The organism is Peribacillus simplex (assembly GCF_900156045.1).
Taxonomy (GTDB): domain Bacteria; phylum Bacillota; class Bacilli; order Bacillales; family DSM-1321; genus Peribacillus; species Peribacillus simplex_D.
Genome location: NZ_FTMX01000007.1, coordinates 115,343 through 173,013 on the forward strand (window position 1 = coordinate 115,343; position 57,671 = coordinate 173,013).

Below are 57,671 nucleotides of genomic sequence, written 5' to 3' on the forward strand. Positions count from 1 at the left end.
CAAGAACTTCTTAACATATGTTTTTTTTTCTGATAAGCTTACAAGATGAAAATTAACCTATAAATAGGAGGATTCATTTTTGGATTATGGAATTATAATATCAATTGGAATATACATGGCAGGCATGCTGTTAATTGGTTATTTAGCCTATCGGAAAACGGCCAACTTAACCGATTACATGCTTGGCGGCCGGAACTTGGGCCCGGCTGTAACTGCATTGAGTGCAGGAGCTTCCGATATGAGCGGCTGGCTGTTGATGGGTCTTCCCGGTGCTATGTACATAAGCGGGTTAAGTGCTGGCTGGATTGTCGTCGGCCTGTGTGCAGGGTCTTATTTAAACTGGTTATTCGTGGCACCAAGACTTCGGACATACACGGAAGTGGCCGGCAATTCGATTACGATCCCGGACTTTTTGGGAAATCGGTTTAAAGATGGCTCCAGGGTCTTAAAAGTGGTATCAGCATCGGTCATTTTAATTTTCTTTACCTTTTACACATCTTCAGGCATGGTAGCGGGCGGTGAGCTTTTCCGCTCCGCTTTCAATTTGGATTACCGGTGGGGCATCTGGCTGACGGCGAGCGTTGTTATTCTTTATACATTATTTGGCGGATTCCTGGCTGTTAGCTGGACCGACTTCGTACAAGGTACAATTATGTTCATTGCCTTAATTCTAGTACCAGTTGTCACGATTGTAAATATTGGTGGCTGGGATCCTACCTTCAATGAAATAAAATCGATCAACCCGAATTTATTGCATGTTTTTGAAGGAACATCAACCATTGGAATCATATCTCTTCTGGCATGGGGGCTTGGTTATTTCGGGCAGCCTCATATTATCGTTCGATTCATGGCGGTTTCATCTGTTAAAGAATTGAAAAGTGCACGCCGAATCGGTATGGGCTGGATGATTTTTGCTATCGTCGGAGCAATGTTCACGGGATTGGTGGGGATAGCTTATTTTAACCTGACAAATAGTCCTTTAGGGGAAAAAAATGCTGAGTCCGTCTTCATCATTTTATCTAAAGAACTGTTTCCTTCTTTAATTACAGGCTTCTTGTTGGCTGCTATTTTAGCAGCGGTCATGAGTACGATTGCATCACAGCTGTTAGTATCGGCAAGTGCTCTGACCGATGATTTCTATAAGCAGTTCATTCGGCCGAATGCATCTGATAAGGAATTAGTGCTTGTAGGTCGGTTTGGTGTATTGGCGATATCTGCCATTGCCTTATTATTGGCTTTTAATCCAAGCGGTACGATCCTTAAATTGGTGGGTTATGCATGGGCTGGTTTTGGAGCGGCCTTCGGTCCTGTCATTCTGTTAAGCCTGTACTGGAAACGGATGACGAAATGGGGAGCCCTGGCGGGAATGATTGTCGGTACGGCAACCGTGATCGTCTGGGATATGATCGATAAGTTCGCTGAAGTATACGAAATCATTCCGGGTTTCATCGCTGGTTCAATAGCGGTAGTCGTTTTCAGCTTATTATCGGCCAAGCCTACAAAAGATATAGAAGAGGAATTCAATCAAGCCATTAAAAACCTCTCTTGATCATTGAAGGTCCAGTAAAAATGGTGCTGTTTTTTTTAGCTATATAAAACAATGAATGCAATATATATGGTACAATATCGATAGAGTCCTTATGTTGAAAACATGAGGGCTTTTTTTGAGTGATTTGGGAATAATAAACCAAAAAACAATACAAAGGAAAAAATATGAACCAATCTCATAAAATTGCATGTAAAGTGGCTTTTATATATATAATCATTGGGGTCTTATGGATTATCGTTACGGATTACATCTCTATGACACAGGCAAGGGCAGATGTTCAGATATATGCAATGTTTCAACATTCCAAAGGGTGGATGTTCATTTTCATAACCGGGCTTTTCCTATACTTCATAATCAGGTATTGGACGGGGAAAATGTTGAGATCCCAACATGAATTCATTCTGAAGGATGAACAGTATCGGTCGCTGTTCAAGCATAACCCGGATTGTGTCCTTGAGCTGGATCTCGAAGGAAATGTTGTTTCGATAAACCCTGAAGCTGAGAAACTATTAGGTCATAACAGTGACAATTTGAAAGGCAAGAATGCGAATCATCTCCTCAACTGGAATGAAAGTGATAAAGTATCTGTATTCTTTAAACAGTCCCTTCAAGGGGAGGCTGTAAAATTCGAAACGACCATCCAGAATGGCAGTGATGAAGAACGGATAATCCGTGTAACCTTTTTACCGATCATCGTTCACGCCGAAATGCTTGGAGTATATGCCATCGTTCGGGATATTACTGAATTGCGGCGCGAAGAGGAATTGATGATCATGTCTGAAAAGCTATCTGTAATCGGACATCTGGCTGCAGCGGTCGCACATGAGATACGGAATCCCCTGACATCGTTAAAAGGATTCGTACAGTTAATGGATATGACGCAGGAGGTGAACCCGCTGTATTCTGATATTATGTTGAAGGAAATTGATCGAATCAATATTATCTCAAGTGAACTTTTGATTCTTGGGAAGAAACAGGATGTAGCGTTTCGCAGGATCGATCTTGCCGACAGTTTACAACAGGTATTCACGTTGATGAAAGCAGAAACGAATTTGAATAATATCGAAATGGGGTTCAGGGTTAAAACCGCTGAACCGATTTATATTATGGCTGATCCAATTGAAATTAAACAGTTGATAATCAATATCGTCAAGAACAGCATTGAAGCGATTGAGGATAATGGGAAAATTGATATATCACTGCAAAACGTCGATGGACAAGCAATGGTCAGCGTGAGTGATAATGGCATGGGAATGGTGCCCGAGCGTCTTGAACGGATTGGTGAGCCTTTTTATTCGACGAAAGAAAAGGGCACAGGGATCGGGCTGGCAATTTGCCGGAAAATCGTTCATCGACTTCACGGGGAAATGCATTTTGAAAGTGAGATAAACATAGGGACGACGGTTACAATTCGTATTCCATTGGCTACTGGACAAGAATAAATGGTACTATGAAAGATAGGAAAAGTTATATTTTAAAGGAGAAAGATATGAGCGAATTACCTGAATTAGTGAACGATAGAAAAGCATATATACAAGAGGTCTGGAAAAAGTCCGGATTCGGGCAACTTACCCCGATTCAAACGAAAGCGATTCCGGTGATTGTCGAGGGAAAAGACATCATGGCCGAATCACCGACTGGTACGGGAAAAACATTAGCATATTTACTGCCATTGCTAGAAAAGATAGATCCTGAAAAGAAATCTCCCCAAGCTTTGATTTTGGCATCATCACGAGAACTGGTCATGCAAATCAATGAAGAAATTCGCATTTGGTCAGAGGGAAGCGGCATTACGGGTGCAGCATTCATCGGCGGTGCCAATGTGAAAAGGCAGTTGGACAAACTGAAGAAGCGTCCCCAAGTGATTGCTGGAACACCGGGGCGGATTTACGAATTGATTGCCCAAAAGAAATTGAAGATGCATGAAGTTAAGACGATAGTACTTGATGAAGGTGACCAATTGATCACTCCAGAGCATATGGGAACGATCAATAATATTATCAAAACAACGCTAAAAGATCGGCAAATCATGGTATTTTCTGCGACCCTGCCGGAGGAAACGGAAAAAGCCGCCCGGGGATTCATGAATGAACCCGAAATGATCAAGGTCGATAAGCATGAAAAAATGGAATCAAAGGTGGACCATCTTTACTTTGTTGTCGAGAGACGGGAAAAGTCCAAGATCCTCGAGAAAATCACAAGAATTAAAGATGTGAAGGCCCTTGCCTTCCTGAATGATATAGCGGAGCTGAGCGTCCTGCATGAAAAGCTGAGTTATAAAGGTATTGAAATGGGCGTGCTTCACGGTGAATCCAATAAAGTCGACAGGGAGAAAGCGTTGCGCAAGCTTCGTTCGGGAAAATCCCCAATGCTGATAGCAACGGATGTAGCGGCAAGGGGGCTTGACATTAAAGGTCTTACTGCGGTCGTTCATATTGATATGGCTGACAACATCGAACAATATATCCATAGATCTGGGAGAACTGGGCGAGCAGGTGCAGATGGCACTGTCATTTCAATCGTAACGGAAAGAGAAGAGCGAGAGTTGAAAAAAATGGCTCGTGAACTGGAGATTCCATTAACGAGAGTAACCTTCTATGGTGGAAACATCGTAGTCGATGAATGATACGAAAAAAGGGACAGCCATGGCGGCTGTCTTTTTTTTGCAAATGCCCGTTAAGATTAAAAATTAAAAAGTTGCTCATTGTACGGAACCCCACTACATGCTTTTCCACTTTCTGAATATGGTGGGATCCCCAGTAGAAATGGGAAAGTGCTTGTTTTTGCTGAATAAAATTGAACGATGAATGCCTAGGCAAAGGAATGTTCAAAAAGAAATGATCTTAATAAGATCAGGATAATATAGCCGCACTGCATTTGATACTATAAATATTCGATTGTGAAATTAGACTAAATTCAGGAGTTCATTAATGGGTGATGATCATGAATGAAAACGCTTCCTTTATATGGTTTTTTGACATATGATAGCAATAGACATAGGTTAGGAGGAGACGGTATGACAGGAAAGCATAAACATTTTGAAACGGCAGTCATCCATGAAGGATATGACTCGAAGAAGCATTTAGGAAGCTTGGCAACACCCTTATTCCAAACCTCAACATTCACTTTCGAAAATGCCGAGCAAGGGGAAAGGCGTTTTGCCGGTATGGAAGATGGATATATTTATTCCCGCCTTGGAAATCCAACGGTACAAGTGCTTGAAGAAAAGATTGCCGCTTTGGAAGGCGGGGAAGCTGGTCTTGCTTTCGGTTCAGGCATGGCAGCCGTTTCAGCAGTGCTTTTTGCGTTAACAAAAACAGATGACCACATCCTGTGCTCACAGGGGCTATATGGTTGTACATTTGGCCTCCTGCAGCTAATGAAAAATAAATACCGCATCACACATGATTTTTGTGAAATGGATTCAGAAGAACAGGTAAGGAAAATGATCCGGCCGGAAACGACCTGCATATATGTAGAAACCCCGATCAATCCGACGATGAAAATGATTGACTTACAGATGGTGGTGAGAGTTGCGAAGGAATATAATGTGACGGTCGTAGTCGATAATACGTTTTCAACTCCCTACCTACAGAGACCGCTTGAATATGGCTGTGATATCGTCCTTCATAGCGCTACGAAATATCTTTGCGGGCATGGGGATGTCGTTGCGGGACTTGTCGTCGGTAAGAAGGAATTCATGAATCAGGTAGCTGGGACTACACAGAAGGATATCGGTGGTATCATTTCACCATTCGATGCCTGGTTACTATTGAGGGGGTTAAAGACCTTGCCTGTCAGGATGGACCGTCATTCGGACAATGCAATGGCAATCTTTCAAGAACTTAAGAAACATCCAAAGGTGAAAAAGGTATATTATCCAGGTGATGAAGCTTCACCGGATCATTATATAATGCAAAAACAAATGAAACATGGCGGCGGCCTTATCTCTTTCGAATTGCATGGCACAAAACAGGATGCACAGGAATTCCTCAATAAATTGAAACTTATCAAAATTGCCGTAAGTCTAGGGGATGCCGAAACATTGATCCAGCATCCCGCTACCATGACGCACTCTGCCGTTCCTGAAGATTCACGGGAACAAATGGGCATCAGTGACCAACTGGTCCGTCTCTCAGTTGGCCTTGAGGCTTGGGAGGATGTCTGGCAAGATCTTCAGCAAGCATTTTAGGGTACCATATCCCTCATTTGTTCCTTCTATTTTTAATGAAGATGGTGATGGATACGATAAAAGTGATTGCAGCTAGGATATAAGAAATGTCTGTGATTACAGGATAGGCGTCGCTATTTCGTATCCCGATGCCTATGAACGCCCAAACGAATACGAGAGGATAGCACCAATCCCGGTTTTTACCTGCAAAGACAAAGGCCAAGGCTGTTGCTGCAATCAGCAGGACGATCGTCCAGATTATACTGGAAACCCCAAAACCGTCCCATTTGATATAGGTGAGGTAATAAGAAATGTCAGCTATGGCTGCAACACTTACCCAGCCTGCATAAACGGAAAACGGAAATAGGTCGAAAGCAGCATGCTCCACTTTTTTCATTCTTGTATAAATGACCATTAAAGTAGCCAACAGGGCAAAGATAATGAATACGGATAACAAAAAACGTTCATAGTGCCAAGCCAAAAGCCAAGCGCCATTCAGGACGCAGCTTAAAGCGAACCAAGGGAAGGATGCCTTATAAGCAGGGCTGTTTTGATGTTTACTTAAAAACTGCCTGAATACCCAAATGGCGAGCAGGAAATAGATCAAGCCCCATATGGAAAATACATAACCGGCAGGAGTGAAATAGACATCAAGTTTATCGGAAATCTCTCCTGATGTTTGGCCGTTCAATGGCAGGAAGTTGGCTAAAAAATTCATCGTGACGACGAACAGGTAGAATATCAAGTTAATGATGGAAATAAACATGGGCTTCCTCCTTGTATGAATTGTGACCCTTCTAACCTTATTCCACATATTTAGCCTGGTTAATCTTTTCGGAGCACATCGGGGGTACTTGGGGGGGCATTTTTCCATAAAGAGAGGAAGATCCTGTAACAATTGAACATTTAAGGTTAGAAATTTCACACCTTCACTTTATGGTGGGGTCGTAAGATATGATATAAAATAAAAACCCCCCTAGACCTTTGTGTAAAAGGGTTTTGGGGCGGTTTTTGTTTGTGTATTTTATAGTTTGGTAGGAAATTCGGCAGGGAATCTGAACTAATAACAAAACACTGGAGTTATTCAGCATTTTTTTAAGTACTTTAGCTCATCCTGCATGTTTGGCATCAAATGAGAATAGGTATCTAAGGTAATTTTGATAGAATAATATACCAATTATACTTGATGATGAGGCGACAATCCTTACAGATGTCGTCTTTAGTTGATTTACATAACTACTTCAGAGAACATTGTATTATGAGTGTTACAATTATCTTGAGGTGGTAACTTTGTTTATTTCTCCAATCAACAGAGCAACCCTTCGAAGACGAAGATTTTATAACGGAACTAAAGTTATCAAGACCTAAATTATAAAAAACTGATTAAATAAAGGAGAGCACATACTAACCATGTATAGTATGTGCTCTCCTTTAACTTTTAATGAAATAACGCACCTGTTGCAGATAATGTTACAGACTAACCGGGAAATTGGTAATAGCAGTGAGTGCATAGAGGTACCAACATTCCATCTACCTTCCGTTTTTTTGCTTCTAGATTCTGGGTTTATGCCAATTAAAGAACATAAATGCAAAAAGCTGAATTAGTTTATGGAATAAAGCCGCCATTTGATAAAGTATCATTGGATATATTTACATTCACAATTGGATTACCTACGTTTGAAATAGTATCGGTATCATTTTGAGTCTGGGCCTGAAGTTGGGCCTGAAGTTGGGCCTGAAGTTGAGCTTGAAGTTGAGTTTGAAGTTGAGCTTGGGCTTGGAGTTGTGCTTGAAGTTGCTCTTGTTTTTGTTGCTGTTGTTGAAGTTGGAATTGAATATTTTCTAATTTACACTTACAATCATCGTGAGTTTCATAATCGCAGCAATTTTTCTTCTTACAATAATCACCGTGAGTTTCATAATCGCAGCAATTCTTCTTCTTACAATAATCACCATGATGGTCATAATCGCAGCAATTTTTCTTCTTACAACAATCATCGTGAGTTTCATAATCGCAGCAATTTTTCTTCTTACAATAATCATCGTGAGAGTCATAATCGCAGCAATTTTTCTTCTTACAACAATCATCGTGAGAGTCATGATCACGGCGTTTTCTCTTCTTACAACAGTCATCGTGATAATACATAAAAATATCACTCCTTTTTTTCCTATACTTAAAGTTACTTTTTGAGGTCTCATTCTTTTGGACAAGTATCCCTGTTTTCCTATTATATGAACATTTTCAAAAAATGAATGAGCACTCTCCCTATTTTGATTTTTGATAATTACTTAATTTCGATGCATGTCATAACCAGCTTAAGAAAAAATGAATTTGGTTGTGCTTTTAGGGATTGAGGAAAATAACCGGATAAAGCCAGCTGGCATAATGGGGTTTGTCCCTTCTGCAGCGAGTCAGTACCAGGATTTAATTGTCATTTCTTTGGATCCAAAGATTAAATGTAAAGTAAGGATGGCTACACCAATCAGGGACGAGCTACAAGAAGCACTGGAACCAAAACACATACAAGAGGTATTAGGCATAGGACGAAGCCAGACTTATGAATTATTCAATAAACCTCCCTTTCACGTTGTAAAATCGGAAGGATATACAAAGTTTCAAAAATTACTTTTTTAATGGTTAGATGGAGAACAAGGAAATTGATTCCTTGTTCTTTTTATTTTGTCATGGTAATATGACATTAATTAAAAGCGAGCACAGTGGTAGGTTTTTGGTAGGATACTTGGTAGGAATGAGCAACATTCAACAGAACTACAAAACATTTCGATAAATATCATAACCGTAAAAACCCTATAACAAAGGCTTTTAAATAACAACATAATACTAGAAAACACAGCGATGTGTTGATAGTGTCCTTCGGGGTCGGGTGAAAATCCCAACCGGCGGTGATGAAGAAATTCTAAGCCCGCGAGCCTGATAAAGGCAGGATTTGGTGAGATTCCAAAGCCGACAGTACAGTCTGGATGGGAGAAGGACGTGTGGAACCCAAGTGTATACGTACGCCTAATTTTTCAAAAATGAAAACATTAGGCTTTTTAGGTATACAATTTTTTTCACTCATTTCTCCTGCTAACTCCTTAGGTCATCCTAAGGGGTTTTTTATATTTTATAAAAGGGGGAAAAACATGTTTACGGGAATCATTGAGGATGTCGGTACCGTACATTCCTTGAACAAAGGAAAAAGCAGTATGGAGTTATCGATTCGTTCTGAAAAAATCCTTGAAGATGTGCATCTGGGGGATAGTATTTCAGTCAACGGGGTCTGCTTGACGGTAACATCCTTCACGAAAAGTTTGTTTACGGTCGACGTGATGCCGGAAACGGTCAAAGCTTCCACGATCCGGACGTTAAAATTGGGATCACCTGTTAATCTCGAACGAGCCATGAGTGCACAGGGAAGGTTTGGCGGTCATTTTGTTTCAGGTCATATCGACGGAACCGGAACGATCATAAAAAAAGAACGGAAAGAAAATGCCGTATATTATGTAATCCAATTGGAAGAAGGGCTTAGTACATTCTGCATTCCAAAAGGTTCCGTGGCCATTGATGGAACGAGCTTGACGATATTTGGGATCGAAAGGAACCTTTTGACTGTGTCACTGATTCCATTGACTCATCAGGACACCATATTGGGACAAAAAGCGGCTGGCGATATTGTTAACATCGAAAATGACATGATAGGGAAATATATAATACATCAAATGAAAAATGGCAATCCAAAACCAGGACTGAATTTAGAGTTTTTGGCAGAGCATGGATTCTAATAATAGGGCGGTGTAATGATGTTTCATACAATAGAAGAAGCAATAGAAGATTTGAAGGCTGGCAAGGTAGTAATCGTATCCGATGATGAAGACCGTGAAAATGAAGGGGATTTTGTAGTGTTGGCCGAAAAGGCGACACCGGAAGCGATTAATTTCATGGCCACTCATGGACGTGGTTTGATTTGTACAACCATTACTGAAGAACTGGCAGCGAAATTGAAACTGCATCCTATGGTAGGTGAAAATACCGATCATCATGGCACTGCTTTTACGGTAAGTGTCGATCATAAAAGCACCTCTACAGGAATCAGTGCTTTTGAACGGTCCTTGACCATCCTTGAACTTCTTAATGAAGATTCTGTGGCTGAAGATTTCCAAAGGCCTGGTCACACTTTTCCGATAGTCGCTAAAGAAGGCGGCGTATTGAGAAGGGCAGGACATACGGAGGCATCGGTGGACTTGGCGAAGTTATGCGGTGCCTCTCCAGCGGGTGTCATTTGTGAGATCATGAATGAAGATGGATCGATGGCCCGCGTATCCGATTTAGAAGTCATCGCTGATAAATTTAACCTGAAATTCATTACGATAGCCGATTTGATTCGGTATCTTGAACAAAATGATTCAATTGGGAAACAGGAACTTGAACTGAACATCCCGAAAGCTTGAAGGGTTATTAGGAATTAAATCTTAACGTGAAAAAATGATATTGTTTTTTAAAAATAGGAGGAATTGGACATGGGGAAAACTATTGAAGCACAATTAATCGGATCAGGTTTGAAAGTCGGAATCGTGGTAGGAAGATTTAATGAGTTTATCACAAGCAAGCTTTTAGGAGGGGCATTGGATGGCCTTAAGCGTCATGGCGTTGATGAGAATGATGTTGACATCGCTTGGGTCCCGGGTGCTTTTGAACTTCCGTTAATTGCTAAGAAACTTGTGAATACAGGTAAATATGATGCGGTAATCGGTCTTGGAACGGTAATCAGGGGTGCCACTTCACATTATGATTATGTATGCAATGAAGCAGCTAAAGGCATGGCTTCCGTTTCATTGGAAACAGGTGTACCGGTTATCTTCGGTTTGCTGACAACTGAAAATATTGAACAAGCCATTGAACGTGCAGGAACGAAATCAGGTAATAAAGGCTATGAAGCTGCGGTTAGTGCGATTGAAATGGCCAACCTTGGAAAATTAATAGAACAGTGATTTCACATAAGGAAGCCGCAGGGAATAACATTCCTGCGGCTTTTTTAATTGTCAGATTGTAAATACCTCGATTTCAAAGTTATGTGGTTTCATTAAATACCGGTATAAATCATGGAAAATAAAGAATCATTAGGGAATTTTCAAAAAAAAACCGAACAAAAGCATCACGTAATGGAAGCATGATAAAATATGCGGATATGATTATGCTACAATTGTAAAGATTGCAATTGAAATTCATGACTTTAGGGAAAAGTAATTTTATTAGTTATTAGGAGGGGTTTGTGTGTACCATCTCTTTACACATAATGATTTAGATGGAGTCGGCTGCGGCATTGTAGCTAAGCTGGCATTCGGAGAAGAAGTAGTGGTTAGTTATAATTCAATTGGCCGCCTTAATCAGAATGTAGGAGCATTTCTTGAGCAGGCTAAGATTGAAGATACATTGATCGTTACTGATCTATCGGTTGATGAAGATAACGAAAAAATGATTACTCAGTTTGTGGAAGATGGAGGCAAGGCATTGCTGATTGATCATCATAAGTCAGCAATGCATTTGAACGAACATGATTGGGCATCTGTAACTGTCGAACAGGAAGATGGTAAACAGACGGCAGCGACATCATTATTCTATCAGTATGCAGTTGAAAATAAATTGCTGGAGCCATCAAGCATTGTCGCTGAATTCGTTGAATTGGTTCGTCAATACGATACTTGGGAATGGGAAGTCAATAAAAATACAACGGCAAAACGATTAAATGACCTGTTTTTCATGATTCCGATAGAGGAATTCGAAATGAAAATCGCAAATAAGCTGTCCACGGCTGAAAGTTTTACTTTTGACGAAGTGGAGCAAACCCTTCTGAATGTTGAAGAGAGTCGAGTAGATCGGTACATAAACAGGAAAAAAAGAGAAGTCTATCAGGCTACGGTCGGTCCCCATACGGCTGGTGTGGTCCATGCAGAGTCATACCACTCGGAATTGGGTAATGAACTGTCGAAAGAGTTCTCGCATCTGGATTATATAGCCATCCTGATGGTAGGAAGTAAAAGAATCAGCTTCCGGACAATCCACGATGATATAGATGTTTCTGAGGTTGCCGGCAAGTACGATGGGGGCGGTCACCAAAAAGCAGCCGGTTGCACCATGTCCGAAAAGGCATATAGCCAATATGTCGAAAAGACCTTCCATGCCGAGCCCCTTAAACGAGACGCACATAAGAATCAATTGAATGTAAAGGAGTCCCCAGAGGGTTGCCTATATTCAACGAGAGACAAACAGGACATATTCATCTATGAAGATGAAGAAGAGGAATGGATTGTTGAAATCAACGGAAAACAACAGAAGAAAACATTCGATACATTTGCGGAAGCGGAAAAATACATGAAGCGGAAATACGCTGCATGGCTGGCGCATGATGAAAGATATGAAGAATTTATCAATAAGGGGTGAATAGGAAAGCGGCTGTCCAAATGGGACAGCCGCTTTTCAATCTTCCATTGTCATTCTTGATTTACCTTTTAAGCGGGACAGGATGAACGATCGTACGGGACTGTTTTTTCGGAATGGAATTTTGACGATGTAGAATTGCATTGATTTCTCCTCCAATCACAAAAATGAGACCACTCAAATACAGCCATAGCATCAAGATGATCACGCCTCCTAAACTGCCATAAGTGGAAGAGTAGTTGGCAAAGTTACTTACATAGAATGAAAATCCAAGTGATATTCCCAGCCAAAGTACAGTTGCGGTCACTGCCCCAGGGATGACGTGTTTTATGGGAAAACTTTTATTCGGTGCAAAGCGATATAGAAAGGCCAGGACAAGTGAGATGACAACAATCGCGATAACCCATCGTAATAAGCTGAATAATATTTGCGTTTCTTCAGGGATCGGAATGACTTGCTGTAATAAATCGATGATGACTTTTCCGAAGACGGGGAGACCCAACATGACGATGAATGCTACAACCAGGCCTAATGTCAATACAATGGAAATGATGCGGGCTTTGATGAAATTCCTTGTTTCTTCTACATCATAGGCGATATTCATGGAATGGATGAACGCATTCATTCCGTTGGAAGCGGACCAAATGGTTCCAAGGAAACCAAAAGTCAGTAAGCCGCCGTTCCGTTCAGATAATATGTTGATGATATTTTTCTCGACGACTTCCATCGTTTCCGCAGGCATGAAGGTTTTTATCGTGTCAAGGGCTGTTTGAATATCGATGTTCAGATAAGGTAATATGGACAGAAGTAAAATGAGCAAAGGGAATAGCGCCAGTAAATAGTAATAAGCTTGTTCTGCCGCTAGCCCGGTTACACGATCTTCCTTTATTTCCTTAATCAGTTTCTTTGAAAATTTTATCGACTTATTCATCTGGGCATCACTCCTGAATAGTTACTTAGGTTTTCTCTTCTTTTCCCTCTGGTCATGTAAGTTAATCCTCAAAAGAAAAGAAATTGAAAGTTCTGATCCTCGCACTTGTAGAAGCTTGTGATAATGACATAACCTTAAACTACTCCATTGATCGAATGTAACGTGTTTGATCTCTTTGCTTTGTAACAACCAAAAACAAATTTGGGGAGAGGCAAATCAATTTTTAATGTTCCAGTAAAGTGCAAAATCGGAATGATGGAGTGGTGAAGAAATGGCAAGCCAAGGATGATTAAGAAGGTTTTGCGATTAACTGTAAATAGGTGCTGCTGATCCTTCAAGCCTATGAATAATACGATCAAACACTACTACTAGGTATGATTTTATGCCTTCTTTATAACAAGTATAATAATAATTATGGTAGCAGGTTATGGAAGGTAAACAGAAAAAAGGCCAGACAGCAATGTCTGGCCTTTTTTTCTATTGAACTTCTTTTCCCTGTTCCTTTTGAACCTTCGGAGGGGTCCATTTGAATACTTTATTTAGGATATTATAGATGTGTTTGGATTCTTTTGTAAGGATCGGTCCAAGAATCGCTAGGGTTAAAACATAAAGTGCCGCAAACGGGGTTAGTATAGGCATTAAACCGCCGGCAATGCCTAAGTTGGCTAGAATGATGGAGAATTCGCCGCGTGAAACGATCGTTAAACCGATGTTTGCGGAAGCTCTGTGAGATAAACCGGATTTGCGTCCGGCAATCATACCAGCTGCAAAGTTACCGATTATGGTGATGATGACTGCTCCAAGAACCATCCAAACAGCTCCCCCAAGGGTCGTCGGATCGATACTCAAGCCAAAGCTGAAGAAGAATATGGCCCCGAAGAAGTCTCGAAAGGGAATGACAAGTTTCTCAATCCTGTCGCTATGTTCCGTTTCAGAAAAGACTAGGCCGAGCAGTAGTGCACCGATGGCTTCCGCAACATGAATCGTTTCCGAGAAACCGGCAATGAAGAAAAGTAATGCGAACACGACGATGATAAAAATCTCATCGGAGGTTATATTGAATAATTTGTTAAGAACCCCAGATGCTTTCCGGGCGATAACGAAAAATATCAGCATATACCCAATCGCGATAAATGTAGAAAGTAATGTTCCCCAAACGGAACCAGAAGAGCTTAATACCAATCCGGATACGACTGATAAATAAACGGCGAGGAAGATATCTTCAAACATGATGATGCCAAGGATTAGCTCCGTTTCATTGTTACCGGTCCTTTTAAGGTCCACAAGTACCTTTGCCACAATGGCACTTGAAGAAAAACTGATGATCCCGGTTAATATCAGAACCTCTTTTAATGGAAGACCGAGCAGGAAACCGTAAAGAAAGGCCATTCCCACGTTGATTAAAATGTAATAGGTTCCGCCTGTCACGATATTTTTCCCCGACTTCATGAGCTTTTTGACGGAAAATTCAAGCCCTAGGTAAAACAGAAGGAATAAAATACCGACACGACCGAGGAATGCTATGATTTCATCACTTTCAATGAAACGCAGGTCAATTAATCCGAAGTGCGGGGCATGGGGGCCAACGAGCATCCCGATGATAATTAATAGTGGAACATTTGATATTTTGAATTTACCTGCTACGAGAGCGGCTAATGCCACTAGAAGTAGGGCAGTACCCACTTCAAAGACTAAATGGTCCATATGTGCTTAGTCACTCCTTTCGTCGGTCAGTAATTCTCTTGTCAGGTTACGGATATCTTTTCTTTCACCGGATATCACAAGAGTGTCGCCTGTTTCGATGATCGAGTCAGGACCAGGATTATTCATTTGTTTTTTTCCTTTTTTAGAATGGGCGATGACGGTCACATTATAATTGCTCCTGATATCAATCGAACCGATCGTTTGATTGATGGCCTTTGAACCTGGTTCGACTTTGAACCATTCAATCACCAAGTCACCCAATGACATTTCAATCGTTTCAAGTGCTTGTGGTTTATAAACCATACCGCCTATGATGGAAGCCATTTGCCGGGATTCCTGATCGTTAAGGGTGATGCTCGATATGACGTCTTCATGTTCATTATCAAAATGGTATAATTCCCGACGGCCGTCATCGTGAATGACGATTACTAACTTTTCATCATTTCTCGTTATGATTTCGAATTTTTGGCCAATACCAGGAAGTTCACTTTCTCTAATTCTCACTGGAATTCCTCCTTAAAATGTTGGTTAGAGTTAATAGAAGATAGCAGGTTGTTTATAAGTTAACGTCAATATTGGTCTTGAATTTCTTCTCCTTGGATATGCCGATGTATTTTAATGTCTCCGATGGACTGGAATGATGGTAATGCTTCTGTATCAAGGCCAGTGAAACTCCTTGTTTATAGGCGTGGTAGCCAAAAGTTTTACGCATCGAACTTGCTCCGAATTTGCCTGTCAGCCCTGCACCTTCCACAGCATCATGGATGATTCTGTGCGCCTGTTGACGTGTTATCGGCTTTTTTGTCTTAGGGGAAAGAAATAAAAATTGACCTTCGATAACCTTAGAGCCTTTAAGGTATTCTTGTAACGCGGTACGGACCTTCAGGTTCAAATAAATTTGATTGACTTCGTCATTTTCCGTCCGTTGTTCATAGAACTCCTTGATTTTGCCCGTTTCATCCAGAACGCTGGCCACGGTGATTTCAAGCATTTCATTTATCTTCATACCTGTATTGATGCCGAGTACAAACAATAAATAATCCCGACTGGAGTGGGCGCGTAAGTATGTTTTTATTTTGCTGATTTGATTGATATCCTTAAAGGCTTCTACATATTCCATAGATCTTCTCCTCTTGCCAATGTAACATAATTACATTATAACACAAGTTATGTAACATTGCATGCATTTAGTACTGCAGGTAATGCATGCTGTCGAACGTAAAAAAATCTTTTCCTTATTCTCTGCTCAATCGAGGTAAAATATTTGGGGAAGTTATTTAATGTGGAGGTTGCTGTTTGCATCATCGGGGACATCAGCCTGGAATGATAAAAAAAAGAAACCCCAAGTTGGGGTTTCCTCATTTTTTTAGTACACGGCTTTTTGTAGTTTGTGAATGACCTCAAGTGAAAGTCCGGTTCCGATGGCAACTGATTCAAGAGGGTTATCTGCAAGTTGGACTGGGACGACAATTTCATTCGTCAGCCACTCTTGTATCCCGTTGAGAAGGGCACCCCCGCCTGATAAGATGACACCTTGATCGACGATATCCCCGCTCAATTCAGGAGGACAATCCTCCAAAGTGGCCCTGATTGCTTCCAGTATATGAAGAAGCGATTCCTGAATGGCTTCCTGGACGTCAGTGGATGATATTGTAATCGGCTTTGGAAGACCCGTTACAAGATCGCGGCCCCTGACTTCCATGTTGATCACGGAATGTTTAACGAGTGCGTAGCCGATTTCTTTTTTTATTTCCTCGGCTGTTCTTTCCCCAATCAGCACATTATGTTTTTTTCTAACATATTGGCTGATATCTTCATCCAATTGATCTCCGCCAATTCTGATTGAATTGCAAGAAACGACGCCGCCATATGAGATGATTGCGACCTCAGTCGTTCCGCCGCCGATATCAACGATTACATTGGCAACGGGCTCTTCGACAGGCAGGCCCGCACCTATTGCTGCTGCTACTGGTTCCTCGATAAGGTGGACCTGTTTCGCTCCGCAGCTTTTGACTGCATCCTGAATGGCCCTTCTCTCAACTGATGTGGAACCCGATGGTGTACAGACCACTACACTAGGTTTGCGAATCGATAAACCTAGGGCCTTACTTGCTTTTTTCATGATTTCCCGAAGCATTTGCGCGGTTACATTAAAATCCGCAATGACACCATCCTTAAGCGGACGGATTGCCACAATATTTCCGGGTGTTTTCCCGATCATGTTTTTTGCATCCACACCGACTGCCAATACTTTATTAGTCTCTATATCAATGGCCACCACAGATGGCTCATTAAATACGATTCCTTTATTTTTACTGTAAACTAGCGTATTCGCAGTCCCTAAGTCAATGCCTATTTCTGTATTTGATAACATTTAGTCACCCCTCCATAAGAGTTTGACCCCCTATATACTCATTCTACCTTTTATTGCGAGTTTGTGGGGGTGGGAAATCTAGTAAATGGTGGAATTGCCATGCCGTTTATTTTCATAGAAAGAAAACATGATGAAATATAAGAGTGCACTGGCGAGGGCAAGCGCGCTAATAACGGAAAATGTCCAGCGTTTTTAGTGAAATTCACACTGCCGCACCTCGCTTCAGTCGAAAACAAGTGTGAATGGCAGCTTTGGACCAGCTTGTTTTATGTTAAGATATAGATGAAAATCCGCATAGATAAAGAAGGTAATTTTGTGAGTGCAAATTTAATCGAGAGTAAGAGTTTCAGAGTCATCTTTACAGCTTTTCTAGCTTTCCTAGGTGGTTATGCATTTGATAGCCTTGGAATATACCTGCCATGGATGCTTGGACCATTATTCGTCGTGATGATCGCGAAAGTGAAGTTAAGGAAGTACTTGTTTTGGTCTAAAACCTTTAGGAGTACTGGATTGGTCATATTAGGCTTACAACTGGGCAGTTCATTCACGAAACAATCGTTAAATGAGATGATTGAATATTTGCCGGTTATGCTTTTTACGACCATCGCAATCATTTTATTTACAGTTTTGACTGGCTGGTTTGTCGGGAAACGAATGAACTTATCCTTGGGCACATCCATGCTTGGCAGTTTTCCGGGAGGGCTTTCCCAGATGGTGGTCTTAAGTGAGGAAATGAAGGATAGTGATGAAACGGTTGTTGGTTTCATGCAAACACTGCGGGTCATCCTGGTGATATCCATTGTTCCTTGGATCGTGACCCATGTAATGTCAGTTGGATCAGGATCAGGTACGGTAATGACCATATCGGAGCGGCCGTTTTTCTTATTTGATTATGATGGGAAATTAGCCATCATGATGTTGTTAACCTTGCTAATATTCATCTTCTTCACAAAGAAAGTGAATTTTCCGCTGCCCTTTTTGCTAGGACCTCTCATGGCTGCAACACTATTCAATTTAGCAGGCCCAGGTGCCCCGCAGATTCCTGATTTTTGGTTGAACTTGTCACAATTGTTGATCGGCGCACATTTAGGCTATACACTGAAGGTTGATAATCCCCGACTTTTCAGAAAGATGTTTGGGGCTGTATTCGTCGGTAATGTCCTATTGATTGGACTTTGCTATTATCTTTCCGTTCAGTTTGCCCCTATCCTATCTTTGCAGCCGAACGAATTATTTTTGAGCATGGCGCCAGGCGGCGTCGCCGAAATGGCCGTAACAGCCATGTCTGTGCATGTGGATTTATCCGTTGTCACAAGTTTTCATTTATTCAGGATCCTATTCATTTTATTTTTTCTGTCACCCATCATAAAATGGCTTGTTGGGAGAAACCACGGGAAACAAGAGCAGGGACAAAGCTGACAGGCTTTGTCCTTTTTTCTTTTCGGAAAAAACTGAAGAGTGAAAAGAACAAATGCCAGGCGTTATGTGGAATTCACGAGTGAACCGCTAAAACTCACGAGTAAATGCGGAAAACTTACGAGTAAATCACCGAAACTCACTAGTAAAAGGACATACTCCAGACGTAATGAGAAAAGTACGAACGGAACATGCTTGAAATTCCATTCTATATTGTACCCGAACCATTGATATGTGCTGATGAATAAATACATGTAGGTGACAAAGTTGGTGGAATTTGTGATGATTTAATGCAAATTGAAATCGAATAGTAAAATAATCCTCACTTTTTTTGAACTTCATCCGATATAAGGAGGAGACGAGACTTTAAATGAATGGGTGAGTATTATGGATATAACATCAGTTTTGGGAGTAGTACTCGGTATTGTGGCCATCTTGGTCGGAATGGTGTTGAAAGGCGTTAGTGTAACCGCGTTGATTAACCCGGCGGCTATTTTGATCATTATTGTAGGGACGATCGCAGCTGTCGTAACGGCTTTCCCTTTGTCTGAGTTAAAAAGACTACCAAAAGTATTCAAGATTTTATTCTTTGAACAAAAATTGACAAAGCCTGAAGATTTAATAAAAACCTTTTCGGAATGGGCGATCATTGCAAGGAAAGAAGGCTTATTGGCATTGGAAAGCATTTCGGATCAAGTGGATAATACCTTTTTGAAAAATGGCTTGAATCTTGCAGTTGAAGGTCAGAGTGCCGATTATATTCGTGATATTTTAGCAGAGGAAATAGACGCGATGGAAGAACGCCATTTAAGCGCGGCAGCGATTTTTAGTCAAGCCGGTACATACGCACCGACGCTTGGCGTATTGGGTGCGGTAATCGGGCTGATTGCTGCATTGGGGAATATGGCTGACACGGAGGCATTGGGACATGCCATATCTGCCGCGTTCGTCGCAACCTTGATGGGGATTTACACGGGGTATGTGTTATGGCATCCATTTGCCAATAAGCTCAAACGGAAATCGCAGCAGGAAGTCCGTATCAAAGAAATGATGATCGAAGGCATTTTATCGATCATCGAAGGGGAAGCGCCAAGAACGATTGAACAGAAATTAACATCCTATTTGCCTGCTGGAGATCGTAAGAAGTGGTTAGAAGGCGATGTGAGAGAAGATGGCTAGGCGCAGCAAAAAGAAACAAAGGCATGAGGAGCATATCGATGAATCATGGCTGGTTCCCTACGCCGATATCTTAACATTGCTTCTCGCGCTTTTTATCGTCTTGTTCGCTTCAAGTTCGGTTGATGCAATAAGGTTTCAGCAGCTGTCCAATGTATTTAACCAGGTTTTTACAAGCGGAACGGGCTTTATGGATTTCCCAAGTGATTCTCCCAGCAATCAGCCGACGTCACCGGAACAAAGAACAGGTGCAGAAGATCTTAAGAAGCTTGGGAAAAACGAACAAGAAGACCTTATGGAAGTTCAGGAGCGTGTAAATGCCTACATCCAAAAGAATGATTTAACGGATAAATTGGGAACGAACCTTACTGATGAAGGGATGTTGATTTCAATTAGGGAAAACGTGCTGTTCGAATCGGGGGTGGCCGAGGTGAGACGTGAAAACCGAAAAATCGCTAAGGAAATCTCGGATTTATTGGTCATGGACTTACCCAGAAACATTATCGTAAGCGGACATACCGATAATATTCCGATTAAAAATTACCAATATGAATCCAACTGGGATCTGAGCGTAATGCGATCCGTGAATTTTATGAAACTTCTCCTGGAAAATAAAGAGTTGGATCCCGAAATGTTCAGTGCTAAAGGACATGGGGAATTCAAGCCGGTTGCTTCTAACGAAACGAAAAAAGGAAGGGCAAAAAACCGGAGAGTCGAAATCCTGATTGTTCCACGGACAGCGATAAATAAGTGAAAACCTGTCAGGAATGGACGGGTTTTTCTTTTTGAAGGAGAAAATATGGAAAGAGAATATACGAATGTGATGGAAGAAATCGTTGTGACATGGGTGCAGGTATTAATGTCAGGTTTGGAATACCAAACATTTTGTTCGTGCAGGAAATGTAAGAATGACATCATCACATTATCATTGAATAACCTGCCTAATTACTATGTAACCACGGAAGAAGGGCGGAAAAGGATATTTGGAAATTTGAATTCAGAAGTAAACAGAAAATGGATCAATAAAAGAATCATCAATGCGATACACGTTGTTGGACAGTATCCTAAACATTGATCAAAAGGTGGACAGCGAACGCCGAAGGGGTGTCGGAAATATAGCGGTATATTACTTATAAACAAAAGGGACAACCATTAATTATGTGTTTATTTATGGTGGCAGAGGGAACATAAATAAAGTACAAAGTTGGTTCATTCGATCAAATATTGAGGAGATGAATTATTATGGGTAAAAATATCGCATGTGTTGTAACGAATATGTTTGAGGACTCGGAGTATAGTGAACCGGCAAAAGCATTCGAAGAAGCCGGCCATACGGTAACGACGATTGAAATGATAAAAGGAAAAACTGTTAAAGGGAAACAAGGGGAGGTAGAAGTCGAGATTGATGAAAGTATCGACTCGGTAAAACCAGAAAATTTCGATGCATTATTCATCCCCGGCGGGTTTTCCCCTGATCAACTGCGTGCTGACGAACGCTTCGTATCTTTCGCAAAATCGTTCATGGATGATAAAAAACCAGTATTTGCGATCTGTCATGGACCGCAGTTGCTGATTACGGCCAAAACACTTGAAGGACGCCACGCAACAGGATATACATCGATTAAAGTCGATATGGAGTATGCAGGAGCCACATATTTGGACAAAGAGGTTGTGGTTTGCGGCAACCAGCTAGTAACCAGCAGGACACCTGAGGACCTTCCGGCATTTAACCGGGAATCGCTCAATCTATTGAAATAATGAAAAATCCCGGCAGCTGCCGGGATTTTTCATTTTAAAGGATTCATATACTTCAATCTTTGCAGTAAAATAAAAGGAGAGATGAATTTAAAAAGGAAGTGTCAAGATTGATCGTATTAAAATCTGCACGTGAAATTCAAGCAATGCATAAATCGGGTAAAATTTTGGCAGCTTGTCATAGGGAGATTGCAAAGTTGATTGTTCCTGGGGTGACAACATGGGAAATCGAAGAATTTGTTGAAGGATTCTTAAAAAAACATGGTGCGAAGCCGGAACAAAAGGGTTACAAAGGGTATGAGTATGCGACATGTGCCAGCATAAATGAAGAAATTTGTCATGGTTTCCCTCGTAAGACCCCTTTGAAAAACGGGGATATTGTAACGATTGATATGGTCGTCAATTATAATGGGGCCCTTGCTGACTCTGCCTGGACGTATACGGTCGGTAAGGTTTCAAAGGAAACCGAACATTTAGTGAATGTGACGAAGGAATCTTTGTATAAGGCGATTGAAGTATGTGTGGAAGGCAATCGGATTGGAGATATAGGTCATGCCATACAAACATATGTCGAAGCGGAAGGCTTCTCTGTCGTTCGTGATTTCATCGGACACGGGATAGGAAATGTCATTCATGAAGAGCCGCAGGTTCCGCATTATGGACTGCCGAATAAAGGTCCGCGACTTAAGGAAGGCATGGTATTCACCATCGAGCCAATGGTAAACGTAGGTACATATAAAGCAAGCCGGGATCCGAATGGATGGACTGCATCCACTGCAGATGGGAAATACTCGGCCCAATATGAGCATACGATTGCCATTACGAAAAACGGTCCGCTTATTTTGACCGAACAATGAAAATGAAAAAACAGCATCGAGCATGATGCTGTTTTTTCATTTTAATCAATTGGGCGTTCCAATGAATACAAATCTTCTTCAATATTTCCTAATCTGTCCTCAATGACTTTTTTAGCATCTTTGATACCTTCATTATAAATAAAGGGAGCAATATTTTCGAAAATGAACTGCAAATGATTTTCAGCAGCGATTTCACCGATTTCCTTGCCATGTTCCTGATACACATATTCTTGGATACTTTCGATCATCTTGCGGCGTTTTTCTATGGGAAATTGTATGAACATTGTGCCCTCCTTCATATTTGTTCTAAAAACCATGTAATGAATTGATCCGAATCCAAAGGAAAGACGGGTACTGAAGCATGATTCCTTGTTCGTTCCAGACATTCGGGCCAAGCCACAGCTGCTTTGACGTTAGTAAGCTTTTCCAATAACGGGAGGTCACTTTCTTCCTTGATTAAAATGACCTTAGGAAAGTCCTCTTGCTTATAACCTTCAATTAAAATCACATCAGGGAGAAATAGACACAGTAAATGAATCAGCTCAGTGATAGGGGCTTTCCCCTTGAAATTGCCAAGCAGCTCGATTGAACCATCTCCTTCAACAAGTGACGCAGCCGCCCCTGCATGAAAGTGTTTATTGGAATCCTTCGTGCCTGTGACATCTGGTTTTCCGCCATGTCCATGATGTTTTAAAACGGCTGTCTCTAATTTTGCTTCGTGAAGCTGTTTGATTATATTCGTTATGAAGGTCGTTTTTCCTCTATTTTGGTAGCCAACCACCTGGAAAATAAAGGGCCTCACCAAGGCCATTGGCATCCTTCTTGGTCATCGAGAAGCAGGATGTCGACAAAATCTCCAGTTTGGAAACCACGGGTCCCCCCAGGTAAGACGGTCAGTGAATTGGCACCTGCCAAGCTTGTTGTAATATTGGATTTATCCACACCGCTAGGAATTACCTTCAACTGGCCTGATTCGTAAAATAATCGGGTTCGAAGCAGACGTGAGAATGGATTTGGTTTTAAGAAGTCCTCTGCCAATTGTGCCGTCTCTTTTCGTAAATGCGGATGTTCCGAAAACAGCATGGTGCGGATGATCGGTCTTGCAAATAGTTCAAAGCCGACATAACTGGCGGATGGATTGCCGGATAAACCGAATAAAAATTTGTTATTATATACGGCTACGGTCGTAACGCTGCCGGGGCGCATGGCCACCTTGTTGAATAAGACATCAGCGCCAATTTTTTGATAAATATCCGGGAGAAGATCAAAATCGCCGACAGAAACTCCTCCTGTCGTAATGAGCAGATCCACTTCCTCCAAGGCAGTTGAAATGGCCTCGTAGCTTAATTCGAATTCGTCCTTAAGCTTTCCATAGAAACGGACTTCTCCTCCGGCCCTCCGAATTTGGGCGGAGATGGCATGTGAATTGCTGTTGCGAATTTTGCCGGGCTGCAATGGTTCATTAACATCAAGAAGTTCAGACCCCGTAGCGAATAACCCGACTACAGGCTTAGTGGCAACGGGCACTTCGGCATAACCGAATGTTGCGAGCAAGCCGATAATCCCTGGATTGATCGCTGTTCCTTTTTTCACAAGAACATCGTCTTTCTTTGCATCCTCACCTTGGAAAGAAACGTTTTCGCCTTCCTTAAGCGAGCGTTTAAATGATATGTACTTCTTTCCGTCCTTTTCGAATTCCTTCGTAAGCTCGAGCATGATTACGGCATCACACTCAGCTGGCATCTGAGCTCCAGTCATGATTCTTGCCACTTGATTTTTTTGAACAGGAATATTCGATACCATACCCGCAGCCAACTCTTCAACCACTTCGAACTCGAGAGGGTTATTTATGGAACCTTTGGCCGTATCCTTGGACCTAAGGGCGAATCCATCATATGGCGAGCGGCTAAAATGCGGAACATCATTTGTAGCTACAATATCTTGAGCCAGAAAACGGCCATGGCTTTCCTCGAGGGGAATCAGTTCCATATGTCCTGTTAATTTATGCTTCATCACTTTTTCCACTGCTTCTGCAATACTGATGGGCGTTCTTCTTTCTACCATGCTTACAACTCCTGTCGTTTTTCAATTTCTATATCAAATGTAGCAGAATTTTTTAAAAAATGAAAAAAATCCTCACCGGTATGGGAGGATTTGAATGTTACTTATTACGCAGTCTTCCAAGTTCTTCAGCGATAGCTTCCATTTCACGGACACTGAAATTCGTTTTTTTCATCACCATTGTATAAATATCGTGAAGTTCTTCGTACATCTCGATATCAAAATGGGTCGATTTGATTGCACCGAAGTTCATAACTTTTAATTTATCCTTGATTGCTTCAATCATAAACTCGACACTTTCGGCTGTGTTTTGCGTTAAATCCATTTCTCTCATCCTTTCATACGTTCCTAAATTATTTTCATCTTTGCATGATTACCTTGAGAAGTCAATGAATATTCGGGTGGAAAACGAAGCTTGATTCCAGATATACTTGGTCATCTCCACGTTTTAATGTGAGAGAGTTTGGGAAAAGATAGGAAAAAAAATATTTAAACATTGTATAATGGAGATAGCTAACATTATACATCAACTAATATATGACGAGGAGGAGAATATATGAGCAACATTCGTGAAGAATATAAGGGTGCCAAGAAAAGCAAATTTATGCAAGCGGTCTTTATTGGGGCGTTGGCTGGGGCAGCGATAAGCCTTTTTGATAAGGATACGCGTTATTCTGTATTGGAAAACAGTAAAAGCTGCATGGGTAATATGAAAGAATTCATAAAGAATCCCAATGGGGTGCTTAAACAAGTAAGTGAAACATCATCTAAGGTCCGTTCCACTGTTGAAAAAATTTCCGATGATGTATCCTTCATTTCCCAAAAGGTGGAGGAAATGAAAGACATTCCATCGCAAGTTGCCCAAGTGGTGATGGAGACGAAGGAAGTTTTTGCTGCAGAGGAAGAAGAGTCGTCTTCAAGTCAACAGGAACGTATTTCCTTAAATTAGAAAATGGGGTGGAGGTATGGCCAATAAAAAAGAATGGCTGAAAGGCTCATTCTTCAAGACTTTCATAAAACGGTTACATGTGGATGATGTGTCGGGGCTTGCAGCACAACTGTCTTATTTCTTCTTGCTTTCCCTGTTTCCGTTACTTATTTTTTTATTCACTTTATTGGCCTATCTGCCATTTTCCCAAGAAGATATATTAAATACCGTCCGTACATATGCGCCTGACGATTCGATGAAAATCATCGAGGCTAACCTATCGGAAGTGATGGAAGCGAATGGGACTTTATTGTCGTTTGGTGTCATCGGAACGATATGGTCGGCATCGAATGGGATGAATGCAATCATTAAGGCATTTAACCATGCATATGGTGTAAAAGAAAGTCGAACTTTCTTTATTTCCCGGGGAATGTCGATTCTACTCACATTAGCGATGATTTTTGTTTTTATTGTCGTTTTATTGCTGCCGGTATTCGGAAAACAGATCGGAGTGTTCCTATTTGCTGAAATTGGACAATCCGATGAATTTCTTACGATTTGGAACCAACTTCGCTGGGTGATCAGTACGCTTGTATTTTTAATTGTGTTCACAATCCTTTATTGGATTGCGCCCAACATAAAGCTGAAGTGCATAACCGTAATGCCTGGTGCTATCTTTGCAACGGCAGGGTGGAGTCTTGCTTCCTTTTTGTTTTCTTTTTATGTGGAGAACTTCGCAAATTATTCCGCAACATATGGAAGTCTTGGAGGGATAATCGTATTAATGGTTTGGTTTTATTTATCGGGACTCATCATCATAATGGGCGGGGAAATAAATGCGCTCATAAGTGAAAAGGAAAAACCAGAATGTGTATGAGCTTCCTGGAGTTCCCGTAATAGCAAGCTAACATGCTGCGGATACTATTCAAGAAATGACAACTTTAGAAGAGGAGGAGTTCTTTCATGAGTAAAAAGGATGGCAGCACAAAGCAAAAAGGAAAAAATAAAGGTTCGAACCATAAAACTTCAGGTTCTGCAAACGGTAAGAACGGATATCACTAAATGAAACGATCATAAAAAAAGGGAGCCTTGGAAGGCTCCTTTTTCATGTTTAGTTTCTCAAAAGTCTTAAGCTGTTCAGAATAACGAGAATTGTACTTCCTTCATGGCCAATGACGCCATATGGGAGGTCTAGAAATTGAAGGAAATTGGATGCTATCAAAATCATGATGACCGAAATTGAAAAGATGACGTTTTGTTTGATGATCCGATTCATCTTCTTGGATAATTTGACTGCTTCCGCAATGCGCGGCAGATCATTCTTCATCAGAACGACATCCGCTGTCTCCAAGGCAACATCCGTGCCTTCACCCATTGCAATTCCAACAGATGCTGTTGCAAGTGCAGGTGCATCATTGATGCCATCCCCAACCATTGCTACAGTGCCAAAATGTTCTTTCAGCTTTTTCACTTCAGTCACTTTGGTTTCAGGTAGACATTCGGCAATATATGCATCTATATGGCTCTCCGAAGCAATCGCTTTAGCCGTTTTTTCCCCATCCCCTGTAAGCATGACGGTATGGATGCCCTCATTTTTCAAGGCTTCGATGGCTGTAACGGTTTCTTCACGAACGACATCTTTCAAAGTGAGTATGCCTGCAATTCCTTGATCATCTTTTGCATAAACGATTGTCTTACCTTGTTCAGCCAATGTCAGTGCAATGCCATTTTGGAATCGTTCTGCTTCACTGCGACCGACGAAATCAGCTTTTCCGACTTGCCAAAGCACGCCATTGATATAGGCTTGAACCCCATTACCAGAGATATCTTCCATGTTATTTGGTTTAATGATATCCTTTTGCAATTTTGATTTGGCATAACGTACGATTGATGTTGCCAAAGGGTGATTCGAATAATTTTCAACAGATGCAATATGAAATAAGAAATCATCTTCGTTTAAATCTTCGCGGATAATGACATCCGTTACCTCTGGTTTTCCTTTTGTCAATGTACCGGTTTTATCTAAAGCAATTGCCTGCAGATTACCTAGATTCTCAAGATGGATGCCTCCTTTAAATAAAATGCCATGACGGGCTCCATTTGAAATGGCAGAAAGTGTAGCTGGCATAATAGAGGCAACAAGGGCACAAGGAGAAGCGACAACGAGCAGGATCATCGCTCTGTAGAATGTCTCGGTCCAGCTCCACCCCAATAGGAAATGGGGTACGAACATCATCAAGCCGACAACCGTCAATACTACTTTTACATAAGTCCCTTCAAACCGTTCAATGAACAGCTGGGAAGGGGACTTTTCACTTTGTGCGGATTGAACGAGAGTGATTATTTTTTGAAATAATGTTTCACTTGCCGGTTTCGTGATTTCCACGGTAATCGTTCCACGGAGATTAACCGTTCCCGCAAATACTTCATCATCCAATGATTTACTGACTGGTAGGGATTCGCCAGTGATGGCGGCTTCATCTATATTGGTACGGCCGTCCGTGATTTTTCCATCTGAAGGAACTCTCTCACCTGGTTTCACTAAAATCAAATCCCCGACATGCAGCTGTGAAACGGATACGGTTTCTTCATATCCGTTAGTGATGCGCAGTGCTTCTTCGGGCTGTAAGTCCATTAATGCCGAAATTTCTTTATGGCTTTTATTCATCGTGTATGTCTCAAGGGCACCGCTTAAAGCGAAGATGAAAATCAATATGGCACCTTCCGTCCAGTATCCGATGACCGCAGAACCGATTGCTGCAAAAATCATCAGCATCTCAACATTCAATTCCCGGTCGGCAATCGTATCTTCTATGCCTTCTTTTGCCTTGGCATATCCGCCAATCAAGAAAGAGGCCAAGTATATGACGATGGAAGTGGTTTCCATTCCGTTCTTTGAAAGGACCCAGCCCAATAATATAAGTAAACCGCTGAATAATGCAGCAATAAGTTCTAGATGAGGTTTCGCTTTTTCCAACCAAGTGGTTTTGCATGCAGCCGGTTGGGTTAAATGTTTAGTATCTGTAGTCATAAGACTCCCTCCCACATTCTTCTCTATTTTGTGTAAATGATATAGATTATCATTTGTGTTATATCTAATTGAGAAAGATAATCAACGTCATTTCTCTGGATAAAATATGAAAGCTGCCACCGTAATTGCGATGACAGCAATGTTTTCAAAGGTTTATAAATGTGATGTCCCTTTTGTTATTATTATAATACCACATATCCTATTCGGAAATAAAGAAGAATGATTCTAATCTAGTAAAAAATATAAAGTATCTCCTAACCAATATAAAGTCTATTGATAAATACCGTTCAAATTGAATAATAAAAGAAGCGTCCAGATAAAAAACTATACTACATAACTGAAGCAGGCATTTTTTCCTTAAACAAGGCCAATGATATGAAGACAAGGAAAAGCATGATACTGATCATATAGAAAAAATTTCCTCCGTCAATGTGTTCTATAACCAGGCCGCCAAAGAATGGACCGACGATGCTGCCGAGACTAAAGAATATACTGCATAATAAATTCCCGGCAGGTAATAGGTTTCTAGGTAAAAGATCTGCCATATAACTGATTCCAAGCGAGAAAGTCGAACCAACCATCATTCCGCCAAACATAAAGCAGATGAATAGGCCAAGTACTGAATGGGAATAAATCCCTGCAAGTGTGAATATGGCAAACCCTGAAATAAGAATCGTCAGCAAGGTCTTTCGCCGTCCAAAACGGTCACTGACCATCCCCAAGGGGATCTGGGTAAGCAGAGTCCCTGCAGAAAATGCCGGAATGATGATGGATACTGCGGTTAAATCGATTCCGGAGCGCAGGGCGAATACAGGAAAATTGCTATTCAATGAGGCTTCAAGCACGCCAAATGTAAACGGAAGTAAAAAAGCGACCCAGGCTATGCGGCTAACTTTCGTAAACCTTTTGAGTGTGCCAAGGAATGATGTGCTTTCAGAATCATCCTGTTCAGGAAGCTCATTTCTAATTAGGAAAACAGTGGACCAAGCCAGAAGGCTAAGTATCGATGTGATGATGAAAGGCAAAGACTGATTGATTTCGAGAAGCTTCGTCATCAGCGGGCCAACCATGAAGCCAAGACTGAAGAAAAGTCCATAAATGGCAAGATTCCTTCCGCGCTTCGCTATTGGTGAAATGGCAGTGATCCATGTCTGTGTAGCAAAGTGAAGTGTATGATCGCCGATACCAATGAAGAAACGCAGTACGAACCAAAACCAGAATGATTTCCAGACAGGAAAAAAGGCAAGTGATACAATGACCGTTATCCCGCCAAATAATATCAATGGCTTATAGCCGTATTTCCGGAGTGGGGCTTCCATAAAAGGAGAAATCAATAGAATTCCAATATAAAGGGAGGCTGCATGAAACCCGTTTAGGGATGAGCTAATTCCTTCATTTTCAAAAATGATGGCAATGATCGGCAGGAGCATCCCTTGAGAAAACCCCGATATGCCGACAATTAAGATTAAAACGCTTAAAAGCAATTTATTATTCATAAAATCATGTCTCCTAAGAAATCTATACCTTCTTGATGTTACATCTTAGGAAGAGGATTAAGCAATAGAAATTTGGGTAAATATTGTCAAGAAGAGAGGTGTTGATAAAATTTTCCTTTGTCATCCACCGAAGATTATGTATGATAGTTTTTGTTACATAAAAAGAACTATAGGATTGTGAGGAGAAGTATCGTGAATAAAATATTTTTGGGGCTTGTCCTGTTAGGCGTCCCTTTATCTGTCATTGGGTCATTATTGCATTGGCCGAGTGTAATCATGTTCATAGTATATTGCTTAACAATCGTGGCGCTGGCAGGCTTCATGGGCCGGGCCACTGAAAGCTTAGCGATCGTTATGGGACCAAGGATTGGCGGTCTCTTGAACGCAACGTTTGGTAATGCAGTAGAATTGATCATATCCATCTTTTCATTAAAGGCGGGTCTAGTGGGTGTCGTGCTGGCGTCTTTGACTGGTTCCGTTTTAGGAAATTTATTGTTGGTGGCAGGACTTTCATTCTTTGTCGGAGGGACTAAATATAAACGGCAGAAGTTTAATGTATTCGATGCGAGGCATAATGCCGGTCTATTGATTTTTGCTGTAATTGTAGCCTTCGTCATACCGGAAATATTCACACAAAACATGGGTGAATCAAGCACGATGTCGTTAAGTGTCGGAATTTCCATTATATTGATCTTATTATATCTTGCTGCATTATTCTTTAAATTGGTTACTCACCGCGGGGTATATCAGCATACAGAGAAACTCGAGGAACATGAAGAGGAAGTACCGGAGTGGAGCAGGAAAAAGGCAATTATAATACTTGCAGCCGCTACATTGGCTGTTGCTTACGTATCGGAAAAACTTGTACATACGTTTAGCGAGGTGGGGGAAGCTTTCGGATGGTCGGAGTTATTCATCGGTGTCATTATCGTTGCGATTGTCGGTAACGCGGCAGAGCATGCTTCCGCCGTCATAATGGCCTATAAAAACAAAATGGATGTCGCTGTGGAGATTGCCGTTGGTTCCACGCTTCAAGTAGCGATGTTCGTTGCCCCAGTACTCGTATTGATTTCGTTAATGTATCCAACGAGTATGCCGCTTGTTTTCACAATGCCGGAACTGATATCAATGGTTTCAGCAGTCTTTCTGGTAATCATGATTTCTAATGATGGGGAAACGAACTGGTTTGAAGGCCTTACCTTATTGGCCGCTTACTTCATTATGGGAATTGGATTTTATTTATTATAAGAATGCAGGCCTTCCAATGTGGGAGGTCTTTCTTTTTATAAAATTAAAAAATAAAAATGACTCTGCTCAGGTTAGATTTAGCAGAGTCATTTCTATATTAGTAAATTACCATTCATAAATTATTCCAAAATTTTTCATCATGCTTTTGAAAAAGTTGAGAAAATATTCTAGAGTGTCACACCATCCTTTTACATCAGATTTAAGTATTGGCGAATTCGTTTTCTGTCATCCTTTAAAAGGGTGTCATGGATTGTTCGATAAGCATACCTCCTGAAGGTTTAATAGGTATGAACGATTTCGCCTCCTTTTTATAATGTAAAATAAGTATAACTGATTTAAAGAGAAAAGTAAATATTCTGAACTTTACAAATTTATTACAAAATTGAAATCGGAATGAAATGTATAGAATGTTGGCTAAAAACAAAATCTATAATCAATATGATTGAACCCCTCAAAAGGAGTGCGACAGCATGAAAAGAACTATTATTATTACGATGATTGCCCTAATTGCCTTTATTCAGGCGAATGTAAGCTTTGCAGCTGATATACCAGAAGCCAAAGCAAATCCGAACAAGGTGAATATCCCACCTTCAGTATTGAATATTGCAAAGGAGAATACGTATCCGAACCCGACCCAGGATCTTCCGATGCTGCAGCCGAGTAATCTTGCCAAACAATTGATCGATTCGTCGGATATCAAGATTGAAAACCCAGAACTCATACAAATGTTGAATGAATCCGCAATTGCAAAAGCCCCGCTTGCTTTTGGATACAGGGCGACCATTTACCTTGGCCATTGGGCCTTGAATTATGAGTCCTCGGAAACGGCACCAAACTGGGAATACCAAAAGATCAATACGAATTACTATGATAATCGTGGAGGTGAAGTTCCATATAAGATCCGTTATGTCCAGGAAAGTCAGAAGGCAGTGAGTGGCGGTCTGACAGCGAAAATTCCCAAGGCTGAGGATGTTCAAAAGATGATGCTGCTAAAAGCCACTGAAAAAACGAATTTGCCATTGGCTTTTGAAACGATCATCGGAGCTGGTACGAAAAAAGATCAAGTATACAATGTTGCTTCAAATAGGATTGGTTACTTGTCCAGTTTTGCTTCCGCCGTCAATGAAAAAGGCAAGGTCACATATGGAGAAGTATATTTGAACTTAAAAGGAAATAAAAGAACCATTACGATAAAGAACATCACATCACAAGGCATTGGTGCATGGATACCGGTTCAGGACCATGTTTCCTACAGCTTTACAGTTTCGCAGCAACCCAGGTAAATTGAAAAACTCGCCGGATTGGCGAGTTTTTCTTCATATGGTTGACTTCCTGATCCTGAAGTCCTCCTTCGGGTAGTAGGCATTTTTGACGAGAACATTCGGGCCCAGACATTTGACTGCCGGGCAGTGGCAGTTCAATTCATTGGCCAGTTTCGAACTCATCCATGTGTCATAGGAATCGGTCAAGGGCTGGTCTTTGATATTTCCTAATGTAGGCGCGTCCCCGAAATCGGTCACGATCACTTCCCCTGTGAAAATATTGATGTTCAACCTGGAACGTCCATCAGGGTCATTCCTTACAGTCACTTTATGTGAACCATAAAGGCGTTGAAGCAGCTTTATATCCTCTTTACTGTTATTGCAAGGATAAAATGGCAGGGTACCGAAAAGCATCCAAACATTTTCATCACGGATATCAAGCAAATGATGAATCGCTTCACGCATATTATCCAATGATAAAGTTTCAAGTGCCGAAGCGAAATCGCTTGGATACATCGGATGAATTTCATGCCTTTGACATCCCATTTCATCGACGATCTGTCTGTGAATATGTTCAAGATGAGGCAATGTGCGTTTATTAAGCATCGTTTCTGCAGATACCAGCACACCAGCTTTTGTCAGGGCACGGGAATTTTCGATCATTTTATCAAATAGTTTCTTTCGCTGTTCCCGAGATGGTTTTCGGTCCATCATGGCAAAGCCGATATCAATGAATTCATCGATCGTTCCCCAATTATGGGAAATGTGCAGAACATCCAAATAAGGAATGATTTCCTCATACCGTTCCAAGTCAAGGGTCAAGTTGGAATTGATTTGTGTCCGGACCCCGCGGCTACGGGCATATTTCAATAGAGGCAAAACATAATTCTTCACTTGTTTTCTTGAAAGCATCGGTTCACCGCCAGTGATGCTGAGCGAACGAAGCAAAGGGATCTCATCAAGGCGCTGAATCAGTAATTCCAAAGGCAGGGCATCCGGGTCCTTGGGCTGAAGTGTGTAACCGACGGCACAATGCTCACAACGCATATTGCAAAGGGTTGTGGTGGTGAACTCCACGTTGGTGAGGCTGAGTTTTCCATATTGTTCAACGTCCATATATGCTTCCCAAGGATCATACTTGGGTGTAATTGGTGTTAAAAGATCTTGCTTGATTATTGACATATTTAAAACTCCTTACGTAATAATGCACTAACCCATTATGAACAATGGGAACAAAAATTGTCAAATGGCGGAGAGCTGCGTTTATAGCTTGCCATTGCACTTTCAAGCAGATTTCGTTACGATGAAAGAAGAACGGAAGGAGAGTGCCTCATGGGAAAATCCATTACAGGTAAAAACGAACAATTAACATACTTAAAAGAACGCCTCACGATGTTCATGGAAGTTCTTGATCATATCGAACCGGAAAATACGGAGTTGGAAGATATAGACCGTTTAATCGGCATGATAGATGATTTAGAAGGCAAAGTGGAACAATTCAAGACCAGGGAAGACTAATATCTGTTTCGATAGTATGACTTTTTCAATGTTAATATTCATGAGGGATGACGAGAAACCTGCGTCATCCCTTTTATTATCAAATCTTCTTGGAAATGATTGGTGAAGATATTTGATTTATGGGCTATTTAAAGCGCTTTGATCATTTCACTCCAAATTGCTGTTCATTAAGAAAAATAATTACTTGTTTTCGAAAGATTATGTTAGATGTATAATAAAACGGGTGTTGAATCATTCGCTATTTATAGAGAAGCAGGGAAATGATTAATCTAATCTAGGGGAAATAAGAGGGGGAAGAGAAATTTGGATATTCAAAAATTCCAAGAAAGTATGTACAGTCTTATCGTTGAAACTTCAACGAATCTTCCAAAGGATGTTCGTCGTGCGGTCAAAAGTGCAAAACAGCGTGAAAATGCAGGTACTCGTTCTGCATTAAGCTTGGCCACCATCACGAATAATATTACAATGGCTGACGACAATGTATCACCGATTTGTCAGGATACTGGTCTGCCGACTTTCAAAATAAAAACTCCAGTTGGCGTGAACCAACTTGAAATAAAAAAAGCAATCCGAAATGCGATCATTTTAGCGACAAAAGGCGGAAAACTTCGTCCAAACGCAGTTGACTCTTTATCGGGTGAAAATAGCGGGGATAACCTTGGGGAAGGTCTTCCTGTCATTAAATTCGATCAATGGGAAAAAGACTATATTGATGTTCGCCTTATCTTAAAAGGCGGCGGCTGTGAAAATAAAAACATCCAATACAGTCTGCCTATGGAACTTGAAGGATTGGGGAAAGCGGGCCGTGATTTGGACGGAATCCGTAAATGTGTACTTCACTCTGTCTACCAAGCACAAGGACAAGGCTGCAGTGCCGGCTTCATCGGCGTTGGTATCGGTGGGGACCGTTCATCCGGATATGATCTGGCTAAGGCTCAACTTTTCCGCAGTAATGAAGATGTGAATCCGAATGAAGACCTTCGTAAACTTGAAGATTACATCATGAAGACAGCTAATGAATTGGGAATCGGCACGATGGGCTTTGGCGGCGAAACTACATTGCTTGGATGTAAAATCGGTGTCATGCACCGTATTCCGGCAAGCTTTTTCGTATCCGTTGCTTACAACTGCTGGGCATTCCGCCGTTTAGGAGTGAAAGTCAATCCTGAAACAGGTGAAATCAATGAGTGGTTGTATCAAGAAGGCGAGAAAATCGACTTTGCTTTAGAAGCAGAAAAAGCAGCGAAGGATGAAGTGGCAGCCGCTTCTGAACCGGACGTTAAAGCTTCCCGTGAAATCACCCTGCAAGCACCAATCACGGAAGAACAAATCCGTGAATTAAAAGTTGGTGACGTGGTTCATATTAACGGCAGGATGTATACAGGCCGTGATGCCATCCACAAGCATTTATCTGAAAATCCTGCACCAATCGACCTGGATGGACAAATCATCTATCATTGTGGCCCAGTTATGCTGAAGGACGAAGAAGGTAAATGGCATGTGAAGGCTGCGGGACCGACAACAAGTATTCGTGAAGAACCATACCAAGGCGATATCATGAAACGATTCGGCATCCGCGCAGTTATCGGTAAAGGCGGAATGGGACCAAAAACACTAGAGGCGCTAAGTGAACACGGCGGCGTTTATCTAAACGCAATCGGCGGGGCTGCTCAATATTATGCAGACTGCATCAAGTCCGTCGAAGGTGTGAACTTCACTGAATTTGGTATTCCAGAAGCGATGTGGCATCTGAATGTTGAAGGATTCACTGCCGTAGTTACCATGGATTCACATGGAAACAGCCTGCATAAAGACGTTCAGCAATCTTCATTGGAAAAATTGGCACAATTCAAAGAACCAGTATTTAAATAATTATATGAAAAAGGCGCTCACCAAACGGTTGAGCGTCTTTTACATATCTTACTCTTCGATTTCCGGCAGTGGATCGATCCTTGTAGCATCCTCTAAATTCAATCCACTTTTCACAAAATGAACAAACACTCCGCCACTTAAACCAAGACAACCAACAAAGCCTATAGTGATAACCCATTCCAGCATTTCATTCCCCCCTTGCTAAATGTATATGAAAAAAAAGGCGATAATTTACTCAAAAAAGTACAATCTTTTGGAATGGACGCACATACATTAGAAGAGAAAGGGGGGATTTTCATGCAGAACAACTACATCTTATTCTTTATCGCCATGTTAACTGGTTTTGCTTTCATCAAACTTCCTGTGGCAAACACGATTTTCTCCGGTCTTGGAACATTCCTTGACGTAGTCGGAATTGTAATCGTTCTCATTTTCGCTATCGCCATTATTTGGAAGGCGGCACAAGCGTTATTTAAAGGATAAACAAAGCATGGAGGGCCAATCCTTTTCGGAGGATAGGCCTTTTTTTACGTGGATTAAGGTTTTGCAAGAGATACCTATAACAATTCGACCCACGGCCCGAAAACTGGTCCCTGAGCGTAGTGAATTCGACCCATGGCCCAATAATTCGACATTCACAATATCATGCATATAAATCTCCATGTTCCAAACAATAAGTAAAAAGGACATGGGGGATATTCCAATGAAAAAAAAGGTGATTTTATCCGCTTTTATATGCTTGATATGCTCTTTGGCAAGCCCAGCTTTTGCAGAATCCTATAACTGGGGTTTCAATAAAGGGAAAAATGGGACACCTGCCGATGCCGGTAAAAAATTCAATGAAATGCTGCCTGAATATGAAGCGATTTATAAAGGGGATACTAGGAAAAAAGTCGTTTATTTAACGTTTGATAATGGTTATGAAAATGGCTATACGGCCCAGATTTTAGATGTTCTGAAGAAACATGGTGCTCCTGGAGCTTTTTTTGTCACAGGTCATTATTTAAAGACCGCACCTGAGCTTGTTGTCCGTATGGCTAATGAGGGGCATATCGTAGGAAACCATTCCTGGAACCATCCGGATATGACCAGCGTGACGGATGATGTGATACGCATGGAGCTTGAGCGGGTAAAAAAAGCAACGGAAAAATTAACGGGGCAAAAAGGAATGAATTACTTAAGGCCGCCTCGTGGGGTATTTAATGAGAGAACAATGAGAATCGCAAAAAAAGAAGGGTATTACCACATCTTCTGGTCACTGGCATATAAAGACTGGATTGTTGATCAACAAAAGGGTGCCGCGTTCGCACACGATGAAGTGCTTAGGCAGATTCATCCTGGCGCGATTTTATTATTGCATACCGTATCGAAGGATAATGCGGATGCATTGGACCCGATTCTGACGGATCTTGAAAAACAGGGGTACACATTCAGTAGCCTTGATGATTTAATGATTGAGAAACAGTTGCCGAACCGAATGCTTTATTAAAATGAGAAGCGGGTCCTGTAGTGATAATTCAGGTCCCGCTTTTATCCATTCTCTTCAATTTCAAGTAATATTTCTGGAAACATGCTATAATACGTGGAAAACTGCTAAAGGATGGATCGCTTGTGTGGACAGAAAAATTACAGGTTCAAGGACCCTATAATTTCGATCTAGTTCTCGAACGATTATCGTTAGACCCACTTCAGGTAGTTGATTTTACTAACAGGACGGTAAAAGTTCCGCTATATATAGAAAAAGAACCAATCGTTTTGCAGGTTCAGGCAATAGGAAATATCGATGAACCATCTTTCATCATCAAAGGTCAATCAGAGGTTTACAAGTCAAAAGCAATCGAACGGTTAAAAAAGGTTTTTCATTGGCATCAGCCATTAGAAGGCGTTTCCCGGCATTTCATGGAATCAGATTTAAGGGAAATCTTCGAGGAGCACCGCGGTACTGCCATAGTCTTGGACTTCGATTACTACAGTTGCCTCGCCAAATGCATCATACATCAGCAATTGAACTTATCCTTTGCCCATACGCTCACGGAACGATTCGTTAAAACCTTCGGCTACCAGATGGAAGGTGCCTGGTTTTATCCGACACCGGAAACAACAGCCCAACTTCAAATCGAACAATTAAGAGCCATTCAATTCAGTGGCCGGAAAGCCGAATACGTCATAGGACTTTCCGAGCAGATCATTCAAGGCCATCTCAACCTTGATATAATGGAAAAGCTATCCGATCAAGAGGTTATGGATACACTAATAAAAATACGCGGTATCGGTAGATGGACGGCTGAAAACTTCCTGCTTTTTGGACTTGGCAGGCCGAACCTATTTCCTAAAGCCGATATTGGCATTCAAAATGCTTTGAAAATATTATATGGCTTACCGCAAAAGCCAACCCAAGAAGAAATGGAGTCCTATAGTGTGAAATGGGCCCCATATCTAAGCTACGCTTCCCTCTATTTGTGGAGAAGCATTGAAAAACGGAGTGAAAAGAAATGACAAACATTCAAGATACAAAACTGGAAGTGAATCAAACCCTTCCCCTTACGATTAAACGGCTTGGCATTAACGGGGAGGGAGTCGGTTATTTCAAAAAGAAAGTCGTCTTCGTCCCAGGAGCATTGCCTGGTGAAGAAATTGTAGCTTTGGTCACAAAGGTTCAGCCAAACTTCACCGAGGCAAAAATAAAAACCATCCGTAAAGAATCGCCGCATCGCATTGCAGCACCATGTCCAGTTTACGCTGAATGCGGCGGATGTCAGTTACAGCATTTAAGCTATGCCCAGCAGCTTATTGAAAAACGCGATATTGTAATTCAAGCGATGGAACGTCATTCGAAATTCCCAGTTTCTTCATTAAATGTAAAAGAAACGATCGGCATGGAAGATCCTTGGAATTACCGTAATAAAAGTCAGTATCAAGTCGGCCAAAAAGATGGCAAATTAATTGCTGGCCTTTACGGCTTGAATTCCCACACACTGATCGATATCCCGAATTGCCTTGTACAACATAAGGCAACAAATAAGGTAACGCGTACAGTGAAAAAGATACTAAAGAACCTGAACATCTCGATTTATAACGAAAGAAAAAGAAAAGGTGTTATCCGTACGGTCATTACACGGGTAGGATTTGAAACAGGTGAAGTGCAGGTTGTCCTCGTTACAGGTGCGGAGGAAATTCCACAAAAGGATCAGTTGCTTAAACAAATTCGTGACCAACTGCCAGAAGTGAAATCGGTCGTTCAAAACATCAACAACCGGAACACATCACTTATTTTTGGCGAAAAAACGATTCACTTGGCAGGCGAAAAGGTCATCAACGAAACATTGGGTGACCTATCATACGAACTATCAGCCCGTACATTCTTCCAGCTTAACCCGGTCCAAACTGTTCGCTTATATGATGAAGTGAAAAAAGCGGCAGCCTTAACCGGCACGGAAAAAGTGGTTGACGCTTATTGTGGCGTCGGGACCATTGGCCTATGGCTGTCCGAAAATGCCAAAGAAGTCAGAGGAATGGACGTCATTAAAGAATCCATTGAGGACGCCAAGAAAAATGCAAAAAAACATAAACGCAACAATGTATACTATGAAACAGGCAAAGCCGAGAATATCCTCCCACGCTGGACCAAAGAAGGCTGGAAACCGGACGTACTGGTCGTCGATCCGCCAAGATCCGGCTGTGATCAATCATTACTGCAGACAATCTTGAAAGTTAAACCAAAAACCATTGTGTACGTATCATGCAACCCGTCCACATTGGCGAAGGACTTACAAGAACTGGGCTCTACTTATCGCGTGGAGGCCATGCAGCCGGTGGACATGTTCCCGCAGACCAGCCATGTGGAAGTGGTAACCTCATTGAAGCTGATTAAAGAGTAAGCAGAGTAATCCGGGAATCTGTAAAAGGTTCTCGGATTTTAATCTGCGTTTATTTCCATCCATTTGTGAAATAATGAAAGTACTGTGAAAATCGAGAAATACATAGGAGGGTTTTGGATGCATAATCATGATATATTAATACGATTAAGATATGCGCTGGATATTAAAAATAAAGATATGGTAGAGATATTTAAGCTCGGGGATATTGGAGTGACAAGAGAAGAAGTCATGCAGATGCTTACAAAACCAAAAGATGATTATTATGATGAATATGATGATGATGATATGGATGAAGATGAAGATGGGGTAAACTGCAATAACATGATGTTAGAGTCCTTTTTAAATGGTTTGATCATTTTTAAAAGAGGGAGACAAGAGTCAAAACCTGGTCAGCCTCAAAGTCAGCCACCGGCTGTAAAGATTAAGGAAAGTGTGAATAATATCCTTCTGAAGAAACTGAAAATAGCATTGACATTAACAAGTGAGGATATGATTGATATCTTGGATGAAGCAGGTGTCATGATAACCAAAGGGGAATTAAGCGCTATATTAAGAAAAGTGGGTCATAGGAATTATAAAGAGTGCGGAGATCGTTACGCCAGGAATTTCTTAAAAGGATTAACTTTGAGATATAGGGGATAAGGGTTTAGAACTGTTTTTATATGCACATCATTACAATCAGGCTTTGATTTCGTGAAAAGTACTTTTCCGATTTCAGGGCCTTTTCCTTTTCGCATGAACGTTATTGGAGACATTGATAAGTGCGGGAACAGTTAAAAAACCAGAAGGCACACTTAAGGCACCTTCGCACGTTCATTAACCTCTTAAAAAGTCTGGCTTTGCAAAATTGGGGCTGGGATATTTATAAAAGCCTTCTCCTGCTTCTCTACCGACTTTCCCTTTATCGATATACTCTGTTTTCAAAAGGTTAGCTTTTCAACCTCTGGATCACCTGTCGCTTTCGCTTTTGCAAGTGAAATATTATAAGCGGTATTGATTCCTACCACGTCTAAAATGGCGAAAGGGCCAAGCGGCGCTCCTGTTGCGACCATCCACGTTTTATCGATGGTTTCCGTATCTGCCACTCCTTTTAATAAGAGCATTTGGGCAGCATCCAAAAGGGGAACCAATAAGGAATTCAAAATATAGCCTGGCTGCTCTTTATGTAAAGGCAGAGGAACCATTCCAATTGCTTTTGCAAAATCAATCACTTCATCGAACACTTCACTATCCGTTCCGGGATGTTTCATGATTTCTGCCGTATTGTTTTTCCAGATTTCATTAGCGAAGTGTAACGCCAGGAATTTTTTTGGACGGCCTGTCGCTTCGGCAAATTGGCTTGGTAAAAATGTAGACGAGTTCGTGGCGAAAATTGTTTTATCAGGAGCCACTTTTCCTAACTCCGTGTAAAAATCCGTTTTGATTTGAACCACTTCTGGAATCGCTTCAATCACAAGGTCAGCATCGGCTACTGCCGCAGATAAATCACTGTGGAAAGAAATGCGGGCATAAGCAGTATTGAGATTTTCCTCCGTTGCGCCTATGTCTTCTTTATAGTATGGCTTCAAATTATTGATCCTATCTTTTGCACGTTCCAATGCTTCGTTATTGATGTCATATACAGATACGTTGAATCCTTTGAAGGCGGTTTGAAATGCGATCTGACTTCCTAAAACGCCGCTGCCGGCATCGTGATATTTTTATAATTCACAGCTATTCTCCTTTATTTCTTTGAATAGTTCTTCTTGTTAATTATTGCACTTATCTTGAAAATAGATGCAGGAATTAACTTGATATACGTTTTTTTCCTATATGAAACCTGATAAACACATGTTAAGAATGTAACAACCCTTCTCGGATGTAGGACAATCTTCATAACTTTTGCCTATCACTTTGAATAGGTTGTATATTTTGCTCATTACTTCACGAAAGGAAAGTTGCCTATTAGCATTTCACCCGAAAAAGAATTCCAGGGGTGGACCAATGGAGGGCCATTAAGCTGTTAAAGGGTGATTCAGAGGAACGACCGTTTGGTTTTTCCATTGTAGAAAATCACAAGGTGTGGATAGAGGAAGAAGGAAATGAAAAAAACAAATTATTCAGACTTTCCTCCTGATCTTGTGCATAACTTTTTTGTTTTTGATCTCTTTGTATTTGAACGTAACTTCAATATCCTGAGCTGATCAGCAGTTCTATTTTTATTGTTGTAATGGTCTTAAGCGTCCATTAGTACAATGTAAAACAGACAAAAAAGAGGATGATTAATCCCCTTAGTTTACTTGTCTTCATTTATTTGTTCATCAGGTTTTTGGACGATTTCTTTTAATTCCCCAATATCACCTTTTGCATTGATAATCTCAAAAATTTCATTTAGGCCTTCTGATGTTTTTTCATCTTCCGTTTTCACTATACCCCTCCTTAATTAGGTTAATGGTTAAGGTCTCCAAAAAACCAGTAGATAAAACATCGGTTACCTTGGAAAATTGATGAAATTCTCTTCGCATTTCCATTGATATAAAAGCATTTTAGGCGGATGTTAATTGTAAAACTACAAAAATTCAAATTTTTTTGTCCGCGCAATATGGACAACATTAAAATTATCTATTATTATGATTGTTATAACTCTTAGTATAAAGGGATTTGTGGTACTTCTTAGTGTATTTTTAGAGAGGACACATGTATTTTTAGAAAAAAGGGAAAAAATACAATATTTTTAAAATAGGGGTAAAACATATAAAGATCCTGCATTTATTCCAACCATCAATGAGGGGGTATATTAAATGTCAAGTGAAGTATTAAATCAATTTTTGAAAGAAAATTTGGAAGATTTAAAAGAAAAGGGACTATACAACGTTATTGATCCGGTGGAAGGTCCAAACGGTCCGGTAATCACCATTGCAGGCAGGGAGTTAATTAATTTATCATCAAATAACTATCTAGGTTTAGCAACAGATCGACGATTAATAGAGGCTTGCATAGAAGCGACGAAAACATATGGTGTCGGGGCTGGTGCCGTTCGTACGATTAACGGAACTTTGGATATTCATGTCAAATTAGAAGAAAAGCTTGCAGAATTTAAACATACAGAAGCCGCCATTGCTTATCAATCTGGATTTAACTGTAATATGGCAGCGATTTCAGGAGTGATGGATAAACATGACGCCATTCTTTCAGATGAACTGAACCATGCTTCAATCATTGATGGATGCCGATTATCCAAGGCGAAAATTATTCCCTTTATCCATTCCGACATGGACGATTTACGGACAAAAGCACGCCAAGCAAAGGAGTCCGGATTGTATAACAAAGTCATGATCATTACTGATGGAGTTTTCTCGATGGACGGGGATATTGCCAAGCTTCCTGAAATTGTGGAGATTGCAGAAGAGTTTGACTTAATTACTTATGTTGATGATGCACATGGATCGGGTGTATTAGGTAATGGTGCAGGAACGGTAAAACATTTTGGGTTATCGGATAAAGTGGATTTCCAAATTGGAACATTATCCAAAGCCATTGGTGTTGTTGGAGGCTATGTAGCTGGAAAGAAAGATTTGATCGATTGGTTAAAGGTGAGAAGCCGTCCATTTTTATTTTCAACGGCTGCCACACCGGGAGCAGTTGCAGCTAGTATAGAAGCCATCGAAATTTTGATGAATAGCTCAGAACTTCAAAATAAGCTGTGGGAAAACAGTGATTACTTGAAAAAGGGCCTAAAAGAATTAGGGTTTGATATCGGGGAGAGCGAAACACCGATTACGCCTTGCATCATAGGGGATGAAACAAAAACGCAGCAATTCAGCAAGAGGCTGAATGAAGAAGGTGTGTATGCTAAATCCATCGTATTCCCTACCGTTCCAAAGGGTACTGGAAGAGTGCGGAATATGCCAACTGCTGCTCATACAAAAGAGATGCTGGACCGTGCAATTGCCATTTATGAAAAAGTGGGAAAAGAGATGTCGATCATATAAGAGATTGCTTGTTTCAGAGTTTAAAACATAGGGAGGGATTTTTGATGAAAAAGGTCTTGGTAACGGGGGCTTTAGGTCAAATTGGTTCAGAACTGACGCTGAAAATGAGAGAGATTTATGGAGCTGACAATATCATTGCAACAGATATTCGAAAAACGGACAGCGATGTTGCCCTATCAGGTCCATTTGAGATTTTAGATGTTACGGATGAAAAAGCGATGTTTAACATGGCAAAAAAACATGAAGTGGATACAATTATACATTTAGCCGCTTTATTGTCAGCAACAGCTGAAAAGAAACCTCTTTTAGCTTGGCATTTAAACATGGGCGGATTGGTCAATGCTTTGGAATCGGCACGGGAACTCGATTGCCAATTATTCACACCTAGTTCGATTGGTGCGTTTGGTCCAACCACTCCTAAAGATTGGACACCGCAAGACATCATTCAACGACCGAATACGATGTACGGAGTGAATAAAGTATCCGGAGAGTTATTATGTGATTATTATCATCATAAATTTGGGGTTGATACGAGGGGGCTTCGATTCCCGGGACTGATTTCGTATGTCACACCTCCTGGCGGTGGAACTACCGACTATGCAGTTGAAATTTACTATGAAGCGATTAAAAACAAGCGATATACTTCTTACATTGATAAGGGAACGTATATGGATATGATGTATATGCCTGATGCTTTAGCTGCCATCATTAATCTAATGGAGGCAGATGCCTCAAAATTAAAACATCGCAATTCTTTCAATGTGTCAGCCATGAGCTTTGATCCGGAGCAAATTGCAGCCGAGATCAAAAGGCATATTCCGGAATTTGTCATGAATTATGAGGTCGATCCTATAAGACAATCCATTGCCGATAGTTGGCCAAATACAATAGATTCAACTTGTGCAAAGGAAGAGTGGGGATTCAAGGCGGAATATGATTTAGAGAAAATGACGAATGATATGTTGTTGAAGCTGAGATTAAAGTCCCTTTTAGTAACAGCATGAATTAACCTGCCAGCCGAATAAAAGAGTTGCAATACTCTTTTATTCGAGTTACTTTATACAGAGGAATTTTAACGTTTAAGGGGTGGGCCTTTATAAACGATAAAAAGTAAGCGCTTTCTATGATACCTTGAACAGAATTAAGATATAACATGAAATTTGATAGTAATCTTTTTAACTGTCAGGAATGCTTAAGAGTGAAGAATGATTTTATGAGGCAGCTTTAAGAAAGATTAAAAAAAGTGGAGCCTGCTATATCATTTCTATACTAAATAGGGAGTGTATTAAGCATCTTGCATTAAATTTCGACTATTAGTAGTGTAGGGGGAAATGGAATGGCAAACAAAGATTTGAATAGGGACTTGAAAGGTCGTCATATTCAGATGATCGCTTTGGGCGGAACTATTGGTGTCGGTTTATTCATGGGTTCAGCCAGCACGATTCAATGGACAGGTCCGTCAGTAATGTTAGCTTATGCGATCTCTGGGATCTTTATATTCTTAATCATGCGTGCAATGGGGGAAATGTTGTATTTAGAGCCAAGTACAGGTTCATTTGCAACATTTGGTTATAAGTACATTCATCCATTGGCAGGGTATATGACTGCATGGAGTAACTGGTTCCAGTGGGTTATTGTCGGGATGGCAGAAATTATAGCAGTGGGGACGTACATGCAGTATTGGTTCCCTGATCTCCCGGCTTGGATTCCAGGTTTAATCGCAATGGTGATTCTTGGAGCAGCGAACTTAATTTCCGTTAAATCCTTTGGGGAAATTGAATTTTGGTTTGCACTGATTAAAATCGTAACGATCATATTAATGATCGTTGCAGGATTTGGACTTATTTTCTTTGGAATCGGTAATGGAGGGGAAGCCTTAGGATTATCGAATCTCTGGGAACATGGTGGTTTATTTACAGGTGGTTGGAAGGGCTTCTTCTTTGCTCTCTCACTGGTGGTTGCCGCTTATCAAGGTGTAGAACTAATCGGGATTACGGCTGGTGAAGCAAAAGATCCTCAAGAAACGATAACCAAAGCGATTCAAAGTACCATTTGGCGTATTTTAATTTTCTATATCGGTGCGATTTTCATTATTGTAACCGTTTACCCTTGGGATCAATTAAGTGCAATTGGAAGTCCATTTGTTGCTACTTTTGCCAAAGTTGGTATCACGGCAGCAGCTGGAATCATTAATTTTGTCGTAATCACGGCTGCTATGTCTGGCTGCAATAGTGGTATTTACAGTGCAGGACGTATGCTTTACACATTAGGGATGAATGGCCAAGCGCCAAAATTCTTTGCGAAAGTATCTAATAGCGGTGTACCTTTATTCGGTACGTTCGGAGTGATAGTCGGGTTAGCAATTGGGGTTGTATTAAGTTATATTGCACCAGAAAATTTATTTGTGCATGTATATAGTGCAAGTGTACTTCCTGGTATGATTCCGTGGTTTGTCATTCTGATCAGCCAAATTCAATTCAGGAAAATTAAAAAAGCTGAAATGCACAATCATCCATTCAAAATGCCTTTTGCACCAGTTACAAACTACCTGACCATCGCTTTCTTGATTATGGTATTAATCGGTATGTGGTTTAATGATGACACACGTATATCACTAATGGTTGGAATAGGTTTTCTGGCTATCGTTGTAATTAGTTATTTCGTTTTTGGAATAGGCAAGCGTGTACAAGCCGATTCTCAGACAATGGCTCAGAAGGAAGATAAAGTGGGTTAATCTATAATTCACTTCGGGTTTTGCAAAGGGTTGCTTCGGCAGCCCTTTTCCAATGAAACTAAAAGGGCAGCTTAGTTTTGACAAGAGATGATAAAATGATAATTGAGATGAAAGTTGTGCCATAGATATTGCTTGTTGGATATATGAGGTGTATAGTGACCTTGGATATACAGAGAAGCAATTGAAAACAGTAAGTAATGGTTCTTGTTGGGCTCCCTTAGTTAATTAAAAGCTTTCTGGGCTATGATGAATGGAGAAAGGTCAGGGCAGTCTAGTTAATGACATCAGGATACGTTTCCGGCAAAGTTTAGTGTAAGATAACTGCGATGTTATTACTTCTTAAAATAGAATGTTAAAAATCATAAGAGAAGGAGACATTGACAATGACAACTTCAAAGAAGAATTTGAGGACTTGCGAAAAGGGTCACAAATACTATAAATCCAGCGACTGTCCGACCTGCCCAGTATGTGAGCAAGAACGCAAACCTGACACCGGATTTCTTTCATTGCTTTCGGCACCAGCCAGACGGGCTTTAGAAAACAATGGGGTTACCTCATTACATCAGCTATCAACATATAGTGAAAAAGAGATTTTGAAGTTTCACGGTATGGGACCAGCTTCTTTACCTAAACTTAGGGATGCTCTGGAGACAGGTGGGTTATCTTTCAAAGATTAACCACCTAGAATGCTTAATCTTGCAGGAACGCCTTTTATGCTTGCCGGTTCCATACATTCAATTTCTTTATCATGGGGTCTTTATGTAAATAAGGGATCAGGAACATCTTTTTTTATGGACGTCATCCTTGTTAAACTGGTAGTAACTCTAAAAAGTGAGGTAACGAAAAATCATGAGTTCCTATACTCCCTATTATGAATTCAATCGAAAAAAGTGGGCATCTTTGCGAAACCATACCCCTCTCCCTTTAACTGAAGAAGAATTGGATAACTTAAAAGGTATAAATGAAGAAATATCCATTCAGGAAGTAGAAGAGGTTTACTTGCCCTTGACTCGTTTAATCAATTTATATGTTGAAGCATCTCAGCAGCTTAATACAGCCACTTCTTCATTTCTAAAAACCAATGATAAAAAAGTACCTTATATCATTGGAATTGCAGGGAGTGTTGCTGTAGGAAAGAGTACGACAGCAAGGTTACTTCAGACCTTATTATCCAGATGGGATAATCATAGAAACGTAGGTCTTGTCACTACCGACGGTTTTTTGTACCCAAATGATCATTTAGAAGAAAAAGGACTAATGAAAAGAAAAGGGTTTCCTGAAAGTTATGATACTCAAAAATTGATTAATCTTATCGGGGATGTAAAAGCAGGAAAAAATAAAGTGGAAGTTCCAATCTACTCACATTTGAAATATGACATTTTGCCAAATGAAGTGCAGACCATCTGTAATCCGGATATTTTAATAGTGGAAGGTATTAATGTTCTTCAAGTTGATAAGGAAAATCAAGTATTCGTCAGTGACTTTTTTGATTTCTCACTTTATGTTGATGCAGACGCAAATGACATAGAGCGGTGGTATGTTGAAAGGTTCCTTTTACTTCAGAAGACCGCATTTCAAAGTCCCGAATCCTATTTTCATCGTTATATTGACTTGTCGAAAGAACAAGCCATTAAACAAGCGACCCAAATTTGGGATGAAATTAATTTGAAGAATTTACATGAAAATATACTGCAGACAAAAGGACGGGCAAAACTCGTTCTAAAAAAAGGTTCAGATCACAAAGCTGAAAATATCTATTTGCGAAAATGATAACTTAAATGTAGATATTATGTATAGGGATAATGTTTTTTTGTAATAATAATTAAGGATAAAATTCTTTTTATAAGGGACTATGCAATAAGTCTTGAAATTAGAAATATTATCAATGCTCGTACCTAATATTGGTTTAATTATCAGTAATTATTGGTATTGTTATAATATCTACTTATTGGGTGGAATTTATGATCCAAGTTAAAAAGGTAGTGGTTTAGCAATTTCAGGAATGTCCTTATTTTTTCGGGAAATGGTTACAGAAACTTCTAATTTCACTTCCGATTTTGTCAATAAATGTGTATTTTCGTCACTTTTTCTGATGTGTCAATATTATTTCACTAACAGTTTCTTCCTTCAATAAGGGGGAACTGCTGAAGAAATCTTTTTCTTCGACTATCAGGGCGGATAAGTTTAAGCTAATTTCTTCACAAAATCAATTTTTTAACAAAAAAAGTAATAGTAGAATATTTTAATCTATGAAATAATAATAATAGATTATGATATAGTTATAAGGAGACAGAAAAGGTGTGTTCCTAGTTCGTGCCTGGCTTTTTGTGACACCTAAGCAGGAGCGCCTACATCTTTTTTGCAAATATAGGGGATAAGGAAGGTTATAATGAGCAACATACAGAAACAAACAGACGTTATCTTAATTGGCGGCGGAGTCATGAGCGCGACTTTGGGATCATTACTGAAAGAGTTAGCACCGGAATGGGAAATCAAAGTATTTGAGAAGCTTGCAAACGCAGGAGAAGAAAGCTCTAACGAATGGAATAATGCGGGTACGGGACATTCTGCACTGTGCGAGCTTAACTATACATCCGAGAAATCTGACGGATCTATAGATATTAGCAAAGCAATTAAAATTAATGAACAGTTCCAAGTTTCATTGCAGTTTTGGTCGTATCTTGTAAACTGTAAGCTGATTGATAATCCGCAAGACTTTATCATGCCATTGCCTCATATGAGTATGGTACAAGGGGATAAAAATGTAGCGTTCTTAAAGAAACGTTTTGAAGCGCTGTCAAAAAATCCTCTGTTCCAAGGTATGGAGTATTCCGATGACCCAGCAAAACTGATGGAATGGATTCCACTTATTATGCAAGACCGTCCATCGAATGATTCTATAGCGGCAACAAAAATTGATTACGGTACAGACGTTAACTTTGGTGCTTTAACACGCATGTTGTTTGACCATCTAAAGACTAAAAACGTCGATATCAAATATAAACATAGTGTTGATAATGTTAAACGTGCCAGCGATGGCTCATGGGAATTAAAAGTGCGTAATGTCGATACTGGTAGCGTAGAACGCCATAATGCTAAATTCGTCTTTATCGGAGGCGGGGGCGGAAGCTTGCATTTGCTGCAAAAATCCGGTATTCCTGAAGGGAAACATATTGGCGGATTCCCAGTAAGCGGATACTTCATGGTATGTAATAATCCTGAAGTTGTTGAGCAGCATCATGGAAAAGTATACGGAAAGGCTAAAGTTGGTGCTCCACCAATGTCTGTTCCGCATCTTGATACACGTTTTATCGACAATAAAAAATCGTTGCTATTTGGACCATTTGCGGGCTTCTCACCGAAGTTCCTGAAAACAGGTTCAATGTTCGATTTAATAACTTCCGTAAAACCGAATAATGTTTTAACTATGTTGGCGGCAGGCGCAAAAGAGATGCCATTGACAAAATACCTGATTCAGCAGGTTATGTTATCGAAAGAACAGCGCATGGAAGAGTTACGAGAGTTCATCCCGAACGCTAAGAGCGAGGATTGGGATTTAGTAGTAGCTGGCCAACGTGTACAAGTTATCAAAGATACTGCAGAAGGCGGCAAAGGTACACTTCAATTTGGTACGGAAGTTGTCAGTGCATCCGATGGCTCGATTGCAGCACTGCTAGGTGCATCTCCAGGTGCTTCTACTGCTGTTCAGGTTATGCTTGAGGTAATTAATAAATGCTTCCCGCAACGTATGAAAGAATGGGAACCAAAAATTAAAGAAATGATTCCTTCTTATGGAGAGTCACTAATGGAAAACCCAGAGCTTCTGCACGAAATTCAAACTTCAACTTCAGAGACGCTTGGTCTGAGCAAAAAAAAAGAGCTAGTTTATAGTTAATTTTTGGATATCGAAGCAACATTGAAATTAAAAACAAAAGAACCTTTAATCTATCTATGATTGAAGGTTCTTTTTTTGTCTTGAAGCCTTATTCAATTAAGGATGATTACTTGTAGATAAACTCGATGAAAATTGAGTTTGTCTACATTTTTATGCGAAATCTTTTGGGATGCTTTAATTGCATCCCTTAGTTTGTAGACAAAAGGGTTCTATCTAAAAGTTAAAACTAAGTTGATTGGAGCGGGTGTTCGAGACTCTTGCGGGAAAAGCGCGCCTAGGGGAGACCCCGCAGGCGCAAGCCGAGGAGGCTCCCAGACCTCCCGTGGAAAGCGAGTGCCGTTCGTTCCAATCAACGTCCAAATTGTACAAGCGCTTCTAATGTACATCTGAATTTATTTGGGAAATGGTCTCTTTATCGCAAATGACGAAAAGCTGTGCATCGTCAGGAATTCGTTCATCTAATTTTTGGTTTATGTTAAGATCACCACGATCTGCTACCAGTGTGGCTCCTTTATTAAGAAGATCTATGAACGCATCACGATAGGTTCGCCATTCAGCTTGTTTAGAAATCTCATACATGGTTTCTTCATACTTTGTACTCATAAGTTCAGAATACATATGGATGACTCCATGAGAAAATAATGATCGTACTGCAGCGTGGGAGATCATTTCTTGTGTAGGAATAAACTCATCCACCTTTACACGCTCGAATAAACGGATATGCTTTTGATTGATCACTTCAGCGGTGACATGAATGGACGTACTCGTTTTTTCCTCAATGGCCGTTATGGCAGTGGCAACTAATAATGTCTTTCCATCAACGAGTAACGGATCTTTTGTGGCATAATTATCTTGCGTTATTTGGTCAGCAAAAATGATAACGCCTTTTGCTCTAGGCAGATTTGCACGGAGTAATGTTTCTTCATCGGTAGCATCCCCGCGAACATAAAACAGACGTTCCTCCATCATTGGAGCTTTTTCCAAGTTATCAATGATTACAATATCAATGGTTTCATCAGATTTGAAAATTTCTTGGAGTGCTGATTTTGACTTATCACTCCATCCAATCAAAATGATATGATTTTTACCTGTATATTTCATTTTTCCACCAACTTTACGTTTTTCGATAAGATATACAGATTTAATGATTTTTCCAATGAAAAGACTAACAAGCCCAATACCCGTGATATAAAGGCCAATGGTAAATGCTTTTCCAAGGTCGGTGACCGGTGCATAGTCTCCAAAACCAACCGTAGCAAGCGTGGTAAGAACCCAGTAAACTGAGGTTAAATATGATTCAAACGTCTGTGGCTCTATAGAATAAACAACATACGCAGCAACTAATATGTATAAAATGGCAAATGGTATAAAGATTCTACCTCTTAATTTAATCAGGTAATATATTATTTTTTTTACCGTAATCCTCATCATACCCATCCTAGTTTTCAAGTCATCATCGATTAAATTTATATTTCCCCAATTTAACAATTAATTAAACGTAAGTGTAAAAACTATTTTTTTCCCAAGCAGGGAGCAAGAAGCATATAAAAATAGAGCTTAGTTATTTAAAAATCTCTTATGCATAAAAAGGGGCAGGATCGTTGAGAATTCCATTGAGTTTCATCTGCCCAAGTTTAATAGACTACACAATCAGTATAAGTTTTTTGTACCAGATCACACATTCTGCTACTAAATTTTAGGGATAACGTACCTTGTCACTGCCATTACCGTACGTATTTGGCCATTAAATAAAATGAGCGACGATTATTATTCGGATAATGCCGATCTAGAAGAAGTTATCAAAGAAGGACTTTTCAAAAATGTCTGGATATGAAGTTGATAGTAATCTGGTTTGAACGGACGCTCATCACGTTAATTATTGCTGCACTATCGCAATATTGCTGCTTTAGTTCCAATCAACGAATCTTAATTCGATTCACAGGTCGAACAGGTGCGTTCGTATTTATAAGGTCGACCAGTAAAAATTACTGGTTGACCTTTTTAATATATCAGCAGCAAGGGTAGGACCTACGGGTGCACGGGACATTTGAAGGCTTGTTGGGACGTAGTATAAATTATTTGGAGCAGCATCATCACAGAAAAGGATATTGGTTAATATGTTTCTAACAAAACATATTAATATTTTACGAGAGTTTCTACATTATATTGACAATAATATAGTTACTCATTACACTTGAAAATGATTCTCAATATTGTACAGGAGGCACCAATGTTATGTCAAAAAGAAGAAACAGCAAACAAGTGTTATTTATATCCGCAATCGTTTTAATTTTATCAACGCTTTTACTTGGATGTACAAATGAATCAAAAGAAAATTCAACTTCAAAAAAAGACAGTAAAGACATGCTTACTTTTGCTTGGCCTAGGGATATAGGTGAAATGAATCCGCATGTCTATAATCCTTCTCAATTATTCGCTACATCAATGATATATGAACCTTTGGTTAGCTACCAAGATGGAGGCGAGCTGAAACCGCATTTAGCTGAATCTTGGGAAATTTCCAAGGATGGGAAGGAATATACATTCAACCTGCGTCAAGATGTGAAATTTTCTGACGGTACAAGCTTTAATGCTGAAATTGTGAAAAAGAACTTTGATGCTATCTTGAAAAATGTTGAGTTACATAGTTGGTTGGGCTTTATTCCGAAAGTGGATCAAACGGAAGTAATTGACCAAAACACGTTTAAACTAACATTAAAGGAGCCATATTATCCTACTATTCAAGAATTAGCAGTCGTTCGACCAGTCCGTTTCTTAGGTGAGGTTGGATTCCCTAAAGATGGTGACACTTCAAAAGGTGTTAAAAAACCAGTAGGTACAGGTCCATGGATTTTGGAAGAATATAAAGCAGATGAATATGCTATTTTCAAACGCAATGAAAATTATTGGGGTGAACTCCCTAAAGTAAAGAAAATCAAAGTCAAGATCATTCCTGATGCTGAAACCCGAGTTCTTGCTTTTGAAAAAGGAGACCTAGACCTTATTTACGGTGAAGGTGTTATCAGTCTAGATGCTTTCAAACAATTAGAAACAACAGGTACCTATGAGACTAGTATTTCTGATCCGGTTGCGACAAGACAACTAGTCATGAATACGAAGAAAGAACAGCTTTCAGATTTACGTGTTCGTCAGGCGTTACAATATGGGTTTAATAAAAAAGCAATGGTTGACGGAGTTACTTCAGGTTTGGAGGAGAAGGCAGATTTTATTTTACCGACAAACTTCCCTTATACTTCAGACATTGATGTAAAACAGATTGATTATGATGTTGAAAAAGCAAAAGCTTTATTAGATGACGCAGGATGGAAGCTGCCAAAAGGAAAAAACGTTCGTGAAAAAGACGGAAAACCACTTGAAATCGAGTTAATGTACGACTCTGCAGAATCGATTCAAAAAGCAATGGCTGAAACATTACAATCTGAGTGGGCCGCACTAGGTGTTAAATTAAATATCGTTGGAGTCGAGCTTACGGTACAAATTGAAAGATTTAAAGCTAATGATTTTGAATTGAACTTCTTTAGTAACTACGGCGCACCATATGATCCACATACTTTCGTTAACATCGTTGGTTCAGAAGGATTTGGTTTTAACGAAGCCATTTCATCTTATCCGAACAGAGATGAGTTGTTAAAACAAATTGCAGATGTTCCTCGAACGACAGATGAAAAAGAACGTCAAGAACTTTACTCAACTATTTTGGAATCACTACAAGACCAAGGAGCGATTGTACCTATTTCCTATATCAAGAAAATAGCTGTCTACCAAAAAGATGTATCTAATTTTACATTCCCTGCTAACCGGGATGAACACCCATTCACAGGAATTAGCATCGAGTAGTAAGTTACAGGAGGGTTTTCATGGGCACTTATATCTTGAAACGAATTATGGCCATTATTCCCATCTTTCTTTTGGCCACTCTTCTAACGTTTGGAATGATTCACCTTTCACCCGTGGACCCAGCTGAGGCATATTTAACTGCAGCACATATCCAATCTACAGATGAGATATTAGCTCAGAAAAGACATGAGTTTGGCTTAGATCAACCCCTCCATGTTCAATATGTAAACTCTATCATTAAGATATGCCAATTTGATTTTGGCATATCTTATGTTTCGAATAAACTTGTTTGGGACGAGGTTACCTATCGAATGCCAGCGACCATTCAGTTAGCTTTAGGTAGCATCATATTAGCTATCCTGGTCAGTGTCCCTCTTGGATTTTTGGCAGGCATAAAGAAAAACAGTGTTATTGACCATTTTAGTCGGCTTCTTTCTTTTTTAGGGGCATCGATCCCCTCTTTTTGGCTTGGTTATTTATTGATTTTTTTCTTTTCTGTTAAACTCGACCTATTCCCTGTTGAAGGAATCGGGACTTGGCAACATCTAGTTCTCCCTTCCGTTACTTTAGCTATGCCATTAATAGCCTTGTATACTCGATTGTTACGTGCCAGTGTTCTTGAAAATTTACAGGAGCCTTATATCCTTTTTGCTCGCACAAGAGGGATTCATGAAAAAGTCATTATGGGAAAACATGTATTGAGAATAGCCATATCCCCTATGATTACTGGATTAGGGATGAATTTAGGGAAGCTGCTGACTGGAACCATTATTGTCGAAGCGGTCTTTTCCTGGCCAGGATTCGGTCGTTATTTTATTGAAGCTATTTTTAATCGGGATGTTCCTGTCATTCAATGCTATGTGCTTTTAGCAGCGGGACTATTCATTATTAGCAACTTGATTGTTGACCTTATTCAAATGTACATTGACCCGCGAATCTCCAGAAAAGGAGGGCAACGTCAATGATAACAAGTCTTCGCATTATGATGAAAAGTCAGAAAGTGATTGTCCTTTGTTCGATAATATTGAGCTTCCTATTTATCATCACGATCTTTGCTCCTTGGCTTGCACCTAATGATCCTATTGCTGTCAATTTAGCTAATAAACTACAGCCCTCTTCCTTTGAGTACCCATTGGGAACCGATCATTTAGGAAGGTGCACGTTATCACGTATCTTATATGGAGCTCGCATTTCGTTAGGATTTGCCACATTAATCTTTATTTCATCTTTAGGCATCGGTTTGATTGTTGGAACCATTGCTGGTTATAAAGGTGGATGGGTGGACCAAGTGCTAATGAGACTTTGTGATGGAGTTATGGCATTTCCGAATCTTTTGCTCATTCTTGGACTTGTTGGTATATTGGGACCTGGACTTAAACAAGTCATCTTAGCATTGATGCTTGTGCAATGGGTATATTATGCAAGAATTTTCCGAGGAATGGTACTTAGCCTGAAAGAACAAAACTATATAGCTGCAGCTAAAATAAGCGGTTCTTCTCAATGGAAGATAATAAAGAAACATATTGTTCCAAATGTTCTCCCGCCGCTTGCTGTTATGGGTACATTAGAAATGGGCTGGGCGATCATGGATATATCCGCCATGTCGTTTCTAGGTTTAGGTGTGCAACCCCCTACACCAGAATGGGGAGCAATGATTCATGAAGGGAAATCGTATATCCGGACGAATCCAGAATTGATGCTGTATCCAGGTTTGATGATTATGCTCGTTGTCGTCACCTTCAATTTATTAGGCGAAGCGCTATCAGAACGTTTTGGAGTCAAACGTCGTTAATATAAAGGAATGAGAAGATTGAGAACAGAACGATCGAATGTATTAAAAGTGAGCGATCTACATGTACAAGTACAAACAAAAGATGGTGCGTCCACTCTCGTTAAGGATATTGATTTTGAACTGGAAAAAGGAAAGGTGCTAGGTCTTGTTGGGGAAAGTGGGTGTGGCAAAACCGTTACGAGTATGTCCATTCTACAGCTTCTTGATCGGAAAACAACGACGATTGAAGGTAGCATTACCCTCCAAGGAAGAGAATTGAATGGGTTGGACGATAAAGAAATACGTAAAATCCGTGGCAAGGATATTGCCTTTATTATGCAAAATCCGATGAATTCATTTACGCCTGTTTTTACAATTGGCAATCAATTTATCGAAACGATCAGGTCTCATACCTCATTGAATAAACAACAAGCAAAAGAGCTTGCCATCGATGCGATGCAAAATGTAAACCTGCCAGATCCCGCGAAACTATTAAAAAGCTATCCTTTTCAATTGAGTGGAGGTATGCTTCAACGCGTGATGATTGCCATGGCTGCATGTTTACACCCTTCAGTTATTATTGCTGATGAGCCGACAACTGCACTCGACGTTCATAACCAATTACAAGTACTTCGCCACCTGGATAGAATTCGTTCAGAATATGGAACATCCATTTTACTCATTTCTCATGATCTGGGAGTCATTTCTGAAATGGCAGATGATGTAGTCGTTATGCAACATGGCAGAATTGTAGAAGCTGCAAATGTATTTGAACTATTTGATAATCCGCAGCATGAGTATACAAAGAAACTGCTAAATGCCCGACTTACCTTAAATCTTGAAGAACCTATCGCCCATATGTTGTGATATATAGATTGCATTCTTTGGAGGGGGGAACAAATGAGTTTATTACAAGTAAAAGCAGTGTCTCATAGCTATAATTCTCATAAGTTTTTTAAATGGAAAGACGATTCTAAAAAAGTACTCACTGACATTTCCCTCTCTATTGACGAAGGAACATGTTTAGGACTACTTGGAACGAGTGGAGCTGGAAAAAGCACATTAGGAAAAGTGATTCTAGGCTTAGAACGTCCCAAGCAGGGACAGGTTCTGTTTCAAGGGCATGATATCTATACTGCTGATAAGCTTATTCGACAAAAAATACGCCGGGATCTCCAAGTTGTCTTTCAAGATTCGCATTCATCTGTCAATCCACGAATGACGGCCGAGCATATTATAGGCGAACCATTAGAAAACTATGAAAAACTAACAGTAGCCGAACAAAAAAGAACCGTTATTGAGCTATTGGAAAGAGTCGGCCTAAGTGAGAAGGATTTAAAAAAATACCCACATCAATTTAGCGGTGGACAATTGCAAAGAATTAATATTGCTAGAGCAATTTCTCTTAAGCCAATGCTAATCGTCTTAGACGAATCCGTAAGCAGTCTGGATATGGTTAATCAAACACTAATTTTAGAATTATTAAGTGAGTTGAAAAAAGACTTCGGCTTATCTTATCTTTTTATTACACATGATATTAAAGCGGCCTATTCCATCTCTGATAATTTGGGTGTGCTGGAAAAAGGAGAATTAATCGAGCTTTACGATTCTAAAAATCAGTTTTTTTCGTCGGAACATCCTGTCGTCAAACAGATGAGAGGCTCTATCCTTGCTGAGCATCCACGCTTTCGGTCTCTTCCAACGAGGATTAACAAGACCTAGTCTAGAATTTATATTTATTGATTGGAAGGCCTCGATTTCAACTTGAAAATCGAGGCT

General features: G+C 40.3%; 53 protein-coding genes, 2 pseudogenes and 1 riboswitch. Of the genes and pseudogenes, 37 read left to right on the plus strand and 18 right to left on the minus strand.

Going from position 1 to position 57,671, the window contains the following annotated elements:
- Window positions 1–79: 79 nt before the first annotated feature.
- From putP to megL, 4 genes are all read left to right on the plus strand, one after another.
- Window positions 80–1,549 (plus strand): sodium/proline symporter PutP, encoded by a 1,470-nt coding sequence (gene putP / locus BW986_RS22185; protein WP_076370859.1) that lies wholly within the window; start codon window positions 80–82, stop codon window positions 1,547–1,549.
- Window positions 1,550–1,923: 374 nt separating this feature from the next.
- Complete coding sequence (locus tag BW986_RS22190) at window positions 1,924–2,991, plus strand: ATP-binding protein (RefSeq protein ID WP_179086135.1); 1,068 nt, start codon at window positions 1,924–1,926, stop codon at window positions 2,989–2,991.
- Window positions 2,992–3,038: 47 nt separating this feature from the next.
- Window positions 3,039–4,175, plus strand: a complete 1,137-nt coding sequence (locus BW986_RS22195; RefSeq protein ID WP_076370863.1) for a DEAD/DEAH box helicase — start codon at window positions 3,039–3,041, stop codon at window positions 4,173–4,175.
- A gap of 390 nt (window positions 4,176–4,565) precedes the next feature.
- Window positions 4,566–5,741 (plus strand): methionine gamma-lyase, encoded by a 1,176-nt coding sequence (megL, locus tag BW986_RS22200; protein WP_076370865.1) that lies wholly within the window; start codon window positions 4,566–4,568, stop codon window positions 5,739–5,741.
- Between the two features lie 13 nt (window positions 5,742–5,754).
- On the opposite strand, the gene BW986_RS22205 is transcribed toward megL, so the two are convergent.
- Complete coding sequence (locus BW986_RS22205) at window positions 5,755–6,486, minus strand: TspO/MBR family protein (RefSeq protein WP_076370867.1); 732 nt, start codon at window positions 6,484–6,486, stop codon at window positions 5,755–5,757.
- 840 nt (window positions 6,487–7,326) lie between these two features.
- Window positions 7,327–7,866, minus strand: coding sequence for a hypothetical protein (locus BW986_RS22215; RefSeq protein WP_076370871.1), 540 nt, complete (start codon window positions 7,864–7,866; stop codon window positions 7,327–7,329).
- A 180-nt stretch (window positions 7,867–8,046) separates the two neighbouring features.
- On the opposite strand from BW986_RS22215, the gene BW986_RS30910 reads away from it, so the two are divergent.
- From BW986_RS30910 to BW986_RS22240, 5 genes and pseudogenes are all read left to right on the plus strand, one after another.
- Entirely contained in the window at window positions 8,047–8,355 is a 309-nt protein-coding gene (locus BW986_RS30910; protein ID WP_260320934.1) for a hypothetical protein, read from the plus strand.
- A gap of 232 nt (window positions 8,356–8,587) precedes the next feature.
- A riboswitch (FMN riboswitch) is annotated at window positions 8,588–8,718 on the plus strand.
- Window positions 8,719–8,864: 146 nt separating this feature from the next.
- Window positions 8,865–9,503, plus strand: a complete 639-nt coding sequence (gene ribE / locus BW986_RS22225; RefSeq protein WP_076370875.1) for a riboflavin synthase — start codon at window positions 8,865–8,867, stop codon at window positions 9,501–9,503.
- 18 nt (window positions 9,504–9,521) lie between these two features.
- Window positions 9,522–10,160: pseudogene (gene ribB, locus BW986_RS22230) on the plus strand (3,4-dihydroxy-2-butanone-4-phosphate synthase); the annotation flags it as partial.
- 78 nt (window positions 10,161–10,238) lie between these two features.
- Window positions 10,239–10,709, plus strand: coding sequence for a 6,7-dimethyl-8-ribityllumazine synthase (gene ribH / locus BW986_RS22235; protein WP_048685088.1), 471 nt, complete (start codon window positions 10,239–10,241; stop codon window positions 10,707–10,709).
- Window positions 10,710–10,992: 283 nt separating this feature from the next.
- Window positions 10,993–12,159, plus strand: coding sequence for a DHH family phosphoesterase (locus BW986_RS22240; RefSeq protein ID WP_076370877.1), 1,167 nt, complete (start codon window positions 10,993–10,995; stop codon window positions 12,157–12,159).
- Window positions 12,160–12,220: 61 nt separating this feature from the next.
- Here the strand turns inward: BW986_RS22240 and BW986_RS22245 are convergent, their stop codons facing one another.
- The 5 genes from BW986_RS22245 to mreBH form a co-directional block, all read right to left on the minus strand.
- Window positions 12,221–13,087 (minus strand): YihY/virulence factor BrkB family protein, encoded by an 867-nt coding sequence (locus tag BW986_RS22245; RefSeq protein WP_076370879.1) that lies wholly within the window; start codon window positions 13,085–13,087, stop codon window positions 12,221–12,223.
- Between the two features lie 477 nt (window positions 13,088–13,564).
- Window positions 13,565–14,791: a cation:proton antiporter gene (locus tag BW986_RS22250; RefSeq protein WP_076370881.1), complete on the minus strand. Its 1,227-nt coding sequence runs from the start codon at window positions 14,789–14,791 to the stop codon at window positions 13,565–13,567.
- A gap of 6 nt (window positions 14,792–14,797) precedes the next feature.
- Window positions 14,798–15,295: a cation:proton antiporter regulatory subunit gene (locus BW986_RS22255; protein WP_076370883.1), complete on the minus strand. Its 498-nt coding sequence runs from the start codon at window positions 15,293–15,295 to the stop codon at window positions 14,798–14,800.
- 52 nt (window positions 15,296–15,347) lie between these two features.
- Window positions 15,348–15,911 (minus strand): tyrosine-type recombinase/integrase, encoded by a 564-nt coding sequence (locus tag BW986_RS22260; protein WP_063234693.1) that lies wholly within the window; start codon window positions 15,909–15,911, stop codon window positions 15,348–15,350.
- 246 nt (window positions 15,912–16,157) lie between these two features.
- Complete coding sequence (mreBH, locus tag BW986_RS22265) at window positions 16,158–17,165, minus strand: rod-share determining protein MreBH (RefSeq protein WP_076370886.1); 1,008 nt, start codon at window positions 17,163–17,165, stop codon at window positions 16,158–16,160.
- A 315-nt stretch (window positions 17,166–17,480) separates the two neighbouring features.
- Here mreBH and BW986_RS22270 point away from each other — a divergent pair, with 315 nt between their 5' ends.
- The 6 genes from BW986_RS22270 to map all read left to right on the plus strand — a co-directional run bounded on the left by BW986_RS22270 (window position 17,481) and on the right by map (window position 22,369).
- On the plus strand, window positions 17,481–18,584 hold the full coding sequence (locus tag BW986_RS22270) for an AbrB family transcriptional regulator (RefSeq protein ID WP_076370888.1): 1,104 nt from the start codon (window positions 17,481–17,483) through the stop codon (window positions 18,582–18,584).
- A gap of 384 nt (window positions 18,585–18,968) precedes the next feature.
- Window positions 18,969–19,760, plus strand: coding sequence for a flagellar motor stator protein MotA (gene motA / locus BW986_RS22275; RefSeq protein ID WP_076370890.1), 792 nt, complete (start codon window positions 18,969–18,971; stop codon window positions 19,758–19,760).
- Window positions 19,753–20,511, plus strand: coding sequence for a flagellar motor protein MotB (gene motB / locus BW986_RS22280; RefSeq protein ID WP_076370891.1), 759 nt, complete (start codon window positions 19,753–19,755; stop codon window positions 20,509–20,511). The genes motA and motB overlap by 8 nt, the downstream gene beginning before the upstream one ends.
- Window positions 20,512–20,556: 45 nt before the next feature.
- Window positions 20,557–20,832 carry a late competence development ComFB family protein gene (locus BW986_RS22285; RefSeq protein ID WP_076370892.1) on the plus strand — a complete coding sequence of 92 codons (276 nt, stop codon included), beginning with the start codon at window positions 20,557–20,559 and terminating at the stop codon, window positions 20,830–20,832.
- A gap of 167 nt (window positions 20,833–20,999) precedes the next feature.
- Window positions 21,000–21,515, plus strand: coding sequence for a type 1 glutamine amidotransferase domain-containing protein (locus BW986_RS22290; RefSeq protein ID WP_076370894.1), 516 nt, complete (start codon window positions 21,000–21,002; stop codon window positions 21,513–21,515).
- 107 nt (window positions 21,516–21,622) lie between these two features.
- Window positions 21,623–22,369, plus strand: a complete 747-nt coding sequence (gene map / locus BW986_RS22295; protein ID WP_076370896.1) for a type I methionyl aminopeptidase — start codon at window positions 21,623–21,625, stop codon at window positions 22,367–22,369.
- Between the two features lie 41 nt (window positions 22,370–22,410).
- Here map and BW986_RS22300 read toward each other — a convergent pair whose 3' ends face one another.
- The 4 genes from BW986_RS22300 to BW986_RS22315 all read right to left on the minus strand — a co-directional run bounded on the left by BW986_RS22300 (window position 22,411) and on the right by BW986_RS22315 (window position 24,755).
- Window positions 22,411–22,653: a DUF2164 domain-containing protein gene (locus BW986_RS22300; RefSeq protein WP_063234700.1), complete on the minus strand. Its 243-nt coding sequence runs from the start codon at window positions 22,651–22,653 to the stop codon at window positions 22,411–22,413.
- Between the two features lie 11 nt (window positions 22,654–22,664).
- Window positions 22,665–23,180 carry a molybdopterin-guanine dinucleotide biosynthesis protein B gene (gene mobB / locus BW986_RS22305; protein ID WP_179086136.1) on the minus strand — a complete coding sequence of 172 codons (516 nt, stop codon included), beginning with the start codon at window positions 23,178–23,180 and terminating at the stop codon, window positions 22,665–22,667.
- Complete coding sequence (locus BW986_RS22310) at window positions 23,168–24,433, minus strand: molybdopterin molybdotransferase MoeA (protein WP_076370899.1); 1,266 nt, start codon at window positions 24,431–24,433, stop codon at window positions 23,168–23,170. The genes mobB and BW986_RS22310 overlap by 13 nt, the downstream gene beginning before the upstream one ends.
- A 97-nt stretch (window positions 24,434–24,530) precedes the next feature.
- The gene (locus tag BW986_RS22315) at window positions 24,531–24,755 is read right to left on the minus strand and encodes a DUF1128 domain-containing protein (RefSeq protein ID WP_034305672.1); all 225 of its coding nucleotides are present in this window, start codon (window positions 24,753–24,755) and stop codon (window positions 24,531–24,533) included.
- A gap of 231 nt (window positions 24,756–24,986) precedes the next feature.
- Between BW986_RS22315 and BW986_RS22320 the strand changes: the two genes are divergently transcribed.
- Both BW986_RS22320 and BW986_RS22325 read left to right on the plus strand, forming a co-directional pair.
- Window positions 24,987–25,379 carry a hypothetical protein gene (locus BW986_RS22320; protein WP_076370901.1) on the plus strand — a complete coding sequence of 131 codons (393 nt, stop codon included), beginning with the start codon at window positions 24,987–24,989 and terminating at the stop codon, window positions 25,377–25,379.
- 16 nt (window positions 25,380–25,395) lie between these two features.
- Window positions 25,396–26,235 carry a YihY/virulence factor BrkB family protein gene (locus tag BW986_RS22325; protein ID WP_076370903.1) on the plus strand — a complete coding sequence of 280 codons (840 nt, stop codon included), beginning with the start codon at window positions 25,396–25,398 and terminating at the stop codon, window positions 26,233–26,235.
- Window positions 26,236–26,469: 234 nt separating this feature from the next.
- Here BW986_RS22325 and BW986_RS22330 read toward each other — a convergent pair whose 3' ends face one another.
- Together BW986_RS22330 and BW986_RS22335 are read right to left on the minus strand one after the other, a co-directional pair.
- Window positions 26,470–28,389 carry a heavy metal translocating P-type ATPase gene (locus BW986_RS22330; protein WP_076370905.1) on the minus strand — a complete coding sequence of 640 codons (1,920 nt, stop codon included), beginning with the start codon at window positions 28,387–28,389 and terminating at the stop codon, window positions 26,470–26,472.
- Window positions 28,390–28,718: 329 nt separating this feature from the next.
- Complete coding sequence (locus BW986_RS22335; protein ID WP_076370906.1) at window positions 28,719–29,885, minus strand: MFS transporter; 1,167 nt, start codon at window positions 29,883–29,885, stop codon at window positions 28,719–28,721.
- A gap of 189 nt (window positions 29,886–30,074) precedes the next feature.
- Between BW986_RS22335 and cax the strand changes: the two genes are divergently transcribed.
- Both cax and BW986_RS22345 read left to right on the plus strand, forming a co-directional pair.
- The gene (gene cax, locus BW986_RS22340; protein ID WP_076371201.1) at window positions 30,075–31,133 is read left to right on the plus strand and encodes a calcium/proton exchanger; all 1,059 of its coding nucleotides are present in this window, start codon (window positions 30,075–30,077) and stop codon (window positions 31,131–31,133) included.
- A 470-nt stretch (window positions 31,134–31,603) separates the two neighbouring features.
- Window positions 31,604–32,416 carry a YfkD famly protein gene (locus BW986_RS22345; protein WP_076370908.1) on the plus strand — a complete coding sequence of 271 codons (813 nt, stop codon included), beginning with the start codon at window positions 31,604–31,606 and terminating at the stop codon, window positions 32,414–32,416.
- A 33-nt stretch (window positions 32,417–32,449) separates the two neighbouring features.
- Here the strand turns inward: BW986_RS22345 and yfkAB are convergent, their stop codons facing one another.
- The gene (yfkAB, locus tag BW986_RS22350) at window positions 32,450–33,577 is read right to left on the minus strand and encodes a radical SAM/CxCxxxxC motif protein YfkAB (protein ID WP_076370909.1); all 1,128 of its coding nucleotides are present in this window, start codon (window positions 33,575–33,577) and stop codon (window positions 32,450–32,452) included.
- Window positions 33,578–33,727: 150 nt separating this feature from the next.
- On the opposite strand from yfkAB, the gene BW986_RS22355 reads away from it, so the two are divergent.
- Both BW986_RS22355 and BW986_RS22360 read left to right on the plus strand, forming a co-directional pair.
- Window positions 33,728–33,913 (plus strand): SE1561 family protein, encoded by a 186-nt coding sequence (locus tag BW986_RS22355; protein ID WP_034305661.1) that lies wholly within the window; start codon window positions 33,728–33,730, stop codon window positions 33,911–33,913.
- 303 nt (window positions 33,914–34,216) lie between these two features.
- A complete protein-coding gene (locus BW986_RS22360; RefSeq protein WP_076370911.1) occupies window positions 34,217–35,785 on the plus strand; it encodes a fumarate hydratase in 1,569 nt (522 codons plus the stop codon).
- A gap of 48 nt (window positions 35,786–35,833) precedes the next feature.
- On the opposite strand, the gene BW986_RS30385 is transcribed toward BW986_RS22360, so the two are convergent.
- Window positions 35,834–35,971 (minus strand): hypothetical protein, encoded by a 138-nt coding sequence (locus BW986_RS30385; protein ID WP_179086138.1) that lies wholly within the window; start codon window positions 35,969–35,971, stop codon window positions 35,834–35,836.
- Window positions 35,972–36,082: 111 nt separating this feature from the next.
- Between BW986_RS30385 and BW986_RS22365 the strand changes: the two genes are divergently transcribed.
- The 5 genes from BW986_RS22365 (at window position 36,083) to BW986_RS22385 (ending at window position 40,305) form a co-directional block, all read left to right on the plus strand.
- Entirely contained in the window at window positions 36,083–36,268 is a 186-nt protein-coding gene (locus BW986_RS22365) for a hypothetical protein (protein ID WP_076370912.1), read from the plus strand.
- Window positions 36,269–36,488: 220 nt separating this feature from the next.
- Complete coding sequence (gene pdaA / locus BW986_RS22370; RefSeq protein ID WP_076370913.1) at window positions 36,489–37,274, plus strand: delta-lactam-biosynthetic de-N-acetylase; 786 nt, start codon at window positions 36,489–36,491, stop codon at window positions 37,272–37,274.
- 122 nt (window positions 37,275–37,396) lie between these two features.
- Window positions 37,397–38,281: a DNA-3-methyladenine glycosylase family protein gene (locus BW986_RS22375; RefSeq protein WP_076370915.1), complete on the plus strand. Its 885-nt coding sequence runs from the start codon at window positions 37,397–37,399 to the stop codon at window positions 38,279–38,281.
- Window positions 38,278–39,663 (plus strand): 23S rRNA (uracil(1939)-C(5))-methyltransferase RlmD, encoded by a 1,386-nt coding sequence (gene rlmD / locus BW986_RS22380; protein ID WP_076370917.1) that lies wholly within the window; start codon window positions 38,278–38,280, stop codon window positions 39,661–39,663. Before BW986_RS22375 ends, rlmD begins: the two co-directional genes overlap by 4 nt.
- A gap of 117 nt (window positions 39,664–39,780) precedes the next feature.
- Window positions 39,781–40,305, plus strand: coding sequence for a YehS family protein (locus BW986_RS22385; protein ID WP_076370920.1), 525 nt, complete (start codon window positions 39,781–39,783; stop codon window positions 40,303–40,305).
- A gap of 174 nt (window positions 40,306–40,479) precedes the next feature.
- Here BW986_RS22385 and BW986_RS22390 read toward each other — a convergent pair.
- A pseudogene (locus BW986_RS22390) lies at window positions 40,480–41,374 on the minus strand (3-hydroxyacyl-CoA dehydrogenase).
- Window positions 41,375–41,938: 564 nt separating this feature from the next.
- Window positions 41,939–42,070, minus strand: coding sequence for a hypothetical protein (locus BW986_RS30915; RefSeq protein WP_260320935.1), 132 nt, complete (start codon window positions 42,068–42,070; stop codon window positions 41,939–41,941).
- Between the two features lie 373 nt (window positions 42,071–42,443).
- On the opposite strand from BW986_RS30915, the gene BW986_RS22395 reads away from it, so the two are divergent.
- From BW986_RS22395 to BW986_RS22425, 6 genes are all read left to right on the plus strand, one after another.
- Window positions 42,444–43,634: a glycine C-acetyltransferase gene (locus BW986_RS22395; RefSeq protein WP_076370922.1), complete on the plus strand. Its 1,191-nt coding sequence runs from the start codon at window positions 42,444–42,446 to the stop codon at window positions 43,632–43,634.
- Between the two features lie 44 nt (window positions 43,635–43,678).
- Complete coding sequence (locus tag BW986_RS22400) at window positions 43,679–44,638, plus strand: L-threonine 3-dehydrogenase (protein ID WP_076370924.1); 960 nt, start codon at window positions 43,679–43,681, stop codon at window positions 44,636–44,638.
- A 332-nt stretch (window positions 44,639–44,970) separates the two neighbouring features.
- On the plus strand, window positions 44,971–46,368 hold the full coding sequence (locus BW986_RS22405; protein WP_076370926.1) for an amino acid permease: 1,398 nt from the start codon (window positions 44,971–44,973) through the stop codon (window positions 46,366–46,368).
- A gap of 383 nt (window positions 46,369–46,751) precedes the next feature.
- Window positions 46,752–47,045 carry an RNA polymerase alpha subunit C-terminal domain-containing protein gene (locus BW986_RS22410; protein WP_076370928.1) on the plus strand — a complete coding sequence of 98 codons (294 nt, stop codon included), beginning with the start codon at window positions 46,752–46,754 and terminating at the stop codon, window positions 47,043–47,045.
- A gap of 172 nt (window positions 47,046–47,217) precedes the next feature.
- Window positions 47,218–48,138, plus strand: coding sequence for a type I pantothenate kinase (gene coaA, locus BW986_RS22420; protein ID WP_076370931.1), 921 nt, complete (start codon window positions 47,218–47,220; stop codon window positions 48,136–48,138).
- Between the two features lie 619 nt (window positions 48,139–48,757).
- Complete coding sequence (locus BW986_RS22425) at window positions 48,758–50,263, plus strand: malate:quinone oxidoreductase (RefSeq protein ID WP_076370933.1); 1,506 nt, start codon at window positions 48,758–48,760, stop codon at window positions 50,261–50,263.
- 375 nt (window positions 50,264–50,638) lie between these two features.
- On the opposite strand, the gene BW986_RS22430 is transcribed toward BW986_RS22425, so the two are convergent.
- The gene (locus BW986_RS22430) at window positions 50,639–51,694 is read right to left on the minus strand and encodes a potassium channel family protein (protein WP_179086139.1); all 1,056 of its coding nucleotides are present in this window, start codon (window positions 51,692–51,694) and stop codon (window positions 50,639–50,641) included.
- An 804-nt stretch (window positions 51,695–52,498) separates the two neighbouring features.
- Here BW986_RS22430 and nikA point away from each other — a divergent pair.
- From nikA to nikE, 5 genes are read left to right on the plus strand one after another with little or no spacing between them, the layout of a single operon-like run.
- Window positions 52,499–54,121 (plus strand): nickel ABC transporter substrate-binding protein, encoded by a 1,623-nt coding sequence (nikA, locus tag BW986_RS22435; protein WP_076370937.1) that lies wholly within the window; start codon window positions 52,499–52,501, stop codon window positions 54,119–54,121.
- A 20-nt stretch (window positions 54,122–54,141) separates the two neighbouring features.
- A complete protein-coding gene (gene nikB, locus BW986_RS22440) occupies window positions 54,142–55,086 on the plus strand; it encodes a nickel ABC transporter permease subunit NikB (RefSeq protein ID WP_076370939.1) in 945 nt (314 codons plus the stop codon).
- The gene (gene nikC / locus BW986_RS22445) at window positions 55,083–55,913 is read left to right on the plus strand and encodes a nickel ABC transporter permease subunit NikC (protein ID WP_076370941.1); all 831 of its coding nucleotides are present in this window, start codon (window positions 55,083–55,085) and stop codon (window positions 55,911–55,913) included. Before nikB ends, nikC begins: the two co-directional genes overlap by 4 nt.
- 9 nt (window positions 55,914–55,922) lie before the next feature.
- Window positions 55,923–56,759 carry a nickel import ATP-binding protein NikD gene (gene nikD, locus BW986_RS22450; protein WP_397222885.1) on the plus strand — a complete coding sequence of 279 codons (837 nt, stop codon included), beginning with the start codon at window positions 55,923–55,925 and terminating at the stop codon, window positions 56,757–56,759.
- A gap of 33 nt (window positions 56,760–56,792) precedes the next feature.
- A complete protein-coding gene (gene nikE, locus BW986_RS22455) occupies window positions 56,793–57,614 on the plus strand; it encodes a nickel import ATP-binding protein NikE (RefSeq protein ID WP_076370945.1) in 822 nt (273 codons plus the stop codon).
- Window positions 57,615–57,671: the final 57 nt, after the last annotated feature.

Coding starts and splice junctions, on each gene's coding strand:
- BW986_RS22190 (WP_179086135.1), top strand. CDS start 1,924: ATGTTGAGATCCCAACATGAATTCATTCTGAAGGATGAACAGTATCGG.
- BW986_RS22195 (WP_076370863.1), top strand. CDS start 3,039: ATGAGCGAATTACCTGAATTAGTGAACGATAGAAAAGCATATATACAA.
- megL (WP_076370865.1), top strand. CDS start 4,566: ATGACAGGAAAGCATAAACATTTTGAAACGGCAGTCATCCATGAAGGA.
- BW986_RS22205 (WP_076370867.1), bottom strand. CDS start 6,486: ATGTTTATTTCCATCATTAACTTGATATTCTACCTGTTCGTCGTCACG.
- BW986_RS22215 (WP_076370871.1), bottom strand. CDS start 7,866: ATGTATTATCACGATGACTGTTGTAAGAAGAGAAAACGCCGTGATCAT.
- BW986_RS30910 (WP_260320934.1), top strand. CDS start 8,047: ATGAATTTGGTTGTGCTTTTAGGGATTGAGGAAAATAACCGGATAAAG.
- ribE (WP_076370875.1), top strand. CDS start 8,865: ATGTTTACGGGAATCATTGAGGATGTCGGTACCGTACATTCCTTGAAC.
- ribH (WP_048685088.1), top strand. CDS start 10,239: ATGGGGAAAACTATTGAAGCACAATTAATCGGATCAGGTTTGAAAGTC.
- BW986_RS22245 (WP_076370879.1), bottom strand. CDS start 13,087: ATGAATAAGTCGATAAAATTTTCAAAGAAACTGATTAAGGAAATAAAG.
- BW986_RS22250 (WP_076370881.1), bottom strand. CDS start 14,791: ATGGACCATTTAGTCTTTGAAGTGGGTACTGCCCTACTTCTAGTGGCA.
- BW986_RS22260 (WP_063234693.1), bottom strand. CDS start 15,911: ATGGAATATGTAGAAGCCTTTAAGGATATCAATCAAATCAGCAAAATA.
- mreBH (WP_076370886.1), bottom strand. CDS start 17,165: ATGTTATCAAATACAGAAATAGGCATTGACTTAGGGACTGCGAATACG.
- motA (WP_076370890.1), top strand. CDS start 18,969: ATGGATATAACATCAGTTTTGGGAGTAGTACTCGGTATTGTGGCCATC.
- motB (WP_076370891.1), top strand. CDS start 19,753: ATGGCTAGGCGCAGCAAAAAGAAACAAAGGCATGAGGAGCATATCGAT.
- BW986_RS22285 (WP_076370892.1), top strand. CDS start 20,557: ATGGAAAGAGAATATACGAATGTGATGGAAGAAATCGTTGTGACATGG.
- BW986_RS22290 (WP_076370894.1), top strand. CDS start 21,000: ATGGGTAAAAATATCGCATGTGTTGTAACGAATATGTTTGAGGACTCG.
- BW986_RS22300 (WP_063234700.1), bottom strand. CDS start 22,653: ATGTTCATACAATTTCCCATAGAAAAACGCCGCAAGATGATCGAAAGT.
- mobB (WP_179086136.1), bottom strand. CDS start 23,180: ATGGCCTTGGTGAGGCCCTTTATTTTCCAGGTGGTTGGCTACCAAAAT.
- BW986_RS22310 (WP_076370899.1), bottom strand. CDS start 24,433: ATGGTAGAAAGAAGAACGCCCATCAGTATTGCAGAAGCAGTGGAAAAA.
- BW986_RS22315 (WP_034305672.1), bottom strand. CDS start 24,755: ATGGATTTAACGCAAAACACAGCCGAAAGTGTCGAGTTTATGATTGAA.
- BW986_RS22320 (WP_076370901.1), top strand. CDS start 24,987: ATGAGCAACATTCGTGAAGAATATAAGGGTGCCAAGAAAAGCAAATTT.
- BW986_RS22325 (WP_076370903.1), top strand. CDS start 25,396: ATGGCCAATAAAAAAGAATGGCTGAAAGGCTCATTCTTCAAGACTTTC.
- BW986_RS22330 (WP_076370905.1), bottom strand. CDS start 28,389: ATGACTACAGATACTAAACATTTAACCCAACCGGCTGCATGCAAAACC.
- BW986_RS22335 (WP_076370906.1), bottom strand. CDS start 29,885: ATGAATAATAAATTGCTTTTAAGCGTTTTAATCTTAATTGTCGGCATA.
- BW986_RS22345 (WP_076370908.1), top strand. CDS start 31,604: ATGAAAAGAACTATTATTATTACGATGATTGCCCTAATTGCCTTTATT.
- yfkAB (WP_076370909.1), bottom strand. CDS start 33,577: ATGTCAATAATCAAGCAAGATCTTTTAACACCAATTACACCCAAGTAT.
- BW986_RS22355 (WP_034305661.1), top strand. CDS start 33,728: ATGGGAAAATCCATTACAGGTAAAAACGAACAATTAACATACTTAAAA.
- BW986_RS30385 (WP_179086138.1), bottom strand. CDS start 35,971: ATGCTGGAATGGGTTATCACTATAGGCTTTGTTGGTTGTCTTGGTTTA.
- BW986_RS22365 (WP_076370912.1), top strand. CDS start 36,083: ATGCAGAACAACTACATCTTATTCTTTATCGCCATGTTAACTGGTTTT.
- pdaA (WP_076370913.1), top strand. CDS start 36,489: ATGAAAAAAAAGGTGATTTTATCCGCTTTTATATGCTTGATATGCTCT.
- rlmD (WP_076370917.1), top strand. CDS start 38,278: ATGACAAACATTCAAGATACAAAACTGGAAGTGAATCAAACCCTTCCC.
- BW986_RS22385 (WP_076370920.1), top strand. CDS start 39,781: ATGCATAATCATGATATATTAATACGATTAAGATATGCGCTGGATATT.
- BW986_RS22395 (WP_076370922.1), top strand. CDS start 42,444: ATGTCAAGTGAAGTATTAAATCAATTTTTGAAAGAAAATTTGGAAGAT.
- BW986_RS22400 (WP_076370924.1), top strand. CDS start 43,679: ATGAAAAAGGTCTTGGTAACGGGGGCTTTAGGTCAAATTGGTTCAGAA.
- BW986_RS22405 (WP_076370926.1), top strand. CDS start 44,971: ATGGCAAACAAAGATTTGAATAGGGACTTGAAAGGTCGTCATATTCAG.
- BW986_RS22410 (WP_076370928.1), top strand. CDS start 46,752: ATGACAACTTCAAAGAAGAATTTGAGGACTTGCGAAAAGGGTCACAAA.
- coaA (WP_076370931.1), top strand. CDS start 47,218: ATGAGTTCCTATACTCCCTATTATGAATTCAATCGAAAAAAGTGGGCA.
- BW986_RS22425 (WP_076370933.1), top strand. CDS start 48,758: ATGAGCAACATACAGAAACAAACAGACGTTATCTTAATTGGCGGCGGA.
- BW986_RS22430 (WP_179086139.1), bottom strand. CDS start 51,694: ATGATGAGGATTACGGTAAAAAAAATAATATATTACCTGATTAAATTA.
- nikA (WP_076370937.1), top strand. CDS start 52,499: ATGTCAAAAAGAAGAAACAGCAAACAAGTGTTATTTATATCCGCAATC.
- nikB (WP_076370939.1), top strand. CDS start 54,142: ATGGGCACTTATATCTTGAAACGAATTATGGCCATTATTCCCATCTTT.
- nikC (WP_076370941.1), top strand. CDS start 55,083: ATGATAACAAGTCTTCGCATTATGATGAAAAGTCAGAAAGTGATTGTC.
- nikD (WP_397222885.1), top strand. CDS start 55,923: ATGAGAAGATTGAGAACAGAACGATCGAATGTATTAAAAGTGAGCGAT.
- nikE (WP_076370945.1), top strand. CDS start 56,793: ATGAGTTTATTACAAGTAAAAGCAGTGTCTCATAGCTATAATTCTCAT.